This is a genomic window from Pseudomonas sp. Ga0074129, from assembly GCA_001465025.1.
Taxonomy (GTDB): Bacteria; Pseudomonadota; Gammaproteobacteria; order Pseudomonadales; family Pseudomonadaceae; genus Aquipseudomonas.
On record LNDO01000018.1, the window covers coordinates 1 to 44,505 of the forward strand.

The 44,505-nt window shown below is 56.9% G+C and carries 38 protein-coding genes and 1 pseudogene; 14 read left to right on the plus strand and 25 right to left on the minus strand.

What is annotated here, in order from left to right:
* Positions 1–425: 425 nt before the first annotated feature.
* Complete coding sequence (locus tag AUK77_RS00995; protein WP_296125317.1) at positions 426–1,835, plus strand: site-specific integrase; 1,410 nt, start codon at positions 426–428, stop codon at positions 1,833–1,835.
* Here the strand turns inward: AUK77_RS00995 and AUK77_RS01000 are convergent.
* The gene (locus AUK77_RS01000; protein ID WP_296125319.1) at positions 1,829–2,122 is read right to left on the minus strand and encodes a type II toxin-antitoxin system RelE/ParE family toxin; all 294 of its coding nucleotides are present in this window, start codon (positions 2,120–2,122) and stop codon (positions 1,829–1,831) included. The genes AUK77_RS00995 and AUK77_RS01000 overlap by 7 nt on opposite strands.
* Entirely contained in the window at positions 2,110–2,382 is a 273-nt protein-coding gene (locus tag AUK77_RS01005) for a CopG family ribbon-helix-helix protein (RefSeq protein ID WP_296125320.1), read from the minus strand. The genes AUK77_RS01000 and AUK77_RS01005 overlap by 13 nt, the downstream gene beginning before the upstream one ends.
* Positions 2,383–2,783: 401 nt before the next feature.
* Here AUK77_RS01005 and AUK77_RS01010 point away from each other — a divergent pair, with 401 nt between their 5' ends.
* Positions 2,784–3,116: a hypothetical protein gene (locus AUK77_RS01010; protein ID WP_036992178.1), complete on the plus strand. Its 333-nt coding sequence runs from the start codon at positions 2,784–2,786 to the stop codon at positions 3,114–3,116.
* 59 nt (positions 3,117–3,175) lie between these two features.
* On the plus strand, positions 3,176–4,144 hold the full coding sequence (locus tag AUK77_RS01015; protein WP_296125322.1) for a DUF932 domain-containing protein: 969 nt from the start codon (positions 3,176–3,178) through the stop codon (positions 4,142–4,144).
* Between the two features lie 83 nt (positions 4,145–4,227).
* On the opposite strand, the gene vapC is transcribed toward AUK77_RS01015, so the two are convergent.
* Together vapC and AUK77_RS01025 are read right to left on the minus strand one after the other, a co-directional pair.
* Positions 4,228–4,632, minus strand: coding sequence for a tRNA(fMet)-specific endonuclease VapC (gene vapC / locus AUK77_RS01020; RefSeq protein WP_296125324.1), 405 nt, complete (start codon positions 4,630–4,632; stop codon positions 4,228–4,230).
* A complete protein-coding gene (locus AUK77_RS01025; protein WP_057391045.1) occupies positions 4,632–4,862 on the minus strand; it encodes an AbrB/MazE/SpoVT family DNA-binding domain-containing protein in 231 nt (76 codons plus the stop codon). The genes vapC and AUK77_RS01025 overlap by 1 nt, the downstream gene beginning before the upstream one ends.
* Before the next feature lie 156 nt (positions 4,863–5,018).
* Here AUK77_RS01025 and AUK77_RS01030 point away from each other — a divergent pair, with 156 nt between their 5' ends.
* From AUK77_RS01030 to AUK77_RS01045, 4 genes are all read left to right on the plus strand, one after another.
* Positions 5,019–6,023: a lambda-exonuclease family protein gene (locus tag AUK77_RS01030; RefSeq protein WP_003291452.1), complete on the plus strand. Its 1,005-nt coding sequence runs from the start codon at positions 5,019–5,021 to the stop codon at positions 6,021–6,023.
* Between the two features lie 91 nt (positions 6,024–6,114).
* A complete protein-coding gene (locus AUK77_RS01035; protein ID WP_013982991.1) occupies positions 6,115–7,065 on the plus strand; it encodes a hypothetical protein in 951 nt (316 codons plus the stop codon).
* On the plus strand, positions 7,037–7,534 hold the full coding sequence (gene radC / locus AUK77_RS01040; RefSeq protein WP_150549229.1) for a DNA repair protein RadC: 498 nt from the start codon (positions 7,037–7,039) through the stop codon (positions 7,532–7,534). The genes AUK77_RS01035 and radC overlap by 29 nt, the downstream gene beginning before the upstream one ends.
* Positions 7,535–7,544: 10 nt before the next feature.
* On the plus strand, positions 7,545–7,727 hold the full coding sequence (locus tag AUK77_RS01045) for a hypothetical protein (protein ID WP_095461358.1): 183 nt from the start codon (positions 7,545–7,547) through the stop codon (positions 7,725–7,727).
* A gap of 99 nt (positions 7,728–7,826) precedes the next feature.
* On the opposite strand, the gene AUK77_RS01050 is transcribed toward AUK77_RS01045, so the two are convergent.
* The 11 genes from AUK77_RS01050 to AUK77_RS01100 are packed head-to-tail and all read right to left on the minus strand — an operon-like array spanning position 7,827 to position 25,683.
* Complete coding sequence (locus AUK77_RS01050) at positions 7,827–8,813, minus strand: hypothetical protein (protein WP_296125326.1); 987 nt, start codon at positions 8,811–8,813, stop codon at positions 7,827–7,829.
* Positions 8,810–11,584, minus strand: a complete 2,775-nt coding sequence (locus AUK77_RS01055) for a hypothetical protein (RefSeq protein ID WP_296125327.1) — start codon at positions 11,582–11,584, stop codon at positions 8,810–8,812. The genes AUK77_RS01050 and AUK77_RS01055 overlap by 4 nt, the downstream gene beginning before the upstream one ends.
* A complete protein-coding gene (locus AUK77_RS01060) occupies positions 11,581–12,180 on the minus strand; it encodes a hypothetical protein (RefSeq protein WP_296125329.1) in 600 nt (199 codons plus the stop codon). Before AUK77_RS01060 ends, AUK77_RS01055 begins: the two co-directional genes overlap by 4 nt.
* On the minus strand, positions 12,177–13,421 hold the full coding sequence (locus tag AUK77_RS01065; RefSeq protein ID WP_296125330.1) for a hypothetical protein: 1,245 nt from the start codon (positions 13,419–13,421) through the stop codon (positions 12,177–12,179). The genes AUK77_RS01060 and AUK77_RS01065 overlap by 4 nt, the downstream gene beginning before the upstream one ends.
* Positions 13,422–13,429: 8 nt before the next feature.
* Positions 13,430–15,472, minus strand: a complete 2,043-nt coding sequence (brxL, locus tag AUK77_RS01070; protein ID WP_296125355.1) for a protease Lon-related BREX system protein BrxL — start codon at positions 15,470–15,472, stop codon at positions 13,430–13,432.
* 6 nt (positions 15,473–15,478) lie between these two features.
* Positions 15,479–17,797, minus strand: a complete 2,319-nt coding sequence (gene pglZ / locus AUK77_RS01075; RefSeq protein ID WP_296125331.1) for a BREX-1 system phosphatase PglZ type B — start codon at positions 17,795–17,797, stop codon at positions 15,479–15,481.
* On the minus strand, positions 17,794–18,393 hold the full coding sequence (locus AUK77_RS01080) for a hypothetical protein (protein ID WP_170050468.1): 600 nt from the start codon (positions 18,391–18,393) through the stop codon (positions 17,794–17,796). Before AUK77_RS01080 ends, pglZ begins: the two co-directional genes overlap by 4 nt.
* Positions 18,393–19,667: an ATP-binding protein gene (locus tag AUK77_RS01085; protein WP_296125333.1), complete on the minus strand. Its 1,275-nt coding sequence runs from the start codon at positions 19,665–19,667 to the stop codon at positions 18,393–18,395. Before AUK77_RS01085 ends, AUK77_RS01080 begins: the two co-directional genes overlap by 1 nt.
* Positions 19,668–19,718: 51 nt before the next feature.
* Complete coding sequence (locus AUK77_RS01090; RefSeq protein WP_296125335.1) at positions 19,719–21,506, minus strand: DUF262 domain-containing protein; 1,788 nt, start codon at positions 21,504–21,506, stop codon at positions 19,719–19,721.
* Positions 21,503–22,480 carry a DUF932 domain-containing protein gene (locus AUK77_RS01095; protein ID WP_296125337.1) on the minus strand — a complete coding sequence of 326 codons (978 nt, stop codon included), beginning with the start codon at positions 22,478–22,480 and terminating at the stop codon, positions 21,503–21,505. The genes AUK77_RS01090 and AUK77_RS01095 overlap by 4 nt, the downstream gene beginning before the upstream one ends.
* Before the next feature lie 2 nt (positions 22,481–22,482).
* On the minus strand, positions 22,483–25,683 hold the full coding sequence (locus tag AUK77_RS01100) for a DNA methyltransferase (protein WP_296125338.1): 3,201 nt from the start codon (positions 25,681–25,683) through the stop codon (positions 22,483–22,485).
* A 9-nt stretch (positions 25,684–25,692) separates the two neighbouring features.
* Here AUK77_RS01100 and AUK77_RS01105 point away from each other — a divergent pair, with 9 nt between their 5' ends.
* Positions 25,693–25,851, plus strand: coding sequence for a hypothetical protein (locus AUK77_RS01105; protein WP_296125340.1), 159 nt, complete (start codon positions 25,693–25,695; stop codon positions 25,849–25,851).
* 116 nt (positions 25,852–25,967) lie between these two features.
* On the opposite strand, the gene brxC is transcribed toward AUK77_RS01105, so the two are convergent.
* The 6 genes from brxC to AUK77_RS01135 form a co-directional block, all read right to left on the minus strand.
* Positions 25,968–29,432, minus strand: a complete 3,465-nt coding sequence (brxC, locus tag AUK77_RS01110) for a BREX system P-loop protein BrxC (protein WP_296125341.1) — start codon at positions 29,430–29,432, stop codon at positions 25,968–25,970.
* 63 nt (positions 29,433–29,495) lie between these two features.
* The gene (locus tag AUK77_RS01115) at positions 29,496–30,041 is read right to left on the minus strand and encodes a BREX protein BrxB domain-containing protein (protein ID WP_023127677.1); all 546 of its coding nucleotides are present in this window, start codon (positions 30,039–30,041) and stop codon (positions 29,496–29,498) included.
* Positions 30,034–30,804 (minus strand): hypothetical protein, encoded by a 771-nt coding sequence (locus AUK77_RS01120; protein ID WP_296125342.1) that lies wholly within the window; start codon positions 30,802–30,804, stop codon positions 30,034–30,036. The genes AUK77_RS01115 and AUK77_RS01120 overlap by 8 nt, the downstream gene beginning before the upstream one ends.
* Entirely contained in the window at positions 30,801–31,697 is an 897-nt protein-coding gene (locus tag AUK77_RS01125; RefSeq protein WP_296125343.1) for a WYL domain-containing protein, read from the minus strand. Before AUK77_RS01125 ends, AUK77_RS01120 begins: the two co-directional genes overlap by 4 nt.
* Positions 31,698–31,878: 181 nt before the next feature.
* The gene (locus AUK77_RS01130; RefSeq protein WP_023127674.1) at positions 31,879–32,256 is read right to left on the minus strand and encodes a hypothetical protein; all 378 of its coding nucleotides are present in this window, start codon (positions 32,254–32,256) and stop codon (positions 31,879–31,881) included.
* Positions 32,257–32,270: 14 nt separating this feature from the next.
* Positions 32,271–33,332, minus strand: a complete 1,062-nt coding sequence (locus AUK77_RS01135) for an ADP-ribosylglycohydrolase family protein (RefSeq protein WP_059319039.1) — start codon at positions 33,330–33,332, stop codon at positions 32,271–32,273.
* A gap of 174 nt (positions 33,333–33,506) precedes the next feature.
* Between AUK77_RS01135 and AUK77_RS01140 the strand changes: the two genes are divergently transcribed.
* The 6 genes and pseudogenes from AUK77_RS01140 (at position 33,507) to umuC (ending at position 41,256) form a co-directional block, all read left to right on the plus strand.
* Complete coding sequence (locus AUK77_RS01140) at positions 33,507–34,382, plus strand: WYL domain-containing protein (protein WP_170050477.1); 876 nt, start codon at positions 33,507–33,509, stop codon at positions 34,380–34,382.
* Positions 34,383–34,395: 13 nt separating this feature from the next.
* On the plus strand, positions 34,396–34,977 hold the full coding sequence (locus tag AUK77_RS01145) for a plasmid pRiA4b ORF-3 family protein (protein WP_296125345.1): 582 nt from the start codon (positions 34,396–34,398) through the stop codon (positions 34,975–34,977).
* 349 nt (positions 34,978–35,326) lie between these two features.
* Positions 35,327–36,968 (plus strand): annotated as a pseudogene (locus AUK77_RS01150) (VRR-NUC domain-containing protein).
* The gene (locus tag AUK77_RS01155) at positions 36,965–39,238 is read left to right on the plus strand and encodes an ATP-dependent DNA helicase (RefSeq protein WP_296125347.1); all 2,274 of its coding nucleotides are present in this window, start codon (positions 36,965–36,967) and stop codon (positions 39,236–39,238) included. Before AUK77_RS01150 ends, AUK77_RS01155 begins: the two are co-directional and overlap by 4 nt.
* A gap of 313 nt (positions 39,239–39,551) precedes the next feature.
* The gene (locus AUK77_RS01160) at positions 39,552–39,989 is read left to right on the plus strand and encodes a S24 family peptidase (RefSeq protein WP_023127666.1); all 438 of its coding nucleotides are present in this window, start codon (positions 39,552–39,554) and stop codon (positions 39,987–39,989) included.
* Positions 39,982–41,256, plus strand: a complete 1,275-nt coding sequence (umuC, locus tag AUK77_RS01165) for a translesion error-prone DNA polymerase V subunit UmuC (RefSeq protein ID WP_296125349.1) — start codon at positions 39,982–39,984, stop codon at positions 41,254–41,256. Before AUK77_RS01160 ends, umuC begins: the two co-directional genes overlap by 8 nt.
* A gap of 224 nt (positions 41,257–41,480) precedes the next feature.
* Here the strand turns inward: umuC and AUK77_RS01170 are convergent, their stop codons facing one another.
* The 4 genes from AUK77_RS01170 to AUK77_RS01185 form a co-directional block, all read right to left on the minus strand.
* A complete protein-coding gene (locus tag AUK77_RS01170; protein WP_296125350.1) occupies positions 41,481–42,134 on the minus strand; it encodes an inovirus Gp2 family protein in 654 nt (217 codons plus the stop codon).
* Positions 42,135–42,477: 343 nt separating this feature from the next.
* Complete coding sequence (locus AUK77_RS01175) at positions 42,478–42,663, minus strand: AlpA family transcriptional regulator (RefSeq protein ID WP_023127663.1); 186 nt, start codon at positions 42,661–42,663, stop codon at positions 42,478–42,480.
* Between the two features lie 52 nt (positions 42,664–42,715).
* The gene (locus AUK77_RS01180) at positions 42,716–44,143 is read right to left on the minus strand and encodes a hypothetical protein (protein ID WP_296125352.1); all 1,428 of its coding nucleotides are present in this window, start codon (positions 44,141–44,143) and stop codon (positions 42,716–42,718) included.
* 37 nt (positions 44,144–44,180) lie between these two features.
* Positions 44,181–44,505 (minus strand): hypothetical protein (locus AUK77_RS01185; RefSeq protein ID WP_296125354.1); only part of this gene is annotated, 325 nt, incomplete at its 5' end.

The window sequence follows — 44,505 nt, forward strand, 5'->3', positions numbered from 1 at the left end:
AAATCCCGGCGATAAGGGCAATCGCGTCCGCTTAAAAATACGCGGACACCATCGCCCTTAATGCTGGAGTTCGGAAGGTGACTTGGCTGGACGCTTACCAACCAGAAAGATAAAAATAGCACTAGCATCAAAAACCTACAGGCATAAAAAAATCCAGTCACCGTTAAGTGGCTGGATTTTCTAGGGTTTTTTGGTCGGGACGGAGTGATTCGAACACTCGACCCCTTGCACCCCATGCGCTTATTTGGTGGATTCCCATAGTTCCTATCGGACACTGCTGGACAGGCTTATGCCTAGTAAATACGGGCCCTACAGGCTACTCTCTCATCCTATAGCGTCCAATACCGTCCACCACCAGCCAAGCATTTTGGTGGCACAAAAGTGGCACAAAATTCGGGCGCGAGGAATTTTACTAGGGGTAGAGAGTGTCCAAGATAACGATCAAGCAATTGGAGGCACTGACAGCGCAAGATGACGGTAAGGTCTTCCGCGAGGATGGAGGATTGGTTGCCGAGGTGCGCGTCGGTGTCCGCGGAATCACGGTTCAGTTCAGCTATGAATTCAAGCTGGATGGAGCGCGAACCAGGAAGCGCTTGGGTAGCTGGCCGAAGAAAAGCTTGGCGCAAATTCGGTCTGAGCGGGACGAAGCCCGGGTACTCGTCACCAAAGGCCTGCACCCTACCCTTGCCGCCAAAGCAGCACGGATCGAGGCGCAAGCGGCAATCGCCACCACTATTGCTGAGGCAGAGCGTGAAGCCGCAGAAAACAAGACAGTGGCCGATCTCTTTGATGAGTGGATACGTGACGGCGTCTCCCGCCAGGACGGCAATGCCGAGCTGATCCGCAGCTTCAAGAAGGACGTCCTTCCACTCATTGGCAAGAGGCCGCTACGCAATCTCACAGAGAAGGATCTGCTCACCGTCCTGCGCTCAGTCAAATCTCGCGGCCTAAATCGCACCGTCGTTATCCGCAGCAAGGACATCGGCCAGATGCTGCGCTGGGCCGAGAAACGCAAACCATGGCGTGGCCTCATGACTGACGGCAATCCAGCCGACCTGATAGACGTCAACAAGTTGCTCGACCATGACTACGAAGAACAGCGGGATCGACTGCTCTCCCCTGACGAGATTCGAGAACTGCGTGACATCTTCGAACGCCTGGAGAAAGACTACGAAGAGCTTCCTGCTGGCCAGAAGTATTCCGGCATTCGTCCGGTCAACACGCGCGTCCAATGCGCGCTGTGGATCTGCCTGAGCACCCTCTGTCGTATCGGCGAACTGCTTAAGGCCGAGTGGCGCTACCTGGACCTGAAGAATGGCACCTGGTTCATCCCTGCCGAGGCTACCAAAGGCCATAAAGGCAAACGTCAGGATCACCATGTGTTCCTATCAGCTTTTTCCATCGCGCAGTTCCAGCGACTGCAGAAAGAAACCGGTAATACACCGTTCTGCTTCCCCAGCAAGGATGGTAAAAGCCACGTTGATACCAAGACTGTCAGCAAGCTCATCGGAGACCGCCAGTGTCGATTCAAGAACCGCAGCAAGCCACTGGCCGGCCGGCATCATGACGATTCACTTGTGCTGAGCAAGGGAACCAGGGGGGAATGGACCCCGCATGACCTGCGCCGCACGGGCGCGACCATGATGCAGGAGCTGGGTGTAACGCTGGAAATAATCGACCGCTGCCAGAACCATCTGCTGGGCGGCTCTAAGGTCCGTCGACATTACCTGCACCACGATTACGCCAAGGAAAAGACCGAAGCATGGCGGTTATTGGGAGAGAGGCTGGAGTCGATTCTTGCCGGGAGCCCGAAAGCTGCTGTCCAGCCTCAGTAGCCAGCTTCTTTTTGATGGCGAAAGGCCAAGACATAGGCGGTGTCATCTGCACGCTCATAGCGGTACAGCGCGACGTAACCTGAGTCACCAAACTCGATGATGAGCTCACGCAGCTCCGGCAGATCTGGAAATGGACGCCCTACTTCCGGACTTTCCTCCAATCGAGTGAATTGGCGCTCGATTGCCTGTGCAGCACGGCGCGCGACCTGCGGATCTTTATCGGAGAGAAATCGCCGGCAACGCTCCAGGCCCTTCGCCGCGCCTTCAGTGACGATCAGTCGTGGCACTTGGGAAGCTCTACCTCAGTATCTGTTCCCCAGCTACCGAGCCAGGTCCGAGCTTCTTGGCTGGTCAAATGCCGCCCGGTTTCCTGGTATGCAGCCCAAGATGTCAGCGCTTCTTGTTTGAAGCTCTCACGGGCCTCCTCACGCTCGACGTACTGGGTGATCGCCTCACGCATGATCCAGTGAGATGAGCGCTGCCGCAAACCAGCCAAATGCTGAATGCGGCCTTTTAGCTTGTCATCAATTTTGATGGAAGTGGCCATGGTTAGCCCTCTTTATCTAAAGGTATTACCTTTTAATAAGGTAGCAGCAGTCGTGAAAGCTGTCTATCCGATGCTCACAAACAGATCACGATGCTGGAGGTTCGACCGGGTCACTCGCACCGGTATAGCTGAGTCATCTTCAGCATCTTGGTACGAGCGCTTTCATTAAAACCTAAACCAGACGCCCCCCCCGAAAGGGGCAGTTTCAGTCTCGAAACCGGCAATGCGTGAATCTACGCAGTGCAGCGGATACTTCGCTGGCCAACAAGCCGGGAATCATGAACGCTGCTAACACGCTACGCGATTCAAAAATATTTCAGACCTTTATTACCCATGGGAAGACGAGCACGAAAGGCTCGTTTCTACCTCTGGGTATCCTCTTTTGAACAGGAGTCTGAATGATGAGTATTTGCTGTCCTTCCTGCGGTTCTCTTCGAGTTGTAGCGCGCAATCATGGTCGCAAAGTCGGTGGCGCTATTGGCGCCGTTGGCGGCACGGCGAGCGGAGCAGCAGGCGCTATGGCTGGCGCAAAAAGCGGCGCGCTTATAGGTGCTTTCGCTGGCCCCGTGGGTATTACGCTGGGTAGCCTGGCTGGCGCGATTCTGGGCGGCCTGGCAGGTGGAACTGCCGGGGGGCTGGCCGGCGCTAAGATGGGTGAAGAGTTTGACTCTCACGTACTCGACAACTATGAGTGCCATCACTGCGGCACTGCCTTTACACAAAATGAGCGCTGAACTCATCGTACCGATATACGAAACGTTATTACGTATACATACGTAGAAGGAGTATTGTAATGGCTCATCTCATCGAAACCATGGCCTACGCTGGCGCTACCCCGTGGCACGGTCTGGGCAACAACCTGCCGCAGAAACAACCCATCGAAGTCTGGCAACGCGAAGCCGGCATGGACTGGCAGATCCTGGAAAGCCCTGTGCATTTCAAGTCGGATGCCATCGGCCATCTGGGCACGATCCACTCATTCCCGGAACAGAAAGTGCTCTACCGCTCGGACACAAAGGCACCGCTGTCGGTGGTCTCGCAGCGCTATCACACCGTGCAGCCAAAGGATGTCTTGGAGTTTTATCGCGACCTGACCGAGGTCTCCGGCTACGAGCTGGAAACTGCTGGCGTGCTCAAGGGGGGTCGCAAGTTCTGGGCGCTGGCACGCACCGGCCAGGGCGCTGCGCTCAAGGGCAACGACCAAGTGAATGGCTACCTGCTGTTGGCCACTTCCTGCGACGGCACCCTGGCCACCACGGCAACGCCCACCACCATTCGCGTGGTCTGCAACAACACCCTCACCATCGCCCTGGACGGCACCAGCCGTGCGATCAAGGTGCCGCACAGCACCCGCTTCGATGGTGAGCTGGTGAAGAAGCAGCTTGGTGTCGCCGTCTCGCAATGGGACGACTTCATGTACCGCATGCGCCACCTGGCGGAACGCAAGGTGCAGTGGCATGAGGCACTGAGCTTCTTTATGAACGTGATGTGCGAGACCAGCCCGACCGGCGCCTTGCCGGAGCAACTGCCCAACGAGCGCGCCCTGCGCAAAGTGCAGGAGCTGTACGAAGGTCGTGGCCGTGGCAGTCAGCTCGACTCGGCACGTGGCACCGCCTGGGGCCTCCTCAATGCCGTCACCGAGTACGTCGATCACGAGCGCCGGGCGCGCAGCACTGAGTATCGCCTCGACTCAGCCTGGTTCGGCCAGGGCGCGCAGATCAAGCAACGCGCCTTGGACGCAGCGCTGCAGCTCGCCGCTTAAGCTGATGCGGCATAAACACAGCCCCTGATCGCCACAAGGGTGATCAGGGGTTCAGCTGCTCTGCGTTAAATGATCGCCCTTACTCAGGCGCTCACCCAATCCTCGACGCGCAAACCCGGTACTCGCTCGAATTCACGAAGATTATTCGTGACCAGAATCAGTCCCTGGGCACGTGCGTGTCCTGCAATCATCTGATCATACGGGCCAATAGGCTTGCCGATACGAGCCAACTCAGCTCGCAATTGCCCGGAATGAGCCGCTGCCTGAGCGTCGTAAGGCAGTACTTCCAGGCGCGCAGCGAAACCTTCAACGTCCGCCAGATTACGCTCGGGATTAGCGGACTTCTCGGCGCCGTAAATAAGCTCCATCAGGGTGACAGTGCTGATGCTCAGCTGCCCTGAATGGCGCTTGAAGGCTTCCCGCACCTGCTCAGGACGATTCTTGATCGTGAAAATGCACATGTTGTTATCAAGCATGTACTTCAGCATCAGAACGCATCCCGCTCTTGATCTGCAGGCTGCTCGCGATCCGCCATGTAGTCAGCGGTCACACCTTCGCCATCGAACCAGAGGTCCCAGGCCTCGCCTGCCGGCGTGATGATTCGGGCTCGACCAACTACCACTACATCCACCCGCTTCACATCCTCAGGCAGCGCAACCGCCTTGGGCAAACGCACCGCCTGACTGCGGTTGCTCTGAAAAACTGCACCTTGTTCCATGGAAACCTCCCCGGGATATGCCTTGCGTATAGCCCATTGTGTCAATCAAGCGGGATATGTCAACGGCATATCCCCAACTAGCCATCCACCTACCACCATAACCGCCCGGTCAGCCTTGTGCTGGCTGGGCGTTTTTATGCCTGCAGGAGAAACATGATGAAAGCCACTTCATTGAACCGCAGCCCCAGCAAACCCCGCCCAGCCCTACGCCTGATCAGCACCAAGGAATTGCCCCGTGAGGACTGGCTGCAGATCCGCAAGCAAGGCATCGGCAGCTCGGATGCCGGCGCAGCCGTCGGCCTCAATCCGTATAAATCGCAGCTGGAGTTGTGGATGGAAAAAACCGGCCGCGACACCACATTGCCCAAGGCCGACCCGCACGATGAGGAAAGCCCGATGTACTGGGGCAACGTGCTGGAGCCCATCGTGGCCTGGCATTACAGCAAGCGCACGAAGAACAAGGTACGGCGCATCAACGCCGTACTGCAGCATCCGGATCCGGAGCTGCCCTGGATGCTGGCCAACATCGACCGCGAGGTGATCGGGGCCGATGGCGTGCAAATCCTCGAATGCAAGACAGCCGGCATAAACGGCGCACGCCTCTGGAAAGAGGGCGTACCCGAGTATGTGCAACTGCAGGTGATGCACCAGCTCGCCGTCACCGGCAAGCAGGCGGCGGATGTGGCGGTACTGCTGGGTGGTCAGACGCTGGAGATCCACCGCATCGAGCGGGATGAGCAGATGATCGCTCGCCTGATCGAGCTGGAGCGCCAGTTCTGGCACTACGTGGAGACTGATACGCCGCCACCGGCTGATGGCACCGCTTCGGCAGAGTCAGCACTGCGCTGCCTCTACCCGGAGGACAACGGCCAAGTCGTCGACTTCACCCAGCATGCCGGGCTCAGCGCGGCTTACGTCGAGCTGAGGGCTGTTCGTCAGTCGATTGCCGACAAGGAAAAACGCGAGGCTGAGCTAAAGCAGATGCTGCAGCAGGCCATGGGCGATGCCAGCAGAGCGGAGTTTTCCAGCGGCTATGTCAGCTGGCGCAAAGCCAAGGACAGCATCGGCCTCGATGTCGCTCAACTGCTCAAGGACAAGCCCTACCTGCAGACCAAATACCCACTGCTGAAACCAGGTGCACGGCGCTTCCTGGTCGGCTGAAACCAACCTCATTCATCCCTTCCCTCCCCTTGGCCAGTCCATGCAGTTCGCACTGCGTGGCTGGCCTTTTTTCATTTCCAGGAGAATTACCATGCTCAAAGGTCTGGCTATCACTCCACCGGTACTCGGGCGGATTTCCATCGGTAAGGTCATCGAGAAGAACGGCAAACGGCTGCCGGAGAAGGATGACCAATTCACCATCACATCCCAGGTGCAGGGTAAGGACGGCTGGCTGCTGCACCCGCTCAATGACGAGCTACGTCAGGGCAAGGACGACAAGCTGCGCAGCATTCCGGTACGCCTGCTGTTCAACGAACCGGAGCTGAATTTCCGGGCTGACTACACGCTGTTCGACCGGCAATCGGGTCGACCAGTTTGCGTCGGTAATGGCGAGACCTGTAAGCGGGTCACACAGGACGGCATGCAGTCGTTGCCTTGTCCTTCACCGGATGCCTGTCCGCTGGCCAAAGGCAGTGCCTGCAAGCCCTACGGCCGACTGAACGTAGTCATTGGCGATGAGGATCCGCTGGGCAGCTTCGTGTTCCGTACCACCGGTTTTAACAGCATCCGCACCCTGGCCGCGCGCCTGCATTACTTCCAGGCCATCTCGGGCAACCGCCTGGCCTGCCTGCCACTGGAACTACGTCTGCGTGGCAAGTCGACACGCCAGAGTCATGGCACGCCGATCTTCTACGCCGACCTGACGGTACGCGGTGGCATGGAAATGGCCGAAGCATTGGTGACAGCCAATGAACTCGATTCACGACGTCAGGCTGCAGGCTTCAATCAGGCCGCTTTGGATGAGGCGGCACGACGCGGCTTCGGCAACGGTGCGTTCGAGGACAGCGAGGAGGATGTCGGCGCCATCGTCGATGAGTTCTACCCCGAGGGTGAAGCCACTGCTGTAGCAACAATGTCTCAACTCAACCCCACCAAACCCAGCCTGGCTGAAAAGCTCGATGCACAGGCTGCACGTCAAACCCCACCCACAGACCAAAACCAAGGAGGCCGCCATGCGCCTGCACAAGCTGAAAGCCAGTGACACGACAGGCACCTACCTGGTCGAGTCGCCGGTGACGGAAAACGACATCCTGCTGATGGCCAAGCAACTGGCCAGTCTGCGCCTGCGCAAGGGCCGAGCACTGACTTCCCCCAAGGACGTGTTCTGCCACCTGCAAACATTGCTGGCCAACTATGAGCATGAAGTATTTGCCCTGCTCATGCTCGACAGCCGGCACCGAGTGATCGCATTTGAGGAAGTGTTTCGCGGCACGCTGGATAGCGCCAGCGTCTACCCACGGGAGGTCGTGAAGCTCGCCCTGGAGCACAACGCCGCTGCCCTGATCCTGGTGCACAACCACCCTTCGGGAGACCCTGAGCCCAGCATGGCGGATCGCAATCTCACCACAAAACTGCAGGACGCGCTGAATCTGGTCGGAGTTAGAACGCTCGATCACGTTGTGGTGGGGAACGAAGGCTGCGTGTCACTGGCAGAACTGGGCTACCTGTAAGGAGGTGCCAATGAAACTGCTGTTACGGACTGTTGCCTGGGTATTTATGTTTGCCGGGATCCTGGCAGGCTGCCTGGCGCTATTGCTGCTGGTGATCCTGATGGTGCGTTTTCCGCCATTGCTGATCGCTGTGCTTGTCGCTTGCTGGCTTCTCAGTCGACTACAGAAGTCATCTCAAAAGGTCCTAGAATAAGCTTAACCAGGACGGGTAGCCACGCGGCTATCCGTCCGCAATCATCCGGCCAACTTTCTTTTTTTGGATTGAACTGCAACCGTAGGTCATAGACCACACCTATAAATCATCCAGATTGACTGGGAGGGCTGTCTCACTTGAACGAGACTTAGCAATTTCGGTCAGTTCAAGGTCTTCTGAAAGCATTTTATTCACCGGTTGCTGAGAAATTCCCCGCCGTAAAAACACACTCTCCTGCTCCAATGCCAAGCCCATTCCTTGCAGAGCATCACACAGCTCGGCCAACTCGCTGGGCATGCCCAACGATCGAAGTCGACTTACCGCATCCTGATAGTTCGCTAAGTTGTCCTGCCAAATCCGTTGATTGCCATACAGCCTCAACCGCTCCTGCCAATGCGGCATTAACCAGAGTTTGCACGTGCCCCCAATGAGCTCATAGAGTCGAGCGAAGTTCTGAAGCCCAATACCATCGTAATCGGGGAAAAGGATTACCTGTGAAGCCCGCGGTCTCTTGGCCAACCAGTACAGCAGCAGGCCGCTCAGCTGTCCGGAGTAGTAGCACAAGGTGCCGCTCGCATCGGCGGGCAGCCAGCTGATATCGTCGAACAGGGCTTGGTTCTCGATCAGCCACAAGGGCGAAGCCGTGTGCCAATCATCGCCGCTCTGCACAGCCAAAGCGGCAGCCCCGCAGGTCTGCGTCAGCTGCGATACATCGAGTAGTTGGCCCTTGCCATCACGCCAGTACTGCCCGTCGTTTACGGCTTTAAGCAGCAGGTACTGTACCGAGTGCCGCGCACTACCACTTTTACTGTCACGGTTCCGCGACATATTGAGGGCGCGCTGCGGGATCACTCTGGCCACATTTTCCGTGTGTCCCGGCCTTAGCTGAGCCAGGTGTGCCTGAACCTGTTCTGGGGCGGCGATCTGATACAGACTGCCGCGACCACTGACTGACAACCGCACCGCCAGGGTTCTCCGAGCGAACTCCTCCAGCGCTCCGCGCTGGGCAGCTGTCAGTTGGCTGGCAGCCAGCCTACCGCCAGCAACAAGCAGCTTTTCCAGTGCATCGGCCAGTGAACGGCTCACGCACCAGCTCCCGCCACGCGCGGCTCCAACTCCTGCCAATTCTTGCGGCTGACGTGATTGTGTCCGCCGTGGCGAGTGATTGGTACGCAGTAACGAACGGTTGCCAGCGGCGCGGGAGAGGCGAAGATAAGCGCAAAACCGAACTCAGCAGCTGTGTCGATCAAGCTCGTCTGGTTTGGCCCATCAAGCGCCAGCGCCTCATCCAAGTAGCAGGCAGCCCGAACCGAATAGCGCTTGTCCTGCATCTGGTGCAGTAGCGCCAGCCCCGTTACCAACTTTGCCATCAGCACCGTGCCGTTGGAGGCAGCGCCATCAATATCAGCAAAGGCCTCAGGTTTCTGGCCCTCTTTACCGACGATGAAGCTCAGACGAAACAGATGCTCAACAGCCAGACCGCCTCGGGCATCACCCTCTCGGATCAGCAGGGCCTTTGCCCGTGTGAGACTCTCATCATCGAGCACACTTCCGTGGTCGAACAGCTCAAAGCTCTGGCCTGAATCCACCTGCTCCGCTGTGCTGATAAGCGCCTCGATCGCCCAGACCAGCTCCCGCTCGTCTTCAGGCTCGATCTTGAATACCGAAAGGTCGGACAACCGACGCCGGCCGATCAGCTGGTTGAATTGGCGCATCTTGGCCTTGAAATCGTTCAGGCTGCCTCGCAATTGCCGCAGGCACGCCGTGACGTTGACCACCGCTGTGCGCGCCTTACGCTCGATGGCCTCGAACTCTTGGGGCAGATGCCGGCCAAACTCGATCATCAGGCGGATCTCTTCGTCAGGATCGTCGGCCGTCTGGAACTTGGTCAAACCATCCGCATGCAGCTCGGCGAGCAACCCACGTACATCAGTTTCAAGACTCAGCAGCCGGCGGCAGTCCTGCTGATACTCTCGCAGGTGCTCGGCCAACTGCTCAATAGCCAGCTCTGCAGCCCCAACCCACGTGTGATGCAGCAGATCAGCCAGATAGCTGAAGATAGGGTCACCATCACTGCGCCGATCGCGGCCAGTACAGATCTCCCCGTGCTGGCCGTCGAGTTCATCCTGCTGCTTACGTATGCCATCCAGCTGTTCTCGAAGACGCTGCACCTCGGCCTGGACTCCTCTCAGCTTGGCCTCCAAATCAGCCAAGACGCTCCGGCAGTCCAACAGAGATCGCTCGCGCTCAGCTCCGCGCTCGCGCAAGATGGCGAGATCGTCAAAGGCTTCCAGCTCGCGCAGGGCCTGCTGGTAGTCATGCTCTCGTTCAAGCTTGAGTGCCTCAGCGGCCCGAATTTGCTCCGCAGCCTGTAGCTGCTCATCGACCTGAGCCAGCTGGCGCTGAAGGTCAGACAACTCCTGATCGATTTCTTCAGCGCTGCGCTGACGGTGCTGGTCGGGCAGGTCAGCCAACTGCAGATCCAGTCCCGGCAGTTCAAGGCGGCCAGCCTGGCTGAGCCATTTCTCAAGGCTTTGATGCAGTTGCTCGCCGTTGAGACGGAAGCAGCTCTCCGGCAGCGTCATAACCTCCCGTGCGAACAGCCGGTTCAGGGCAGCCAGCTGCTCCGCGTTCAACTCCCGCTGCAGATGCTGATAGAGGTTGCCCGCCAGGCTTGCTCTTTCGCGACTGAGCCGCTGCACCTCCTGCGTAACCCTGTTGCGATCGCGAACAATCTCATTGGGGCTTCGACCCTGTACTCCGGCAACGAGCGCAACCTGGGCCTCGTAGGCTGCACGCGCATGCTCGATGCTACGCTCCAGCGTCTCGCGTCGGTCGATCAGCGTGAACCGGCGCTCCAGTTCAGCCTGCCGCTCACCCTCGCGCTTCAGCGCAGCCTCAGTCTGCAGGCTGCGCTCACGGGCAGCAGACCACTCTACCCGGTCATGTTGCAGCTGCTCTTCGGCTTGCTCGATGCCGGCGCGGGTCTGTTGCAGGTCAGCTGAGCGAGACTGGTAATAGCTCTGCCAGTCCTGCAGCGCCTGATCGATCAGCGGACGGAGGTGAAACAACTTGCCGCGCAACTGCAAGCGCTCCTCATACAGCGTTTCGAGGCGGCCGATCCGTTCCAGCTGCTTTTGGGCAGCTTGGTACTGCTCTCGGTCGGCATTTACATCGGCGAAAGCTTTGTCCCACTCCTGCTTGAAGTCGATGCCCGCGTCCGAAAGATCTCGGTGAAAGATCTGCAACAGGTAGTCCTTCACCTCCTTGGATTGCAGCTTGTCCAAGCGCAGAGTTCGGGTGAGCACCCGTTGGAATACCTCAGCGTGGCGGGCCTGCTCCAGGCGGAAAATTGTGAAGTCACCGTTTTCTCCCCGCCCCCGCCGACTGTTGCCATACACCATGCTGGTGAACTCGCTACCGCTATAGCGTTGGGCGAGCAAGCCGCGAGTGGCTAAATGACTCAGCAGCTGCGGTTGTGCCACCAGACAGCCGTCATCGCGCCGGTAGTCATCGAGGTTCAGTTGGCCACGGTAAGCGAAGTATTCGTAGTCGTTGCTGACACCCTTGCCAACACATCCCAGCACCACACTGCCCGACTCAGGAAGCAGCACCTCCAGCAGGATGTAGGCGCTGTTGTTGGGGAAATAGAAGCGCCGACTGCGTTCTACGTCGTGTGGACCAAAGTCCATCCGCCGCCGGTCGATGATCAGCAAGAACTGCAAGGCATTGATCAGACTGGTCTTGCCTGTATTGTTCGGAGCCACCAACGATACAGACGCATCCAAAGGTAACTCTGCGCGCTCGTAGCCTGCACTGTTAAGCAGCACCAGCCGTTGAAATCCATAATCCATCATGCTGGCTCATCCTCTTCACTGGTCTCGATGGCCTCGCTGACATCAACACCCTCTTCAATCTCGCCGTCCTGCTCGCCGGCCAGCTTCACAAAATGATCCAGATACCGCCAGACGGCAGGCAGTAGCCGCCATCCTCCTGCAGCTGACTCAGCAAACCCATACGCACACGCGCGATCGAGCAGCCCTACGAGCGACTCTTCATCTAACCCCTCAGCCAAGAGCAAGTCATGACCGCGCTCAAGCAACTTTGCCAGCACAGCGCGATCAATGATCCAGTCACCGAATCGGTGCAGGTGCATCCCCTCGTCGGCCTTCAACTCGAACAGCAGCATGAACAACAGCGCCAGCTGGCGTGTGGTGCGGCTGACGTTGCTGCTCGCATTGTCGAAGTGGAACCAGGCAAACCCGCGCCTATCCACGCGCAGTGTGAAGCCAAGACGCCCGAACAGCTCTTGGTACTGCTCCTGCTCTTTCTCGAGCTCAGCCCACAGAACGGGCTCTGCAATATGATTCAGGTGCTTGCCCGCATTGAACAACTCGAACAGCGCGCCAAGGCTCGGCAAACGCCCCAGATGAAGTGTGACTGCTTGATTCATCGTGCGGATCTTCCATGAGGGTAGTGAGTGACGCGCAGCCAATTAAGGTCAGTACTGAGTTTCTGGTCGTCCTGCTGGAACTCCCACTCAGGCTCCCTGACAAGCTCGTGGTAAAGGCGCAGAACAGTGGCATCATCCAGATAGGTGTAGTTCGTCCGAAGCCAGTCAAGCAAGCTAGGCACAGAGCCACTGGCAGCCAGGCGCTCGCGCAGTTCGACACCATCGACGAACCGCAGCTCTGTTGCTGACTCAGCTGGAGCCTCATCGGGGAAGGCATGACTCACAGGCTCATATGCCAGGCCCTCAGCCATGATGGTGAGTACCTCATCGCCAACCGTTACCCGCCGGGGACGCTCTGCGCGCCAGACAGGGAAGTCTGGTTGTCGGAATGTGCGCGACAAGCCGCGCTTGCGCACCTGTCCAAGAAGCTGGCTGACGGCAGCAGACAGGTTGTTATGCCGCCTGAGCTCTTCTCGCAACGGTAAAAGCGTATCGCTGCACTGCTTCAGCACCTCCCGGCCAAGCCGACGAAGCTCTTTGACCTGAAAGCCGGCCTGACGTACCAGCATACGCAAGGTGTAAAGCGCCCCCTGAACAGCGAGCTTCTCCTGGCAGTAGTCAATCTGCCGCTCTGCCTCCTCCAGCAGGCGGTAGAAGCTGCCGGACGGGCCGCTGTCCATCATTTCCGCCATTGGCTCGATGTAATCATCATAGGCCTGTAGCACCTGCCGGTAACGCCGCTCGGCAGGCACATGGGCCTCAGTGCTCTTGGCTTTCTCGGCAATTTCGAGAATGGCGTGGCGATCCTGATCCAGCTGCTGGGCAATCTGGCGAAACAACTCAGTAAGCTGGACGGCGGACTGACGCAGCAGATCAAGGTCATTACCCTCGATCGCCTCATTCAAGCGCTCCGTAGCATCGCGAATTCCTTGCACTCGGGCCTGGAGCACTGCAGATAGCCCAAGCTCATGCTCTCTGTTCAGGCCACGGACGAATTCAAGCACCAAGGGATTGAGCTGCAGCAGTTCATCCCTTGGGAGGACACGAAGAATTTCGGTGTTGATCAGCGCTCGCAGAACATTCTCACGGGCGTCTCGCAGCATGCCTGGATCAACCTTACTGATCAGCGCCAGCACTTGCTCTGATTCAAATGCTGGAATCTCTCGAGTGCGCTGTACCAGCCACTCGACCACCGGCCAGTGGCTATAAAGGGCGAATACCAGAGAGCGTGGATTAGCCATGTGCTTAGCTATTCCACAATCGCCTTCAACAACGCATCCCGAGCATCCTGGTAGAACTGGATATCGATCTTGGTCGCCATGTCGTCAGACAGGTCATACAGCTGACGCCGCGCAGTTACCGGCATTAGAAGTGCGCTGGCGCCCTTTTCCACTGCCAATTCAGCGATGTTTACTGCATTGCTGATGGGCTCGATCGAGCCTCCCAGATTGATCTCGCCGACAACGATCAACCCACCCTTGACTGACTTTTTCAGCAGACTGCTGCACATGGCGATCAACGCTGCCATGCCCAGCTTGGAACCTCGTTTTGCAGCATCGAATGCACGTAGCTGGATGGAGAACTCGTGAGAGCGAGGGTCTCGATCGCCAACCAGCTGAACAGACCGTGAATACAGGTTCTGCTCGGCATAGCGTACCGACTCCTTGAACGCCGCCGGCGCGGGATTGTTGAGAATCTTCACCCCGGAGCCTGGTCCACCGTTAACTTCGATACGGTACAGACCCGCATTGTCGTCGATGTCAGCGCCGCCTTCACTGATAGCCCAGATCTGGCCTGGCTCCAGCGGATCGTCACCAATCTCGTTGTCAGCTCTGAGTTCGGGCGTGGCAACAAACTTCTCGACGCCATCGTCGCCGATGAAGTAGCTGAAATGGGTGTTACGGAACTCGGCAGCCCCTACCCGCTTCTGCTGCTCTTTTACGCGGCGGCGCACTTCAAGGCCCAAACGGGTTGCCCACTCCAGATCCTCGTCGGAGACGGGCATATCCTGGTTGGGGTACATCAGTTTGAGCAGACCAGAAACCGTTTTGTTAACGGCATTCGTATCACGGCCGCTAAGGGCACCGCCCAGGTGAACGCGGTTTTGCATCGCTGACACGCGGCTCTCGAATCTAAGTCGGCTCATGCATTCCGAGAAGAAGTCACTAACCAAACCAAAGTGGTCCGTGGTCAGATCCTTGTTCATCTTCGGTACATCCCAGCCCGGGAGGTAACAGTGGATGCGATCCATCCAGGCTGTGTCGTCACGCATCTCAGCTGGCAGCGGGCCAAAGAGGTGGCCAACTCGTTGCTGGTGCTCGACATCCACATCGAAGTTGCCGACAAACACCATGGAGCCATCGGCACGTATGCTCTCCTTGCCGCGGCTGAATTCACCGGACTCCATGTAGCCTTTCATGATGTTGATCCCTTCCTTGGTATCGAAGGAGATCCCGCTAACCTCGTCAAAACAGACCACATCGTACTGGCAGACCAGACCGCGCTGCCCGCTGGCGTTGTTGACGAACATCTTGGCAATGGTCGCCTTGCCGCCCGAAATCAGGTGCGCATAAGGCGATACCTGCTGGAACAGGTGACTCTTACCAGTACCACGAGGCCCCAGCTCGACCATGTTGTAGTTGCGCTCCACGAAGGGCACCATCCGAAGCAGGATGGCATCCTTGGCACGCTGGGTCAGTGCATTGGATTCCAGACCGATGGACCGCACCAGAAAGTCGCGCCACTCATCGCTGCTGAAGTTACTGCGTGCCTCCGCCAGGATATCCAGCACGTTGCGCTTGGACATCTGGATTGGTCGCAGCTCCGAGATGCCAAAGGCGTTGCCCTTCTCTTCAGCAATCACACTGTCGTATTCCAGGGTGACCTCGGCATAAAAGCCACCGGTCAACAGCCGCTCATTGTCATCGACAATCTTGTCGGGGATGCGGACCCGATTGAGGTTTAGGCTTGGCAGGCTGGCCAGGTAACCACCCTCTTTTTCCACGAACCGCACGCTGACAATATCGATCAGCTTGGCCGAACCATCCTTGTAGGCCCGAGCTTTGAATAGCTCCTCCTCGCCGGCGCGCACAGTGCGAGAGGCCAGCTGACGCTGCACAATCTCAAGCCCCTCTTCAATCTCTTGAGGGTCGGTCGAGGCGCAATAGCGGCCCAGCATAAATTCGACCACATAGGTCGGTACCGGAAACTGGCGGGCAAAGGTTCGCACCAGATCCTTTCGGACCAGGTAACCCTCAAAGGCTGTTGCGGCCTTGTGGTCCAGCGTATCCATTTCCACTTATTCGTCTCCTACCAGTGTCGGCTTCTTCGCCAGCACGTTACCTTGATCATCCAGCAGCACCAGAACCGCTGAGCTGCCCTCAAACTGGTCATCTACTAACAAGCTGCATTTGCCGTCTTTGAGTGGCTTGCGCTTGGTTATTTCAGAGTCAGGATCAGCTGGGTGAGTCCTTAGCACTGCCAATACGCCATCAGCCGTGGTTTCAGCCTGAATCTTGCAAGTGAGACCCAACCAACGAATATCCGACAGGGTCGCAGTGACCGCAGATACGGCCGTGACTGCCTTGGTATTGCGAATCTGAATCACCGGCGTCATGCACTCCTGCAAGCTCAGGCCACCGTGGTCATAGTTTTGACCGGCCTTGAAGCTGCAAACGCCAGGCGCCATGGCGATGCTGACGGCACTATTCCAATACCAGCCCACTTGCTGATAGCCCGAATCCACAGAATCCTTGATCACCGCACAACGGCCCCAGCGCGTTTCGGTCAGATGCTTGGGCAAGTCCACTTTCGCCATAGGCCGGGGAGTCAGTATCCAACCATGGTCAGTCACAATTCGAATCTTGCGCCAACCCGCAGCGATCAGTTCCTCTGCACGCTCGACGACCTCGTCGAGTAAGGTATCGATGCGTGCTGCGAGCTTCAGGCCCTTAACATGGCCTTCCTTATCAATGTCACCACTTTGCAACCAGGCATTCGAGGCAGGGTCACCTGACTCCCCCTCTTCCAGATACTGCCAGCCTTTCTCGTCGAGGAACTTGCGCAGGTAGTGCGAGGAAAAGTCCTTGTCATCATCCGCGAGGCTCGGTTCAAAATCCCGGTCTGTTACTCGGCCGGTCAGCCGATCATGCACCGGCGTTACTGCCGCCTTGGCTGTGGCCGTTACCGAAGGCAATGCTGCCCAGTTCGCGTCCAACTGAATTTCACCCAGGCCTTGCAGCTTGGCCGCTAAGCGTTGCGCCGTATCAAAGCGTAGGCCATCAACAAAAAACACCGCCTCACCGGCCACGGCATAATCCGCCGTAGCTTCATTGATCTGATAATTGTCTGGATAGCCCTTACTACGCACCAGGTTCTGGAAGTTGCGTGTCACACCGTCCAGCCAGGGGGTGTAAATCAGATCCAGAAGGCCATGCACCAGTGTCTGTTGACCAGGTGACAGCGGATAAGCCAATGCGCGCAGTGCATGATCATCTGCACGCCAATAGCTCTCGCGATACTGGCTCGCCATTTCCTCAGGGTCTGCTCCAGAGAATGTATTGGTGGTGGCTTTAGCGATCTCAGCCAGATGTTCCAGCACTCCTGCCAGGGGAGCCATAGCCAGGGCATGCCATACCCAGTTACGGCGCTCCGCATGATGGCTCTCAAGCTGAACGATGCTCAGACGCGCTTTCGCCGGATCAAGCTGCAACAGTCCGTTTAGATCACGTTCAAGCTGCTGCTCTTCAATGGCATTGATAGAAGGGTAACTGGCACCGTTGGCCGCCAAATCTGCCTGCACCTTCAATAGCAGCTGCGGCAACTGAGGGTAATGCGTGCATGACTCCAAAAAGCGTTGCCAGACACCCTCCCAGACACCCTGACGCTGGCATAGCAGCTCAGCCGCCGTGAGTTCGCCATCCAGCTCTGGATTGAAGTGGTACTCGGTTTCGCATATACCGACCAAGGCTTGCCATCGGGAAGACTCCCAGCGTTCACGACAGGCCTGGCTGTCGTTCATCCAGCTGAGCAGATCACGTACCGGATCGCTGCTGACCAGCTTGTTGAAGTCCGCTGCTTCAAGGCGTCGATTGCTCAAGTCATCGCGTTCGCTCTCGAGAATCTCGGGCAATACACGCAACATGACCTGCTGGGTTTTCTCATCCTTGGCCACATCAAGCCCGGCACCGCCGTTACTGGAGACCAGGAAGGCATTCACCGTCCAGTCACGCCCCGCATTGCTATAGATCCACCAGCAGCCCCGGTACTGCAATTCAGCCAGCGGCTTGAGCGAGTCAGGACAGGCAGCAATGGCGCGCAAATCACGTCGTTCAAAACCTGGTAGATAGACAATAGGCGTCCGGCCAGCTGGCAACTCAACATCTGGCAAGACACCTTCGACCACACATTTAATCCAGATCGCCGGACCTGTTTTGCGTTCAGGGGCATAGTTGCCCAGCACGATCAGTTCCGGCAGAGCAGCCTGCAACATGGGTAATGCCGACTCCCACTGACGCAACTTGTCAGTCCAGAGAATGACATTGGGAGCGGCTTGAACATTCGAGTTGTAAGCGGCACTGGCGCGGACTTCATCGGCCAGCAAATCAATCAGTTTCATAGCAATCCCTGGCGGTTGGCTTCGTACCAGACAAAAGGTGATTTCTTTTTCAGATACTCTGCTGGCAACCCGAACTCCAGATAATCCTGATACCAGCTCGCGCGCATATCACGACACTGCGTATCGTCCAAACCAAGACGCTCAATGGTTTGCTCAACCAAACGCATGGGTGCAGCAGCTAGACGTGGATTTGGGTAAATGTGCCCCGTTGAAAGCTGCAACCGAAACAGATCCGGCGCGAGATAAAACGGATCAAGCACATCGCTGTATTCTCGCTTGCGGCTGTTCATCGTCGAACATGCCAGCCTGTAGTTGCTCCATTCATAGGCGAGGCCCGCATCGGCGGACTTGGCAATGAAATGATCGACACTCCCACCGCCCATCACACGCTCAAAATGCACTCCCAGGTATGCGCAAATACCGCTGTAAGCCTGGTGTAGATCTGTTAAACAGGCTCGCCAATAGGGCTCTATCTCTGTTTTTGGCGGCAGAGGCCGATCCAGAGCGATTCCATTTCGTTTGAGATGCGTCAAGCCCTTTTGGCGTACCTTCACATCAAAATCAGCAGGCTCTGGTTGCGCAGCAACAGGGATCATTACAACCACCCCTGCTTTTCACCCACATACCGCCAACGAATCCAGAATGGATCCGTATCGCCCAGCAAGGTACGCAGCTTGGCATCAAGCTTCTTGGCCAGTTCAGCATCAATCACTTCTTCAGAAAGGATCTTGGCAGCTTGCTCAAGGGTCTGTTCAGCGGCCAACGATCTGGCACTACCAAGGTCGAAAGCTTCGCTGGTGAGCCAGCGGGACGCATCGCCCTGGCGCACAAACGTTCGCTTGCGCAGCACCACTTCATCCTGTTCAAGGTCCAGGTCAAACCAGGCGTCCTTGCGCTCAGCAAACAGCGGTTCGACCGATGCCATGATCAGCGGGGAATGGGTTGCCGTAATCAGTTGCACATCCGGGCGGGCTGTCAGCTTCTTCATCACCTCCAACAGCGCCGGCACGATAGTTCGCTGCCAACTAGGGTGCAGATGGGACTCGACCTCATCAATCAGGAACACCACCTGGTGGGTCGGATCCTCACCCAGGTGATCCGCCGCCTTGCGATGTTCAAGCCAAGCCCAGACGAGGAAATAAGCCAAGGCCATCACCCGCTTCATGCCTGAGGAGGCATGCAGCACCAGCACATCCTGCTTGTAGGGCATGGTGATGGTGGGAATGTCCCGCACATCATCCAGACTCAGCTTGCCCAACTTGCCCGGCAGCATGGCCTCCCTGGCACTAGGAGAGAGCACCTTGAGGACACTTTTCAGCAGCTTGAAGGCCTCGCCATCTTCCTTTTGCCAAGTCGCCCAATCCTGGATCAGGCCATTACACAGCACGCTACCGTCATCAACCAGGCCATCCCACACCTCTGATGAGCTGAACACGAAGGCTGGGCGCCGCTCCTGGACGTCTACATCATTCTTGGTTTGCCAGTAGTTCCGCGCTGGGTCCCAGACTGCAAAGCTGCCATCACTCATGGCGTAAAGCACCAGACCGGGATTGGCCGGGCGGCCAGAGCGGCCTGTCCAGGCCTCTTCGCGCGGCTGGTAATTACTGATGTAACGCTCGTCCTTGCTCTTGCCGCTAAAGCAAAAGCTGATCTCGCCTTCCTGCTTTGCGTGCGGCCTGACTTTTTTACCGACTGTCAGGCTGCTGTTGAGCTCCGCCGGCCACTTGCGCGTCATCGACCACCAGGCGATATCCAGCAAAAAGCTTTTTCCAAGACCGTTGTCACCGGTAATCAGGTTCAGCCGCTCGCCAAACTCGAGTTCCATCGAAGGCGCAGGTCCCACATGGGTCAACTTGAGTTCTTTAAGCATTTTCTACTCCGGTAAAGTGGCAGCGTGGCCAAAACAAGGGTGAATCCATGATCACAAAACCGACAGAGGATACTTCTGCAGCACCTCTTGCACCAAAAGATCCGTGCGTGCCTTGAGCTTATCCACGGTCCAGCTAGTTTCGTTGACCAACGCCTGGTTCAAGTGCAGGCCATTGTTGTAGCCCACCTTGCGCCCCTGGCTATCCAGCCGGCTCTGTTTTTCAGCAAAGCTCTTGTTACCCAGCGCGCTGTTGTAGCCAGAGATAGTCAGATTCCCCAGGCAGTGGGCGTAGGTTTGGCGGTGTTGTTCCGCTAGCGCAGCGTCGCCGTTGGCGATCATCTGTACCCAGGTATCGGGGATGTTTTCACCCTGAGGGAAAATGTGCTCGATCGTCCATACGTACTGCTTGCCTTTCAAGGCCCAGAGATCAACCCGGGTTTCAAGGGTCATACGACTTTCTTCAAGAGCGCAAAGCACAAAGCGGCAAACAGCCTTGTTGTCTTCATAGATCGGCCCCTTCAGGCTCTTCTCAAACTGCTCATCACTGGCGCTTTCGCCTGTCAGGCGTTGCTGGATATGGCTGACCACTGCCTGGCCTTTTAACGCCAACACTGTCTCGGCCACATCCATAAAAATCCGGGTTAGGTCTCGGGTAGGCGGCAGGTCGGTGGTGTTGCGTCGCACAAAGAAGGCGATGAGGAAATGCACCACCTGCTCCAGGTGCTCCTGCTCAAGTTCCAGGGTGTCCTTACGCTCAAACAGCACCATCAACAACAGATAGGCTGCGGCACCTTGGATACGATCCAGCGACAACAGCAGACCGGATAGCTTTGGCTGCTCAGGCACGGCGCGGTAACCCACGATCTGAGCGTAATGGGCAGAGAGCCGGATCATTGCCTGCAGGAAGCTCTCAGCATCATGGGCGATCAGCTTCTCGTACACCTGCATCAGGTTGGATTTGGTCGCCACCGGCACCGAGACGATGTCCTTCAAATCAGGCTTGAAGGCGTTGTAGTACTGACGGAAGAATCGCTCCTGCACCGCATAGTCATCACCCAGGGCATCGATGACTTTCTTCCAGCGGTTGTAGTGCTTGTCGATGCTGCCCGAGTACTTCGCTTCCAGCACAGCCAGTAGCTTGTTCTTGATCAGATCAATGGCCGTCAACGGCACGCCACGATTGTTCAGCGATTCAAACAGCGTGTAGGCATCCGAATGACCGGCCACCTCGATCTTGACCAGGGTGGCGGTGTTCACTTTGTCCAGCAGCGCTTGCAAGCCCGCGACTGGCTCACTGAGCTCTTGCAGATACTGCTCAATACGCCACAGAAAGTGCCGGTAGGCTTTCAGCACACGGCGGTTACCTGCGTGCTGCACCTGCTCCACATCTTCCAAAATCCCAGCTTTGCCGAGCACCGCGAAGTAATCCTGCTGGTTGTTGTTCTGTACCTGGGGGATCAATCGTGGCTGGTCTGACTTTTTCTTCAGCACCAGCTTGTGCTTGAGGTTATACAACTCAATCTGCTGCTCCATGCCCAGGTTGGGCAGCACTCTGAAGCTTTGGTAGATCGCAGCTAACAACAGCGACAAGGTAGTCATGCGCTGCTGACCATCCACCAGCTCCAGGCTTTGTACTGACAAAGCGTCTTGCGACTGATTGATGCAAATGATCGAGCCAAGAAAATAATTCGGCTCGTTCTCCAGCAAATCGTCGAACAGTGCATCCCACTGCGCCCGACTCCAGGTGTACTCACGTTGGTAGCGCGGGATGGCATAAACCACCCCACTCTCGATATCGAGCAGGGTGGAGACTGGGTAGTTATAAACCGACTTGATCATAATCTGGCGATGACCTCTGCTGTTTTCAGGCGTTCGCCCAGATAGGCTTCAAATGTGAAATCACGCTTCTCAATCTGCTCAACAAATTCATCGATCCAGTCACCGGCCTTGTGCTGGAAGCCATCAATCATGGTTTCTGGGGCAATAACACCCACAGGTCGGCTAGCGTAATCTGTCAGCACATTGAGGGCGGCATAGCCGTGCTCACCCATCGACACAAAATAATCACTGGCTAGATCCGCAATGGCCTGGCGGAACTTAACCAGCTCATCAGCCCGGCGTGGTTTGATGGGAGTATCAGAGGCAATGCGCACGTCAAATACCTTGCACGCGAGCGGTAGCATCCAGCGTGCAGGCACATGAAAGCGCTGCAAATTATTCAGCTTGGCGACAAAGAGTTTTTCTAGCAGCTTGATACCAGCGAGATTCTCATGCCAACGGCGCATTTCATCTTGCAACTGCCGGGTATGGGCAAAGCTGATTTCCACACTTTTACCGCCAAAGATCAGCCCATTCAGGCAGATCCACCGGCAAAAGCCGACCTCAAAGCGCAGACGGCGGGTGCGGTTGTAGCTGTTGGTGATACGCACAAAGGGTACCCAACGGTCGTTCTGCCAGGGCTCAAAGTCGCTTCCTTTGTGAATCAGATCGATATGACAGAACGATCGCGACTTGGGCATGGTCACGTTTAGACAGTCCATATCCTCCATCGAGGTAAAGTCAAAAACCTGCTTGAGTGCATCGGCTGCCAAGTCAAACGCCTGACGATTAGTGACCAAGCGATAATCCTCGGTCACCACTGCAAAGGCATGGTTACTCTCTACATCGACCACCGCTTGGTGACGAGGAAGCGCCTGATACCCGCCGCCTGCAAACAGGTCGTTACCTTGAGCTGAAGCCTCGATAAAAACCGGCCTCAGCTCGACAGGGAAAAAGGCTACCGCAGGATCCATCGCGGACCATTTACGTTCCATGTTTAATGGCTCCTTGCCGCCCGTTTCTCAGCCAAGCTCAGGTGATGGTCATTGATCCGTGCACCCTCGCCTTCGCCGTACTCCAGGCCCAGGCGGTACCAGGGGGCGGATTCGACGTCTTTGCCGCGATCTTTGGTCCACTTGATGTTGGGCGCCCAGCGCAGGATGCCGGCGCCTTTTTTGCTCACATCTCGGGCGTAAAGGAATGGGCGGATATTGAGACGGACGCCGTCGTTGAGGTCGGGGGTCCAGCCGATAGGCTGTTCGGCCAGGGGCTTCCAGCGGACGAAGATGTCGTAGGGTTTTTCGGCTGTACCCTCTCCTTCGAGGATGGCTTCCAGCTCTTTCTTCAGGGCTTCGGCGGCGGCGAGGCGTTCCTGGGCGCCGTCTTCGCTGTTGGCCAGGCCTGCTTGCTGGGTGCGGATCCAGTCGCCCAGGTAGGTGTAGATCAGACGCTCAAGGCCGGCCTTGTCGAGCTTGTGGTAGTTGACCAGTACACTGAAGCCGTCCTTTAGGCCGTCCCAGATATGCCAGATAAAGGGCCGATGCTGGAACAGTTTGCAGTGCTGCTCGAAGAACTTGTCGCGCAGCCACAGGCTGAGGGATTTGCTGCCGACGGCGTCGAGTAGGCGGTTTTTCAGTGGGGTGGTCCAGGCATCGCCGTAGGCGGCTTCAAGCAACTCTTCCAAACGTTTATCAGCGGCCTTTTCACCGCGCACTGGCGGCAGGCAGACAATGCCGTCGTCATCGACAAAATCGGCCAACTCAGCGCAACGCTCCACCCATTCGCGCTGTTCAGCGGCCAGCTCCATCTCAGGGTCCAGCTCTGCCGGCCAGCGGTAACCGAGCAGGCGAGCGACGGCGACGTGCAGCACGCTGTCATCGACGCGCAGTTCGCCGTGCGCGGTCCATTTGCTGTGTTCATCCCAGACTACCGTGCCACAGGGGTGGCCGTGGAAGATCCATTGGGTAGGGTCGTTAGTGTAGGGCTGAGGTAATCCGTGCGGCAGAATTGCTTCAGCTTTTTCTCTTAAAGCATCTATGTCGACACGAACCTTAGTAAAGGTCCCTGCCGTTACAGACATTTTTTTATCCAGTTTTTTCACTTCCTGCTGCAGCATACCTGAAGTTGCAAAGTACCAGAGAACTGCTAAATCCGACTCAGTGTTGGGCTTCAAGACAGCGACATTGTCATCAAATATTTCCCCTGTATATGGAGTAAACCTGAAAGTACCTGCTTTTCCTATCGCAATGCCTTTCTTGCCATGTACTCTCTGACCACGAAAAGCAAATCCACTTTCCATTGATGGATCAAAATTACCACCCCACAGAATCAGATCCTGTCGACCAGAAAACAGCCCATCATGCTCAGGACTATTAAGCCAGTATTTTTTTCCTGACGTTATCGCATCAAATTCCCAGAACTTTCGTAGGTAGTTGAAGCCATCACCAGAAACACTTCCTTTACCAAAATCTGCATAGTCAGAAAGAGGGTTACCAAAACTGGCATCAATCTCAAAAGAAATTCTGAAATCGGGGTTTTTCAGTTGTGTTTCTTGGATCGCAGAAGTGATCCCTTCACATACCAAAGCATTATCTTTTTCCAAGGAGCCTTGACTACCACCAACATCAATTCCAAAGTGCCTGAGCTGAAACTCATTAAAGGTCAATTGCAGACATACGTTGACGACCTCTCCACCTATTTCTTCAAAAGCCCCCGGACCTAAGCGGGCAATGAAGCCCAGCCCCTTCGTACGAATAAACTTCTCTCGCAGGCGATCATAATACTTGAGGAACAACCAGTACTGCTGAGTAACGACAGCGCAACAGCCACCTGCACTGAGGAATTCATGACATCTCTCAGTAAATGTGGATTCCAACGCATACTTAGATTCTGGATAGTATTCCTCACAGTAAGCTTTCAGGGTCGCGCACTGATCACCGGCTTTGAGATATGGGACATTAGTTGCAATTAATTGATACTTCTCAACAAGTAGTTCCATTGCTTTAGAAACACCCTGCGCGACTATGCCAGCCTCCAGACGGTTATTTAGCTCAGAACTACTCGCCACAGTAGCAGCTTGCCCCTCTGCATTTTCTTGAGACAGAGCCTCACCCAGCAGTTGCTGCAGTTCGCTCCACTGGGCAATTTGCGCGGCCTTGCTGCGGCGCGGGTTGATCAGGCTGCCAAGCACCGGGGCATCCTGGAAGGTCTGGTACATCCAGTCCAGAGCAATGGTCAGGTTCTGCTTGCCAGCCTTGCGGCTGAGCTCTTTCCATTCGTCGCGGGCGGCAGCGATGGACAGGCCACTGCAGGCCAGGTGCAATTCGGGCAGTGTGCGGTAGCCACCGGCATTCGGGTAACGCCAGGCCTCCAGTGCCACGGCAAAGGCCGCCAGCTCGACACAGCGCTGGTCCAGTTCCAGGCCGTGGAGGTTTTCGCTAAGCACCCTGTCGATGGCTTGGCGGGCGTTGAACTGTTCGGCCTGCATGCGCATGGGCACCAGCATCAGGAACGCGGCGACCAGAAAATGGCCGGAGCCGCAGCAGGGGTCGAGGGCTTTGAGTTCGCTTAGGCGTTTGGGCCATGCGTCGAAGGTGCCAGAGGCGGGTTGCCATTGTTGAGTTTGGTCGTCTTTAACAAAGCGCAGGTAGCTGAGCGGTACGCCGGGGATGGCGGCTTTGTTGCGTAGCTCTTGCTCGCTGTTAGCGGTTTGCCAGTCGTGGTCGGTGAGGCGCTGGCCGGCCCACCAGGCGCCCAGGCTGTTATCCAGCAGGAAGCTGACCATATAGGGTTCGGTAAAGAGCTGGGTGACGGGCGAGAGTTCGTCGGCGCCGATCTTGACCTCGGACTTGTTGACCTCTTCCTTGCGCTTGCTTTGCCAGAACTGATACACCCAGCCGAGGCTGTCCTGGGCCTGGAAGGTTTCTGGGGCCAGGCCGGTGACCAGCTTTTCCAGCTCCCGCTGGTGCTCGGGCGCGAACTCCAAGGCAAATACCGGCGAGTCGATACGGAAGATCTGCGGCAGCATTTTCGAGGCCAGCACACCGGCCAGCTCCCAGCCGCTCTGGCAGCGACGCTCCTGCTCATCGCGCAGGGTGTCCGGATCTTGTACCAGCTCGCTGCACTCACTCAGGGTTAGCGGGGTGTGCTCGTCGTACATCAGCAGGTGGTTCTGCTCCAGAAAACGGGCGAACAACATGCGGTGCCAATGCTCGTAGGCCACCTCGGTGATCAGCTTGTGCAGGCTTTGCTGGCCGTTGGCTTGTTTGATATCACCCAGCTGGCGGCCGTGGGCGCGCAGGCGGGTGCGCAGCTGGCGTTGTTCGTCGCTCAGGTAGTCCGCAGGCTTGGCTTCACCCACGCTTAGACGGGTGAGCGCCTGACTGGCGGCCAACTCGGCAATGTCACGAGCCTTGACCACGGTGGCTTCCAGCGCGCGGCGCAGGGCTTTGTCGAGGGGCTGGCGGTGTGTGGTTTGGGTCATCAGAAGGTCACCGGTCCGTCGTTGAGTTTGCTGAGAATCTGTTGTTTGACTTCGGCCAGCCAGGCATCGATATCGGCTTCGCTTTCAAAAGTTTTGCGCGGCAAGTTGATGCGCTGCAGCTTGGGTTGCAGCAGTTCAGCGGCTTCCAGGCGGGCGCTATCGAACTTGCTGGCCAGAGACTCGGTGCGGTCGGTCCACTGCTCCAGGCTGACCTCACTGAGGCTGTCGATAATCGCCTCGGCATCGTTGAGTGTGGGTTGCTCCAGGGTCAGCAGTTTGCGCTTGTCCAGAATGGCGCGCTGTTGCTCGTCGCTGAGCTGTTGCCAGTGGCTGTCGGCTTGCAATTGGGCCAGGCACTTGGCGTGCTGATCCAGATAGGCCTGAACATGGAACTGGATGGCGTCGCGCAGTTTGCTGACCAACTGCTGGATCAAACCGGTGGCCGGGTTGGGATCATCCAGCAGGGAGCGGTGCTGACTGATGGCATCCGCTTCGGCCTGAATGGGCGCGTGGAAGGCCAGGCCGCGACTGACGTCGAGCAGGCTGGTCAGCAGGGTCCAGTCACCCCGGCGGGCGTCAATGCGCTGGGCGGTGTCGGCCCAGTCCTTGATGGCCTGTTTGATTGCGTCCTGCTCATCCAGTACCTGCTTGAGCTGGGCATTACCGGATTGGCGAGCCAGTTCATCAAAGACCTTGGTATCTGGCACTGCCGGGAATGGCGCAGGACCACCGGCGCGCTTGGCCAGCTCGCGGCCCTTTTCGGCTAGGAGGGGCAGTTTGTTGGCCTCTTCCCCCGGCTGGCACTCGATACCACTGCTGCTGAGCACACCACGGATCTTGATCATGTCCACCGGGCGGATGGTGATGCTTTCCGGGCGGAAGCTGGCCTGGGTGATTTGCTTGCGATCAAGGCTGCTGGCGGTGACCGGGTTGTTGCGGCTATCGGCGGCGATCAGGATGCCGCTGGAAAGCAGCACATAGAGCGCACCGTCAATGGCATCCTGCGGCCAGCCATAGGGCGCGGCCAGGAAGTGCTCGCGGATTTCACTGCCCTTTTTCGAGACACCGATAAAGCGTTTGATCGCGGCACAAACGGGATGTAGCTCGGCATCGCCACTGTAGCCGAGCAGTTCCAACGCGTTCTGGCCACCGTCTTTGCTGGCACGCTCGTAGACCTTGCCCCAGGCGGGGTGGTCGGCCTGGTCGAACTCGCGGTAAAGCCGTACCAGTGAGGCCTTGGCGGCACTTTCGACACGGTCGCTGATGCTGTTGCCGTCTACCTCGTTGCCGCCGGCTTGCAGCACCTGTACGCCTTCGAAAATTTCACGCAGCAGCGCTTGCACCTGCTTCTGAGCATCACGGTGGCGGGTTTCCATGGCGCTGCGGGCATCTTTGCCGGCATCAGTGTTGGGTATGCCGCGCTTGTCGAGGGTAGCCTGGGCGGCGTGCTCGGCGGTAATGGCATTGGTCAGCTCGGAACGGTTACGTGCCGGCACATAGATGAAGATGGTCGGCTCACTGGGGTTGCGGCTGCGGGCCTCAGTCATAAAGTCCTTTTCATACACTGCCCAGCCATCCTGAACCCAGGCATAGATTTTCTCGTTGGCATCCTTTGGCAGTTCCGCATCAAAGCAGGGCAACACCTGACGCGGCTCATTGCATTTGCCTTGGGTCAGGCGCACCTGGGCGATCTGGCGGCGCAGCTCCTTGTGCAGCAGATCAACGCGGATGTTTTCTACCCGCTGCAGGTTACCGCGCAGGTCGGCCTCTTCCTGGCGGAGGGTGTCATACCACTGGGCGCTTTCCTGGGTTTGCAGCCGATATTCAGTGCCAGTGCTGGTTTGCATGGGCATAACCAGGCCATCGTCAGCCAGCTCTTGCAGCAGCTTAGGTACCTGAGTACGGATGGTGTCTTTGCCCTGGTTAAGGTCATCAATCAGCAGATCACCGAGCATGTCGGCAGTGGCGCGCACGCCACAGTCTGCGGTCGGATCCGTGGGCAATTTTCCAATCAGCAATACCAAGGAAAGGATGCGTGACTTGAGCTTCTCGTCGGCATCACCGGCTGACAAGCGGCCAATAGTTTCCGCGATTTCTTTGGAGATCACCCCGGTCTGCAAGAGGTTGACCGAGATCTGGTTGTAGATGAAGTCAGCGGCGACCACGTGACCCAGGGGCTGATCGGCAGTGGCCTGGGCAGCTTCGTGGATAACCTTGAGCTGGTTACGCAGCTGCGAGGCGGTGCCGGTGGTATCAACAATCCGCAGGACCTTTTCCCAAAAGCGCCGACGAACCGGCAGCAGCGGATAGTCGGCCAGCATGACCTTTTCATCGTCACGGTGGTGTTCGATCTTGGTGCCGCGAAGCTGACGGGAGATTTCGCCCAGGTGGGACTGCATGACCTGCTCAAGGTGCGGGCGAGCCGAGGCTTTTTTGCGCAGGATGACTTTGCGAATCACCGATTCGACATCGGTATCCGACAGCTGCACAGGAATCTGGAAACGGCCGAGCAGACGCTGCAGGTTAGCCATACCTGAAAGTGCGCTCTGCCCAGTGGACACGAACAACATCTTGCTCTTGAACTTGGAGCTCTTGCAGCAGGTTTCGACGACTTCCTGTACCTGGTGGGCCTTCTCCGAGTCCGAGCCGACGTACTGCTGCACCTCATCGAGCACCACCAGTGTCAGCGGGAACTGGCCGTCCTTAGCCAGAGCGTCATAGATGGCGTCGACCATCTGCTGGTTGGTCACATCCTGCACATTGGGGTACTGCTCGCGCAGCAGTTGGCGCACTTGTTTGACGTCATCGCCAAGGGTGCTGTCGATAGCCAGCAAGGCACGTGAAATGCTGCTGGAAACGTAGAGGTCTTCCAGCTCGTCATCCCAGTTGTCGCCTGCTGCTTCAACGTGGGCTTTAACCTGATCGAAAATGCCCTGCTTATGCAGCCACAGCACAAAGCGCGCCTGGTGGTATTGCTCCGGCAGGCCGGCGGACTTGAACACAATGTTCAGCAGCGCCAGGCGCACATTGTTGTTGGCGCCGGCACCTAAAGTGCCCGAAGCGGCGTGGAGGCCACCGTGGCGCTTGGCCTGGATACTCAGCTCCTTGAAGTGATCCTTGATCTCCTGAGGCAGATCGGCAATGTCACGAGCAGCTACGCCATCGCTGAACTCCTGATTGGTCCAGAGGGCGCGAAGCATTTTGGCCAGGTGCGATTTGCCCGAACCGAAGAAGCCGGAGATCCACACACCAGGTTGTTCATGCCCGTCACCCAGGTTGCGCAGATAAGCGGAGAGGATCTTGTCGAGACCTGCCTGATATTCGCCGTCACAGACAAAGGTCTGCAATTCGTAGCGCAGGGTTTTCAGGGCCTGCTGGGACTGGTCGTCTTTGACCTCGGCAACGCCGTTGTTTTCCAGCCGGTTCTGTTGCGGGTCTAGGTCGTAAATCTCGCGGTTCAACATCCTGGGCGTACTCCCTGTGCGCATTGGCGCTATTCAATTCAAAACGGCAATGTGTGCCGGTATTCAGTTGTCTGCAGTAATGGCGGTGGCCTGATAGCCCCAGCCATCGCGGGCATCCAGCAGGCGGTAGGTGTTGTTGACGTACTCGCCGGGGAATAGCACCAGCAAGCGCCCCGGCACATGCTCGGCCAGCTGTTTGACGAAATCGGAGACCGAGGCAAACCCGAACAGGGTGCCGCAGCCAACCAGGGCCACCAGGGTATTACTGTCGGCCTGATCCTTGATGCGCTCAGCCAAGTCCGTAACTGACTGGCGAGCGAAGGTTTTGTATTTCGGGGTGAGGCTGTCCGGGTCCTCGAAATAGTCTTCGCGGTACTTTTGCTGTGCCATCCAGTCTGGAAACAACCGAGTGATGTCCAGCTCCAGCCAGGGGTGGCCGGCACTTTCGGTAGCCAGCCGAAACTCTTCGATACGGGCACGCAGCCTGAGCTCGTCTTCCTTGTGATAAACGGCAAAAAGCACCCGCTGCTCGTTTGCCAGACCGCTGATCCACGGCAGGCTGATATGGTTGCTGTAGCTTTTCAGCAGACGGTTTAGGCGGTTACTCATGCAGCCAGCCCTCCTCTTCCTTGGTCAGGTAGTCGGGGAAGGTGACTTCCACGACCTCACTGGAATGTTTGAAATTCAACAGACCGCTGTAACTGGCCTGGCGGGCCAGCTCTAGCAGGCGCTCCAGGCGGGAGCCAAACAGCTTGGTCCATTCGGTGTTAAACAGGCGGTTACCACTGGCGCCCTGCAAGTAGCCAAGAAACAGTGCAAAGGCGACGTTGACCGGACGAATTTCGGGCTCGGCACGGTGCTTTTTACTGCGACCTTGCAAGAAGCCCGCGTTGGTCCAGGTACCGTTCACGTTCTGAGCCAAGGACTTGAGCATGGCCGGGCTGTATCGATCAGGAAATTGCTCTTCGAAGGCTTGCTCCATCTCTTCACGCTTAAGCATCTGGCCTGGTGCCAATCCCACGATTTTCTTTTGCGAAAGTCGCAGCAATGGATCGCGAGCAAGGGCCATTTGGCAGGTCAATAAAGCACGCGCACGCTCATCGCTCTCCCACAGGCGGCGGAAGGTACGAAAGAGCACGACCTCCTTATCCATGGCGTACAAATCGACCAAATGGCGCCATGTCAATTTGCGGGCTTTTTCAGTGGGCTTATGCAGAACATTAAAGAGCTCAATATCCTCCTGGTACTGCGCTGCGCTGGCATCAACGCCACGACCATGAAAAAGCTCTGTTAACTCAGCGAGCATCATGGTGCGTGCAGAGTGCGCGCCGTTACGGCCAAATTTGAAACCAAACTTCTGCTGCGCAGTCATGAATGGACTGTCTCCAGGCTAAAACCGGGGGCAATGGCGAGGTTGACCTGCTTGGCGACACCCTTAGGATCGCGCAGTGCCAGTTGGTACTCATCCGGATTCAGACGTGCATCAGCACTGCAATCGACGCCCCAGCGGCGCAAGAGGTAGCCCGCAGTAGCAGCCCGTACAGATACATGGATGGATTGGCCTGCTTTCAGCCCATAGTCCAGCTCAATGGCGCGGGCATAACGAGCGTTGGGATGAGGTACCAACTCCAAAACCACTTCATGATTCCATTCTCTATCCTGCCCTCTGGCCTCAACCGCTTCGTCTATTCCGCCGGGCACCTCATTGCTCGAGGTAATGCGGGTTAGTACAAAGTCGCGAAACTGCGCATGAGTCCTGCAGTACGCTCTGACATGCCAGCGCAGACCTGTATTGACGAGACTGTGCGGAACAACTTCTCGGCTGGCCTCTCCGCTGCTGGCTGACACATAACTGATCCTCAACGCTTTGCCGGCATAAATGGCTCTAGATACCGAAGCCAGCGTCTCAAGATCTGGCTGATTCAGGGTAGGCGCAGCGTCAACCACAATGACTTGAGCGCAAGCTTCTAAGCCGACGCCTTGGCCAAGGGTCAGAGTTTGCAGGGTGTGCTCACAGTCGTAGGTGAAAAGCGGCTTAAACACCGAGGTACGCCGATACACCTTTTCGCGATGGTCATAGTCGAGATTGTCCGGTGCTAACTGCCGGTAAAGAGTGAAATCGCGTGTTGCGTTTGACCGTGCGATTCCAAAACGCTGCACCAGATCTTGCCGGCTCACCTGCCCACGAAAACGCACCAGAAAGTCGATCTGCCACAGTCGTTCGCGCTGATTAGGCGAAGCGTCTTTTAGCGCGATATCGGGCATACGAGGGGGCCTATTCCAAATGGGTCAAGCAATCCTGCTAAAAATGATGATAACTAAGTGAGACACAGCGAACCAGTAGCATTTTCGCAATGCGCATCAGGCATTTATTAGCAACTGAGGCATGTATGGCCCCTTTTCCCCATCGACCGTCAATTCAGCACAGACAGCCATGATCAGCGACTCACTCATCCCACACTCCATCGTTATCCTGATCCCTATCAATGCCGTCGGCCGACTCGTCCCACAGGCCATCGTTATCGAGGTCACGATCAATCCCGCCGGCGTCATGGTCCCAGCTGCCATCATTGTCGACATCCCGATCAATGCCTCCGGCGCCATGATCCCAAGTCCCATCGTTATCCAAATCGCGGTCAATGCCGCCCTTGTCGTAATCCCACGTGCCGTCGTTATCGACATCCCGGTCGATGCCGCCGCGGTTGTAATCCCAGAGTCCGTCGTTATCCAGGTCTCGGTCCTGAGCCTGGGCACTGACCAGCAAGAACACCGCCAATCCAGCGGCCAGCCATTGCAGGGCATCACTTTTCGTTCTGCGACTCATGGTCTTGCTCCCTATCAGGACCCGGGATAGCGCGCCCAGATGCGTTCATCCTCAGCCACATTTGAGCTGTAATCCCCGCAATAGGTACGCGGTACCCACTCGATGTCATGCGCCAGTTGCTCGATCACCTCGCGTAACTCCAACGACTCCAGCCAGCGCTCGGGAATGGCATCAGGCCCCAACTGGATACCCAGCAGGTTGCCGGCAATCAGACCCGTGCTGTCGCTGTCGCCGGTGTGATTGACCGCCCAGCAGATACCTTCCTCCAGACTGTTGGCCATCAGGGCACACCACAGACCAATGCCCAAGGCTTCTTCGGCCACCCAACCGCCACCCATCACGGCAATCCCTTCGGGCGTAGGCGCGATACCGGCCTCACTCTGGCGCAGGGCGTACTCGACCATCTCACGGGTTTCCGCCATGCCCGGTTTCTGGCCATGTTCGGCCAGGCTCTGGCGGATGGCGTCTTTCAGGTCGCAACCTTGCTCGAAGATCCGCTGCAGAATGTCGGCAAACAGGCCCGCTGCCAGATATCCACTGGGATGGGCATGGGTCAGGTGTGCGTTTTCGACCGCCAACTCGAAGGCTTGCGGGAAGAACGCATGCGGTGCTACACGCATCACGCCACCGCAGCCCTTGCTGTCATTGCTGGCCTTGTCGCCAAACGCCTGGCTGGCGCCCAGCGCACTCATGCAGGTCATGCCCGGCGCGCGGCTCGACCACAGGTCTTTTACACCGATTAGCCAGCCATCCTGCGTGACCTCAGCCTTTGGTTTGCCGCCCTGGGTGATGTACCAGCGCAGCAGCGCATGATGGATGACTGAAGGCGGATGGCAGATACCGCGTGCACTTTGCCGAACCCAGGCACGCAACAGGCCCTCGGCGGTAAAGAGCATCATCTGGGTATCGTCGGTGACGGCGCCCAGCTTGCCGAATGCAGGGGTAAAATCCCGAATGCCCCGCTCGCCGAATTTCTGCCGGATGCTCGGCCAATCCATGAACTCAACCGCCGCGCCCAAAGCATCGCCAGCCGCACCGGCCAGCAGGCAACCACGAATTCGATCCAGTTGATTCATCTTCACGCCCCTCCAATCAGGAACCGCACATCCAACTTGTGTACTGGACTAGCTACAGCCCCGAACTAACTGACATCGGCCTGCTTGTCTCTGGCTATCACGATATGTAGTTTTGAGCGACGTATCTACGGTGTTTGCCCGTACAGGTAAAGTTTTCGAGCAGATGGAGAGGCTATGAAGCGTAAGCAGGAAATCACGTCGGTTCGCTGGGATCTGGCGCTGCGCTACCGTTTGATTGAGACGGTAGCCTGGTGGGAAGGCCGGTTAACCACGGGCCATCTGATGCAGAGCTTCGGCATCAGCCGCCAGCAGGCGTCGAAGGACATCAATTCCTACATCACCGACTACGCGCCGAAGAACCTGGAATACGACAAGCATTTGAAGGGTTATGTGCCGAGCCGGCACTTCAAACCGCTGTTTATCGATGACAGCGCCAGCGCCTACCTGCACCTGCTCAACCAGAATCACGACCGCTCACCGTATGTCGAGGGACTGGCTCTGGCCTATGCACACACTGAGGTACTGGATGTGCCGGATCGCTCAGTGCGCCCTGAGGTGCTGCGCCCACTGCTGAAGGCCTGCCGCGATGGGCTGCGACTGGAGTGCGAGTATGTGTCCTTCACGACGCCGGACGGCGAAACCCGCCTGATCGCGCCGCATACGCTGATCTTCACCGGCACGCGCTGGCATGTGCGCGCCTATTGCGAGCGCAATGCCGACTACCGCGACTTTGTGCTGAGTCGCTTTCGCGGCGTTCCCGACCTAATGGATGACCGCTCTACACACGCGCGGGATGCCGATAGCGGCTGGAACACCCCGGTGCAGGTGATCATCGCGCCGGACTCGCGCCTCAAGCCCGAACAGCAAGCCATCATCGAGACCGACTACGGCATGCAGCATGGCAGGCTGGTGATCGATACGCGTGGTGCGCTGGTACAATACATGCTGCAGCGCTATCAGATTGACCCGACCAAGGTACATGCCAAAGCCACCGCACAGCAGATCGTCGTCGCCAACCTCGATGAACTGCAGCCCTGGCTGTACCACTGAACGCGGAGTTCCCATGGCTACTCAGCCTCAACTGTACACCCTGCATATCCAGCTGGAGCCGCTGCATTTCAATCCTCCGATCTGGCGGCGGATACAGGTGACCGGCGACTGCACGCTACGCAAGCTGCATCATTTCATCCAAGCTGCGTTTGGCTGGAGCAGCGTCCATCTACATGAGTTCAGTGACGGGCTTAATCGCTACATGCCGCTGGACGCTGATTTTGCAGACATGTTCGAAGACGCCCTGGACGATCGCAAGGTCAAACTGAAGCGAGTCCTGAAGAACACAGACCGACTGCGCTACCTCTATGACTTCGGTGATAGCTGGCAGCATGTGATCGCAGTGGAAGCCAGCGAGCCCTGTGATTTCAAAGGCACCTGGTGCGAAGTGCTAGACGGCGCCCGCGCCTGCCCACCTGAAGATGTGGGGGGATTTCCGGGCTATCAGCACTTCCTGCAAAACATCAAACTCCCTGACAGCGACGAAGGCCGCAGTGCACTTGAATGGGCAGGCGGCAGCTTCGATGCAGAGCTATTTGATCGCCGAGCGGCTAATGCTGCAGTTCAACGGATCTGCAACAACTTCTGGGGCTAGCCGACTTGTCCAGCAAGCTGCCAACCCTCTCGAAGCAAAGTTTCAGTCATGCAGAGCGCCGGCTTTCAGCAAGAATGGCCTCACACCCTCAATTTAGACGGATCCGGGCCATGAAATTGGACGGACCGTTATCATGCAGATAGTCGGCAGTTAGCCATACTCATCCCTGGGTTCAGCCGTGCTCAATCACATGGCATGGCAGCCGGAGGTGAGCCGCGCTGGCATTGTAGGCATGTCAAGAACGCAGCTGCTCTCTTCCCATTGCGTGGGGAATAGGCAGAACCTCTGATAGTTGATCGCCCGGGCGTCAAAGCGGACAATCCTGTACAAGAATACAGTAATCACTACCATGTCCGTCCCACTACCGCCCGAGCTCTACTACCTCAGCAATTTCCGCACGGCACTCGCCTGGGTAGGTGAGCGCTATGCCGACTTGCTGTCGGATGAAGAGCTCGCCTTTCTCGGCACCTTCCACAGCCTGGCCCGGCCATCCCAGGCTTTGCTGGTGCGTATGGTCATGCGTAAGGGCTGCCATTTCCGCCTGAGCAAGCTCGTCTACCCGGAAATCGGCGACTGTCTGACTGCCGCCGCTCCACTGCTTGAGCTGGGCTGGATCACCGAACAAACGGTGCTGACCGTGGATGAGGTTGCCGAGCTGCTGCGCAAGGATGAGGTGCTGACTCATCTGCCGCTCACCGACCGCCGCGCCACGCAGAAAAAGGCCGAGCTGCTCGAACAACTGCACGGCACGGAGCTACCTGCTCAGACCTTCAGGGACTGGTGCCCTGGGCTGGATGATCAGTTGCTGAGCTTGATGGTGGGCGAATTGTGCGACCGTCTGCGCCTGATGTTCTTCGGCAATCTGGCCCAGGACTGGTCCGAGTTCGTGCTGGCGGATCTGGGCATCTACCGCTACGAATCGGTGGACATAAGCCCGGAGTCGCGGGGTTTTCAGTGCCGACAGGATCTTGAGGATTACCTACACCTGCGCCAGTTGCGCGTCAGCGTTGAGCAAGGCGCGGACCTGGCGGACATTGTGCCGCCGTTATTGGCGTTCAGTTCAAGCAACCCCTACCTGTGCAGTCGCCAGTCGCGCCTGTTGTTTCAGATCGCTCAGCAACTGGAGAAGAGCTGCGAGTTGGAGCAGGCCCTGCTGCTCTATCAGAAAAGCAATCATGGCGAAGCCCGCTGGCGGCAGATTCGCGTACTGGAACAGCTGGGTCGTGATAGCGAGGCCCATGATCAGGCGCTGGCCTTTAGCCAGGAGCCGGGCAGTGATGAAGAAAGTCAGCGCCTGGAGCGGGCCCTCACCCGCCTGCGGCGTAAGCTCGGCCTACCGACGATGAAGCGCGCCAAGGCAGTGGGCGAAAGCCGTATCGACCTGGTGTTGCCGATGCCGGCACATGGCTGTGTGGAAATCGCCGTACGTGATCATCTGCAGCAGGATGATGCTCCGGTGCATTATGTGGAGAACACCCTTATCTGCAGCCTGTTCGGCTTGCTGTGTTGGGAGGCGATCTTCGCGCCGCTGCCGGGGGGCGTTTTTTCACCCGTTCCACAGCGGCCCGGCGGACCTGCACAGCCCGGACTTTTATACGCGTCGCCAACCTCTGTTCGAGCGCTGCCTGCAGCAGCTAGAACAACCCAGCTACGGGCAATTGATCAAGGGTCGGTATCAGGAGAAGCTCGGCCTGCAGTCGCCCTTCGTGTTCTGGGGCGTGCTTGATGAAGTGCTGCTGGACTTGGCTCTGCAGTGCATTCCTGCCGCCCATCTGCATGCCTGCTTTACCCGCCTGTTGCGTGACCTGAAAGCCAACCGCGTCGGCATGCCGGATCTGATCCAGTTTTATCCGCAGGAACAGCGCTATCGGATGATTGAAGTAAAAGGCCCAGGCGACCGCCTGCAGGACAACCAGAAGCGCTGGCTGGCGTTTGCCGCCGAGCAGGGCATTCCGGTCGAGGTCTGTTACGTGAGCTGGGACGTGGCATGACCTACACCGTAGCGGTGCGTGCCCTCTGCGAGTTCACCGCCAAGGAGGGTGATCTTGACCTGCGTTTCACGCCCTCACCCACCGCTCAGGAAGGCATCGCCGGTCACCAGACCGTGGTGGGCCGGCGTGGTTCTGACTACCTTGCCGAACTGCCACTCAGCGGAAGCTACCCCGGACTCATCGTCAGTGGTCGCGCTGATGGCTATGACCCGGAGCGCAATCGTCTCGAAGAAATCAAAACCCACCGGGGCGATATCAGCCGCATCCCGGCCAATCACCGGGCCCTGCATTGGGCGCAGGTGAAGGTCTACGGCTGGCTGCTCTGCCAGCAGTTGGATCTGCAGGAGGTGGAGCTGGCCGTCGTTTACTTCAACGTGCTCACCCACACCGAGAATGCCTTCATCGAAATGATCAGTGCCGCCGACCTGCAGCAGTTTTTCGAGCAGCAGTGTCAGCGCTTTCTGGTCTGGGCAGAGCAGGAAGAAGCCCACCGAAAAATACGCGATGCCTACCTGGATACGCTGCGCTTTCCCTACCCCGATTTTCGCCGTGGGCAACGCCAGTTGGCCGAAGCGGTGTATCGCAGTGCCCGTGATGGCCACACCCTGATGGCTCAGGCCACAACAGGTATCGGCAAGACGCTGGGCACCCTCTTCCCTCAACTCAAAGCCATGCCGGGCCAGCAGTTGGATAGGCTGTTTTTTCTCACGGCCAAGACGCCCGGTCGGCGCCTGGCGCTAGACGCCCTGCACAGCCTGCGCGAAGGAAACGATGCCACGCCGCTGCGGGTACTGGAGCATGTGGCCCGCGACAAAGCCTGTGAGTATCCCGACAAGAGCTGCCATGGCGAATCCTGCCCACTGGCCAAGGGCTTCTTCAATCGATTGCCTGCAGCCCGCGAGGCCGCACTACGGCAGAGCTGGCTGACTCAGGAGCAAGTACGCAGCATTGCCCTGGCCCATCAGGTCTGCCCCTACTACCTGAGCCAGGAGCTGTGTCGCTGGGCCGATGTGGTGGTCTGCGACTACAACTACTACTTCGACATCAGCGCCCTGCTCTACGGCCTTGCCCAGGTCAACGAGTGGCGCGTCGCCGTACTGGTCGACGAAGCGCACAACCTGGTCGAGCGTGCCAGGAGCATGTACACCGCCGAGCTCGATCAAGAAGAGTTTCATGAGCTATGCCGCATCGCACCCTCAGGCCTGCGCAGCGTGCTGCAGCGCGTCAGTCGACACTGGGAGCAGCTCAACCAGGTGCAGCAGGTGGACTATCAGATCCACCCTGTCGTGCCGGACCTACTGGTGGCAGCGCTGCAGCGCGCGGTCAGCGCCATCACCGATCATCTGACCGACTACCCCAACGGGCAGGATCGTCTGCTGCTGCAGTTCTATCTGAATGCCATGCTGTTCTGCCGCCTGAGCGAGGCCTACGGGCCGCACTCGCTGTTTGACGTCACGCGCCAGGACACTCAGGCGATTGGTGATCACACCACGCTGTGCCTGCGCAATATCGTGCCGGCGCCCTTTCTCGCCAACCGTTTCAGCGATGCCCACACCACCACGCTGTTCTCCGCAACCCTGCGCCCGGCCCGCTACTACCAGGATCTGCTCGGGCTGCCCGAGGAAACCCAATGGATCGATGTGGAGTCGCCCTTCTCGGCTGATCAGCTGGCCGTGCGCGTGGTGCGCAACCTGTCGACCCGCTACCAGCATCGCGAGTCCAGCCTCATGCCGATCTGCCGGCTCATGGCTGAACAGTATCGAAGCACACCCGGCAACTACCTGGCCTTCTTCAGCAGCTACGCCTACCTGGAGCAGGTCCGCGAGTTGTTCATGATCCTGTACCCGGATATTCCCACCAACGTGCAGACGCGCAGCATGAATGAAAGTGAGCGCCAAGCCTTTCTCGATGGCTTTACGATCCACTCCGAGGGTATTGGCTTTGCCGTGCTCGGCGGCGCCTTTGGCGAGGGTATCGACCTGCCGGGCAAGCGGCTGATCGGCGCCTTTATTGCCACCTTGGGCCTGCCCCAGATCAACGAGGTCAATGAAGAAGTCAAAGCGCGGATGCAGCAGATGTTCGGTGAGGTGAATGGCTATGACTACGCCTATCTCTATCCGGGCCTGCAGAAGGTGGTACAGGCGGCTGGCCGGGTGATCCGCACGGTCAATGACCAGGGCGTGGTGTATCTGCTGGATGATCGCTTCGGCCAGGCCAAAATCAGGGACCTGCTACCCACGTGGTGGAAGGTCGAACCCTACCGTCTGTGAGCCCTGGCGACACAAGCCAGAGCAAATCGATCAGACTGCACGGCCACCATAAGCCAGCTTTGCCAACCCGACCATCACCAGCCTTGTGGCCAGCACGGTCAAATACTCATTCATTGAACTCAGCATGATCAGCATGGTGAACACTCTTCGGTTGTGATGTGTCGACCATAGGCCGGGTCGCCAGGTGAGGCGACACGTAAACTTTTCACCCGTAAACATTTAGCGCACATGCCTAGCGGCACAGACGGACGCGCCTTGAAGGATTCCAACATTGCCTGATACTGTACATAAATACAGTTAACGGCAATTTCCCATGAGCAACGCCCAGATCCTTGGTGCACTCCAAGCCAGCAGCACACGCTTACCCTGCTTTGACGCACACATTCCAGCCGGCTTTCCCAGCCCGGCGCTGGACCACATGGAACACAAGCTCTCGCTCGATGCGCTGCTGGATTTGCAAACACCGCATACCTACGTGGTATCGGTTAGCGGTGACAGCATGACAGGGGCCGGCATCTTCGACGGTGACCATCTGATCGTCAGCCGCGCTATCACAGCAAGGCCGGGGCATGTGGTGGTTGCCTGCCTTAACGGCGATGTCTTGGTAAAGCGCCTGGCCCAGGAACAGGGCCAGTTCATCCTGCGCTCAGAGAACCCGGCCTACTCTCCGCGCTATATCCTGGAAAACGATGAACTGACGATCTGGGGCGTCGTCACTCACAGCCTGCGGAACCACCTCACTCATGGCTGATCCTGTGTACGCACTGGTCGACTGCAACAGCTTCTACGCCAGCTGCGAGCGTGTCTTTCGTCCTGACCTGTTGCGCACACCCATCGTCGTGCTCAGCAACAATGATGGCTGCGTGATTGCTCGCTCTGCCGATGCTAAGCCGTTCGTGAAAATGGGCGCCCTGTTCCATGAGATCAGAGACGACCTCAAGCGCCACGGCATCGTCGCCTTCAGCAGCAACTACGCCCTCTATGGCGACATGAGCGAGCGCGTGATGACGATCCTGGAGGGCTGCTTTCCAAGCATCGAGGTCTACAGCATCGACGAGGCCTTTGCCGATATGACCGGTCTACCCGAACCGCTGGAGTCGATAGGCCGTCAGGTACAAGCAGAGATCAGGCAGAAGACCGGCATACCCGTTGGAATTGGTATCGCCACCACCAAGACACTGGCCAAGCTCGCCAATAACGCCGCGAAGCGCTGGCAGAAGCAAACTGGTGGCGTCGTTGACATCCGCGATCCGGTTCGGCGCGACAAGCTGCTCAAGGCCATGCCGGTAGAGGAAGTATGGGGTGTTGGTCACCGCATGCGTGCGCACTTGGAAGGCATGCAAATCAAGACAGCTTGGGACTTGGCACAGATGGATGCCTGGACTCTGCGCAAGCGATTCAATGTCGTGGTCGAGAAAACTGTGCGCGAACTGCGCGGTGTGGCGTGCCTGGAGATCGAGAACGAAATCGAACCCAAGCAAGAGATCTGCAGTAGCCGCTCATTCGGCAAGCGCCTGCGAGAGTTAGCGCCTATCCAAGAGGCCGTCACCAGCTATGCGACGCGCGCTGCTGAAAAGCTCCGCAAGCAGGAGTCGCTCTGCAGACAGGTGCGGGTCAGTCTGCGCACCGGGATGTTCAATCCAACTGAAGCGAAATATGCCAATGGCGTCCTCTGCCAACTGCCCTATCCAACCGATGACAGCAGGCTGATCATCAAGGCCGTCCAGGCGGGATTACAGCAGGTCTTCAGAGAGGGATTCAGCTACGCCAAGGCTCAGGTGCTGCTGTTGGATCTATGCCGCAAGAATGAGTACACACCGGATCTGTTCGCCCCCGAGCAGCCCGTGAAAACCGAGCGACTGATGAGCACTCTGGACGCAATCAATAATCGCTGGGGACGCGGTACGCTGCAACCGGGACGCATCGCTAAGCCAGTCGAGTGGGCTATGCGCAGAGAATTGCTCTCCCCCGCTTACACCACTCGCTGGTCTGAGTTGATGGTCGCAAAGGCCAAGTAGCCTTGCCATTGACCTATCTGCGACGACCACGGTTCAGAGTGCCCTTACGCAGACAGCGCGCCCCTGCAGGCTTCAAGCCCAGGTGCTGATTGCGGATTCCACGCTGGCTCGGACACCCATTTCACGCACATTCGGACAGTGATTCCACGCTGATCCGGACATTTTCTGGCAGGCAGCTACGCAAAAATTCTTCACTACCTTCAGACCATCCTTAGCTTCAGCAGTTAGATTCGACTGGTGTCAAACCCATGTCTGCCATCGCCATAAACCTTGGTAGGCGCCTTGCATAGGTAACTGGCTCGATAGAAAAACTCTTCAACCCCTAGACCATCGCGACGCAGGCTATAGCTCGGATTGTCAGGAATCTCAACCAAACCCCTCACTGCCTCAACCGACGTTCCCAAGGCACTTGCCCAAGCTTCCTGGAGTCGATTGAACATGTTATCCCTTCCAGGCTCAAACTTACCCAAAGCGTTGAATGCATCGTAATTGAGAACGAATGCAACATGGTAATGCGGCTTCCCATGCTGCCCAAATTCTCTAGCCCAAACGTACCGCACGCGGCTCTGATGCGCATGTTTGTTTTCCCTAAGCGCCATACAACGATTGTGGTGTATTTTGGACTTAAAGGAATCTAAAAACTTTTTAAATACTTGACTTGCATTATCGTCTCTGCCGTGCACAAACGCTGCTGGAAACCTAAGATCAACCCTGAAGGCAAAGACACGAGAATACTGTTGAAGAGCTCGATCAATCGTAGTATGCAACTTTTGCAGATACTGTCGAATGAAAGGCCCTTTATCTACCTGAATAGGCAAGCCGCGATAGTCAAGCTCATTATGAATAATGAGATTACTATTCTGCGAATGTCGAATCATGTTTAATACTCCAATGCTTGAATGCATATCCTAGGAGCACCATGTATTTATTAACCTGAATAACTTTCACACGTCAGGTATCTTGGAGATACCTGACTTAGCATTGTTATCTCTTACAGCTAACATTGGAACTATATAGGCTATAAGAGCATACTACCAATACCGAAAAAGCAGCTCTGCTTTTTATGCTGATTTTCAGGTAAATTCGCTTCAAGCCCCGGCTAAACCAAGCAGACTTCTACTCCGGCAAAAAAGCATCATGCCCGGAGAATATCCGGGCATGATGTTTTCTCACCTAAGGTGGAGTGAGCACTCTCGGGCTCTGGCCATTACTATCCGATAGTCAAGCTAGATCTCGCTCCTCGATTCTGGCCAGGATCCAATCCTGGACCTCGCCCTCTAGCCAGCCCACACATCGATCACCCAGCGGAATCGGTTTCGGAAACGAGCCCTGCGCAACGTACTTGTATACAGTCGACCTAGCCAAGCCAGTGGCATCGATGACAGCCTTCAGACGAATGATTTTCATGATCCCGCACCTCTGAATATTGGTTCAGAGGATTAGGAGAACCTGTAGATAATTACTGCCTAAAAACGGGCATATAGCGAGTCACTGACCTACCATAGCGTTTCAGAGCGTGAAACTCACCAAACAATCCATACTCAAAGCGTTGGTCAACAGTCATTACGGCCTCGCACTCATATGATTGAATTTCGCTCTCCGCCTCAGTGATGACCAAGCACCTGCGATCCAGCGCGCCATCTTTACGCAAAGCCAACACCGCTCTCCGCCCACGGCATTGATCAGAAAATGGAAGAATATGAAACTTCATGCCTTCACTTACATGATCGCCCGCCGAACCCAGAAGCACTTTGTACTGACATGCCAGGTAAAAAACCATGTTATAAACAACTTCTTCAGCACTCCTTCCCGACAAAGCATCAATAGCCACGGATTTTAACCAAGGGAGCTTAACCTGTGATTTTATAGTTTCTAACAACCCCAGATCCGTAAACAATTCCTTAGCGCGAAGTTTATTCCAGTGCATTGAAAGAAGTGAGGAGACATGTTGATCTACAATCGCCCGCAGCATTAATAGCTCAGCGCGCCCGCCACCCGCCAACTTCGAGTTAAGCAGGGACGACACCACGATATCATCAAATAACTTTACTGGCCCCAAGGGGTCCACCGCAGTGAGCGGCCAGTAAAAACCACAAGCCCCTTCTTCGGTTAAGAAAATTTTCTCTGCCAGCAGATCTACATTATTTCTATAATCACTTTTTGCTTTTAAAACGAAGACCATCGAGGTGCTGTTGGAATTATAAAAACATCGGTGATGCAGATTTAGATAGTAAATCGTTTTCAGGCTGCCCAGGATCCTTGAACCGCTAAATCCAGCAATCTTGAAGCGTATTGCGCCCAGTTCGTTGAGCTTGAAAAGATGCATTTCAAGCCTTTCTCGTTTGAGCCCCGTCAGGGTGCACAGATCAGAAATACCCAACCCACGAACTACCCCAAATTCGTCAGCATGAATTAGGAGGACAGCGAGCAGCAATCGATTCGTACCACTTGCAGCTTCCCTGAGCATCTTCCTTGCAGCTTCTTTTCGCTCAGCAGGCGTAACAGAATCAAGACTCATACCGCTCTCCCGCCGATCGTAAGACTTGAGGCTGATCAACTCGGTGGCAGGATTTAGAACACGATCGGCCAGCTGATACAAAGAGCTGGTTACACGTTTCACGCTTTCAGAGGCAAGGGTTTCTCGCAGAGTCTGGGAGCACTCATATTCCGAGCGATTTTCACATTGGCTAAGAAAGCCTACAGCCGTCAACTCGTGCAACCCTCGCTTAGCCATCGGTCCAGAAACGCCTAAATCGGCAGCAAAGGTAGCCACTCCTTGACGAACCGATCGACCTTCACCGTACTTCTGTAGAAATCTGAGCAGCAAAAATTTTGCTTCAGAGCTGATATCTGGTAGGTGAAGTCGAAGAAGCGATAGATAACTCATGCTCAGAAACCCGCATCAAAACCTTTTTTTGATGATATCACACCCTGTTATGAGGAAAATTATCACGCATCACATCACGTGTCACATCACGCGTGATATAACGTGTCATCTTAAATTCTCCTTGAGAACTCACATGTCCGAACGAATGAAATGGATATCCCCCAAAAACACGCCCCAGATCCAATGGGCCTGGAGTTATCTGAAGGAGAAGAGCGGCGACCAGAGATTCCGAAACACCTATTACATAGGGGAGACGACTTACCAACCCTGAATTCAACCCATAAGTGCAACGCTCACCCCTGCATACACTTCGTACGGTGTCTTCCAGCCCAGGCGTTTGCGTGGGCGTAAATTGATCTTCG

Bases quoted from the DNA above. Each gene is read 5' to 3' on its own strand.
- AUK77_RS01005 (WP_296125320.1), bottom strand. From the start codon at position 2,382: ATGGCCACTTCCATCAAAATTGATGACAAGCTAAAAGGCCGCATTCAG.
- AUK77_RS01010 (WP_036992178.1), top strand. From the start codon at position 2,784: ATGAGTATTTGCTGTCCTTCCTGCGGTTCTCTTCGAGTTGTAGCGCGC.
- AUK77_RS01015 (WP_296125322.1), top strand. From the start codon at position 3,176: ATGGCTCATCTCATCGAAACCATGGCCTACGCTGGCGCTACCCCGTGG.
- vapC (WP_296125324.1), bottom strand. From the start codon at position 4,632: ATGCTGAAGTACATGCTTGATAACAACATGTGCATTTTCACGATCAAG.
- AUK77_RS01025 (WP_057391045.1), bottom strand. From the start codon at position 4,862: ATGGAACAAGGTGCAGTTTTTCAGAGCAACCGCAGTCAGGCGGTGCGT.
- AUK77_RS01030 (WP_003291452.1), top strand. From the start codon at position 5,019: ATGAAAGCCACTTCATTGAACCGCAGCCCCAGCAAACCCCGCCCAGCC.
- AUK77_RS01035 (WP_013982991.1), top strand. From the start codon at position 6,115: ATGCTCAAAGGTCTGGCTATCACTCCACCGGTACTCGGGCGGATTTCC.
- radC (WP_150549229.1), top strand. From the start codon at position 7,037: ATGCGCCTGCACAAGCTGAAAGCCAGTGACACGACAGGCACCTACCTG.
- AUK77_RS01045 (WP_095461358.1), top strand. From the start codon at position 7,545: ATGAAACTGCTGTTACGGACTGTTGCCTGGGTATTTATGTTTGCCGGG.
- AUK77_RS01055 (WP_296125327.1), bottom strand. From the start codon at position 11,584: ATGATGGATTATGGATTTCAACGGCTGGTGCTGCTTAACAGTGCAGGC.
- AUK77_RS01060 (WP_296125329.1), bottom strand. From the start codon at position 12,180: ATGAATCAAGCAGTCACACTTCATCTGGGGCGTTTGCCGAGCCTTGGC.
- AUK77_RS01065 (WP_296125330.1), bottom strand. From the start codon at position 13,421: ATGGCTAATCCACGCTCTCTGGTATTCGCCCTTTATAGCCACTGGCCG.
- brxL (WP_296125355.1), bottom strand. From the start codon at position 15,472: ATGGATACGCTGGACCACAAGGCCGCAACAGCCTTTGAGGGTTACCTG.
- pglZ (WP_296125331.1), bottom strand. From the start codon at position 17,797: ATGAAACTGATTGATTTGCTGGCCGATGAAGTCCGCGCCAGTGCCGCT.
- AUK77_RS01080 (WP_170050468.1), bottom strand. From the start codon at position 18,393: ATGATCCCTGTTGCTGCGCAACCAGAGCCTGCTGATTTTGATGTGAAG.
- AUK77_RS01085 (WP_296125333.1), bottom strand. From the start codon at position 19,667: ATGCTTAAAGAACTCAAGTTGACCCATGTGGGACCTGCGCCTTCGATG.
- AUK77_RS01090 (WP_296125335.1), bottom strand. From the start codon at position 21,506: ATGATCAAGTCGGTTTATAACTACCCAGTCTCCACCCTGCTCGATATC.
- AUK77_RS01095 (WP_296125337.1), bottom strand. From the start codon at position 22,480: ATGGAACGTAAATGGTCCGCGATGGATCCTGCGGTAGCCTTTTTCCCT.
- AUK77_RS01100 (WP_296125338.1), bottom strand. From the start codon at position 25,683: ATGTTGTTCGCCCGTTTTCTGGAGCAGAACCACCTGCTGATGTACGAC.
- AUK77_RS01105 (WP_296125340.1), top strand. From the start codon at position 25,693: ATGCTCGTAGGCCACCTCGGTGATCAGCTTGTGCAGGCTTTGCTGGCC.
- brxC (WP_296125341.1), bottom strand. From the start codon at position 29,432: ATGTTGAACCGCGAGATTTACGACCTAGACCCGCAACAGAACCGGCTG.
- AUK77_RS01115 (WP_023127677.1), bottom strand. From the start codon at position 30,041: ATGAGTAACCGCCTAAACCGTCTGCTGAAAAGCTACAGCAACCATATC.
- AUK77_RS01120 (WP_296125342.1), bottom strand. From the start codon at position 30,804: ATGACTGCGCAGCAGAAGTTTGGTTTCAAATTTGGCCGTAACGGCGCG.
- AUK77_RS01125 (WP_296125343.1), bottom strand. From the start codon at position 31,697: ATGCCCGATATCGCGCTAAAAGACGCTTCGCCTAATCAGCGCGAACGA.
- AUK77_RS01130 (WP_023127674.1), bottom strand. From the start codon at position 32,256: ATGAGTCGCAGAACGAAAAGTGATGCCCTGCAATGGCTGGCCGCTGGA.
- AUK77_RS01135 (WP_059319039.1), bottom strand. From the start codon at position 33,332: ATGAATCAACTGGATCGAATTCGTGGTTGCCTGCTGGCCGGTGCGGCT.
- AUK77_RS01140 (WP_170050477.1), top strand. From the start codon at position 33,507: ATGAAGCGTAAGCAGGAAATCACGTCGGTTCGCTGGGATCTGGCGCTG.
- AUK77_RS01145 (WP_296125345.1), top strand. From the start codon at position 34,396: ATGGCTACTCAGCCTCAACTGTACACCCTGCATATCCAGCTGGAGCCG.
- AUK77_RS01155 (WP_296125347.1), top strand. From the start codon at position 36,965: ATGACCTACACCGTAGCGGTGCGTGCCCTCTGCGAGTTCACCGCCAAG.
- AUK77_RS01160 (WP_023127666.1), top strand. From the start codon at position 39,552: ATGAGCAACGCCCAGATCCTTGGTGCACTCCAAGCCAGCAGCACACGC.
- umuC (WP_296125349.1), top strand. From the start codon at position 39,982: ATGGCTGATCCTGTGTACGCACTGGTCGACTGCAACAGCTTCTACGCC.
- AUK77_RS01170 (WP_296125350.1), bottom strand. From the start codon at position 42,134: ATGATTCGACATTCGCAGAATAGTAATCTCATTATTCATAATGAGCTT.
- AUK77_RS01175 (WP_023127663.1), bottom strand. From the start codon at position 42,663: ATGAAAATCATTCGTCTGAAGGCTGTCATCGATGCCACTGGCTTGGCT.
- AUK77_RS01180 (WP_296125352.1), bottom strand. From the start codon at position 44,143: ATGAGTTATCTATCGCTTCTTCGACTTCACCTACCAGATATCAGCTCT.